Annotated in this window: 46 protein-coding genes and 1 pseudogene (1 of these 47 running past the window's edge); 19 read left to right on the plus strand and 28 right to left on the minus strand. The window is 71.2% G+C overall.

The genetic code is table 11. From position 1 onward, the window contains the following. The 5 genes from LXN57_RS26255 to LXN57_RS26275 all read right to left on the minus strand — a co-directional run. Window positions 1-93: FAD-binding protein (locus tag LXN57_RS26255; RefSeq protein WP_369077294.1), on the minus strand; the 93-nt coding region annotated here is incomplete at its 3' end. Then, window positions 90-503: an arsenate reductase ArsC gene (locus LXN57_RS26260; protein WP_251800884.1), complete on the minus strand. Its 414-nt coding sequence runs from the start codon at window positions 501-503 to the stop codon at window positions 90-92. The genes LXN57_RS26260 and LXN57_RS26255, both read right to left, overlap by 4 nt. Before the next feature lie 35 nt (window positions 504-538). Beyond that, window positions 539-1273 carry an aquaporin gene (locus LXN57_RS26265; RefSeq protein WP_251800885.1) on the minus strand — a complete coding sequence of 245 codons (735 nt, stop codon included), beginning with the start codon at window positions 1271-1273 and terminating at the stop codon, window positions 539-541. Between the two features lie 121 nt (window positions 1274-1394). Continuing rightward, on the minus strand, window positions 1395-2081 hold the full coding sequence (locus tag LXN57_RS26270) for an arsenate reductase/protein-tyrosine-phosphatase family protein (protein WP_251800886.1): 687 nt from the start codon (window positions 2079-2081) through the stop codon (window positions 1395-1397). 65 nt (window positions 2082-2146) lie between these two features. Further along, window positions 2147-2509 carry an ArsR/SmtB family transcription factor gene (locus LXN57_RS26275; RefSeq protein ID WP_251800887.1) on the minus strand — a complete coding sequence of 121 codons (363 nt, stop codon included), beginning with the start codon at window positions 2507-2509 and terminating at the stop codon, window positions 2147-2149. A 102-nt stretch (window positions 2510-2611) separates the two neighbouring features. Here LXN57_RS26275 and LXN57_RS26280 point away from each other — a divergent pair, with 102 nt between their 5' ends. From LXN57_RS26280 to LXN57_RS26300, 5 genes and pseudogenes are all read left to right on the plus strand, one after another. Continuing rightward, window positions 2612-2839: a hypothetical protein gene (locus tag LXN57_RS26280; RefSeq protein ID WP_251800888.1), complete on the plus strand. Its 228-nt coding sequence runs from the start codon at window positions 2612-2614 to the stop codon at window positions 2837-2839. A 50-nt stretch (window positions 2840-2889) separates the two neighbouring features. After that, window positions 2890-2985 (plus strand): annotated as a pseudogene (locus LXN57_RS26285) (GNAT family N-acetyltransferase); the annotation flags it as partial. A gap of 50 nt (window positions 2986-3035) precedes the next feature. Beyond that, window positions 3036-4451: an NAD(P)-binding domain-containing protein gene (locus LXN57_RS26290; protein WP_251800889.1), complete on the plus strand. Its 1416-nt coding sequence runs from the start codon at window positions 3036-3038 to the stop codon at window positions 4449-4451. Between the two features lie 4 nt (window positions 4452-4455). Next, the gene (locus tag LXN57_RS26295) at window positions 4456-5733 is read left to right on the plus strand and encodes an MFS transporter (protein ID WP_251800890.1); all 1278 of its coding nucleotides are present in this window, start codon (window positions 4456-4458) and stop codon (window positions 5731-5733) included. Continuing rightward, window positions 5730-7244, plus strand: a complete 1515-nt coding sequence (locus LXN57_RS26300; protein ID WP_251800891.1) for an NAD(P)-binding domain-containing protein — start codon at window positions 5730-5732, stop codon at window positions 7242-7244. The genes LXN57_RS26295 and LXN57_RS26300 overlap by 4 nt, the downstream gene beginning before the upstream one ends. Window positions 7245-7320: 76 nt before the next feature. Here LXN57_RS26300 and LXN57_RS26305 read toward each other — a convergent pair whose 3' ends face one another. The 5 genes from LXN57_RS26305 to LXN57_RS26325 form a co-directional block, all read right to left on the minus strand. Then, window positions 7321-7653, minus strand: coding sequence for a YnfA family protein (locus tag LXN57_RS26305; RefSeq protein WP_251800892.1), 333 nt, complete (start codon window positions 7651-7653; stop codon window positions 7321-7323). Window positions 7654-7717: 64 nt separating this feature from the next. Further along, the gene (gene merT / locus LXN57_RS26310; RefSeq protein ID WP_251800893.1) at window positions 7718-8038 is read right to left on the minus strand and encodes a mercuric ion transporter MerT; all 321 of its coding nucleotides are present in this window, start codon (window positions 8036-8038) and stop codon (window positions 7718-7720) included. Next, window positions 8035-8481 (minus strand): MerR family transcriptional regulator, encoded by a 447-nt coding sequence (locus tag LXN57_RS26315; RefSeq protein ID WP_251800894.1) that lies wholly within the window; start codon window positions 8479-8481, stop codon window positions 8035-8037. The genes merT and LXN57_RS26315 overlap by 4 nt, the downstream gene beginning before the upstream one ends. Next, entirely contained in the window at window positions 8478-8912 is a 435-nt protein-coding gene (locus tag LXN57_RS26320; protein WP_251800895.1) for a hypothetical protein, read from the minus strand. Before LXN57_RS26320 ends, LXN57_RS26315 begins: the two co-directional genes overlap by 4 nt. Then, the gene (locus tag LXN57_RS26325) at window positions 8909-9373 is read right to left on the minus strand and encodes a hypothetical protein (RefSeq protein ID WP_251800896.1); all 465 of its coding nucleotides are present in this window, start codon (window positions 9371-9373) and stop codon (window positions 8909-8911) included. Before LXN57_RS26325 ends, LXN57_RS26320 begins: the two co-directional genes overlap by 4 nt. Before the next feature lie 386 nt (window positions 9374-9759). On the opposite strand from LXN57_RS26325, the gene LXN57_RS26330 reads away from it, so the two are divergent. Continuing rightward, window positions 9760-10191 (plus strand): hypothetical protein, encoded by a 432-nt coding sequence (locus LXN57_RS26330; protein ID WP_251800897.1) that lies wholly within the window; start codon window positions 9760-9762, stop codon window positions 10189-10191. A gap of 1034 nt (window positions 10192-11225) precedes the next feature. On the opposite strand, the gene LXN57_RS26335 is transcribed toward LXN57_RS26330, so the two are convergent. Then, window positions 11226-12047, minus strand: coding sequence for a hypothetical protein (locus tag LXN57_RS26335; protein ID WP_251800898.1), 822 nt, complete (start codon window positions 12045-12047; stop codon window positions 11226-11228). A 149-nt stretch (window positions 12048-12196) separates the two neighbouring features. Between LXN57_RS26335 and LXN57_RS26340 the strand changes: the two genes are divergently transcribed. From LXN57_RS26340 to LXN57_RS26350, 3 genes are all read left to right on the plus strand, one after another. Continuing rightward, entirely contained in the window at window positions 12197-16234 is a 4038-nt protein-coding gene (locus LXN57_RS26340; protein WP_251800899.1) for a hypothetical protein, read from the plus strand. Between the two features lie 81 nt (window positions 16235-16315). Beyond that, a complete protein-coding gene (locus LXN57_RS26345; protein ID WP_251800900.1) occupies window positions 16316-16816 on the plus strand; it encodes a hypothetical protein in 501 nt (166 codons plus the stop codon). Between the two features lie 100 nt (window positions 16817-16916). Further along, entirely contained in the window at window positions 16917-17330 is a 414-nt protein-coding gene (locus LXN57_RS26350; RefSeq protein WP_251800901.1) for a hypothetical protein, read from the plus strand. 43 nt (window positions 17331-17373) lie between these two features. Here the strand turns inward: LXN57_RS26350 and LXN57_RS26355 are convergent, their stop codons facing one another. Next, window positions 17374-18321 (minus strand): anti-sigma factor, encoded by a 948-nt coding sequence (locus LXN57_RS26355; RefSeq protein WP_251800902.1) that lies wholly within the window; start codon window positions 18319-18321, stop codon window positions 17374-17376. Then, window positions 18318-18986 carry an RNA polymerase sigma factor gene (locus LXN57_RS26360; protein ID WP_251800903.1) on the minus strand — a complete coding sequence of 223 codons (669 nt, stop codon included), beginning with the start codon at window positions 18984-18986 and terminating at the stop codon, window positions 18318-18320. Before LXN57_RS26360 ends, LXN57_RS26355 begins: the two co-directional genes overlap by 4 nt. 111 nt (window positions 18987-19097) lie before the next feature. Between LXN57_RS26360 and LXN57_RS26365 the strand changes: the two genes are divergently transcribed. The 4 genes from LXN57_RS26365 to LXN57_RS26380 all read left to right on the plus strand — a co-directional run bounded on the left by LXN57_RS26365 (window position 19098) and on the right by LXN57_RS26380 (window position 26259). Then, window positions 19098-23399 carry an FtsK/SpoIIIE domain-containing protein gene (locus LXN57_RS26365; RefSeq protein ID WP_251800904.1) on the plus strand — a complete coding sequence of 1434 codons (4302 nt, stop codon included), beginning with the start codon at window positions 19098-19100 and terminating at the stop codon, window positions 23397-23399. Then, a complete protein-coding gene (locus LXN57_RS26370) occupies window positions 23396-24130 on the plus strand; it encodes a hypothetical protein (protein ID WP_251800905.1) in 735 nt (244 codons plus the stop codon). Before LXN57_RS26365 ends, LXN57_RS26370 begins: the two co-directional genes overlap by 4 nt. Before the next feature lie 41 nt (window positions 24131-24171). After that, window positions 24172-25485 (plus strand): hypothetical protein, encoded by a 1314-nt coding sequence (locus tag LXN57_RS26375; RefSeq protein WP_251800906.1) that lies wholly within the window; start codon window positions 24172-24174, stop codon window positions 25483-25485. 186 nt (window positions 25486-25671) lie between these two features. Then, the gene (locus LXN57_RS26380) at window positions 25672-26259 is read left to right on the plus strand and encodes a hypothetical protein (protein WP_251800907.1); all 588 of its coding nucleotides are present in this window, start codon (window positions 25672-25674) and stop codon (window positions 26257-26259) included. Window positions 26260-26543: 284 nt separating this feature from the next. Here LXN57_RS26380 and LXN57_RS26385 read toward each other — a convergent pair whose 3' ends face one another. From LXN57_RS26385 to LXN57_RS26400, 4 genes are all read right to left on the minus strand, one after another. Further along, a complete protein-coding gene (locus LXN57_RS26385) occupies window positions 26544-27527 on the minus strand; it encodes an alpha/beta fold hydrolase (RefSeq protein WP_251800908.1) in 984 nt (327 codons plus the stop codon). Window positions 27528-27740: 213 nt separating this feature from the next. Continuing rightward, entirely contained in the window at window positions 27741-28988 is a 1248-nt protein-coding gene (trpB, locus tag LXN57_RS26390; protein WP_251800909.1) for a tryptophan synthase subunit beta, read from the minus strand. Between the two features lie 72 nt (window positions 28989-29060). Further along, a complete protein-coding gene (locus LXN57_RS26395; protein WP_251800910.1) occupies window positions 29061-29846 on the minus strand; it encodes a helix-turn-helix transcriptional regulator in 786 nt (261 codons plus the stop codon). Window positions 29847-29873: 27 nt separating this feature from the next. After that, on the minus strand, window positions 29874-33323 hold the full coding sequence (locus tag LXN57_RS26400; protein WP_251800911.1) for an AMP-binding protein: 3450 nt from the start codon (window positions 33321-33323) through the stop codon (window positions 29874-29876). 183 nt (window positions 33324-33506) lie between these two features. On the opposite strand from LXN57_RS26400, the gene LXN57_RS26405 reads away from it, so the two are divergent. Beyond that, a complete protein-coding gene (locus LXN57_RS26405) occupies window positions 33507-36191 on the plus strand; it encodes a hypothetical protein (RefSeq protein ID WP_251800912.1) in 2685 nt (894 codons plus the stop codon). 513 nt (window positions 36192-36704) lie between these two features. Continuing rightward, a complete protein-coding gene (locus tag LXN57_RS26410; RefSeq protein ID WP_251800913.1) occupies window positions 36705-40202 on the plus strand; it encodes a S8 family serine peptidase in 3498 nt (1165 codons plus the stop codon). Window positions 40203-40593: 391 nt separating this feature from the next. On the opposite strand, the gene LXN57_RS26415 is transcribed toward LXN57_RS26410, so the two are convergent. The 3 genes from LXN57_RS26415 to LXN57_RS26425 form a co-directional block, all read right to left on the minus strand. Then, complete coding sequence (locus tag LXN57_RS26415; protein ID WP_251800914.1) at window positions 40594-41901, minus strand: outer membrane protein assembly factor BamB family protein; 1308 nt, start codon at window positions 41899-41901, stop codon at window positions 40594-40596. 423 nt (window positions 41902-42324) lie between these two features. Next, window positions 42325-43845 carry an alpha/beta hydrolase-fold protein gene (locus tag LXN57_RS26420; protein WP_251800915.1) on the minus strand — a complete coding sequence of 507 codons (1521 nt, stop codon included), beginning with the start codon at window positions 43843-43845 and terminating at the stop codon, window positions 42325-42327. Between the two features lie 184 nt (window positions 43846-44029). Continuing rightward, the gene (locus LXN57_RS26425) at window positions 44030-45331 is read right to left on the minus strand and encodes a hypothetical protein (protein WP_251800916.1); all 1302 of its coding nucleotides are present in this window, start codon (window positions 45329-45331) and stop codon (window positions 44030-44032) included. Window positions 45332-45567: 236 nt separating this feature from the next. On the opposite strand from LXN57_RS26425, the gene LXN57_RS26430 reads away from it, so the two are divergent. Further along, the gene (locus LXN57_RS26430; RefSeq protein WP_251800917.1) at window positions 45568-46767 is read left to right on the plus strand and encodes an ROK family transcriptional regulator; all 1200 of its coding nucleotides are present in this window, start codon (window positions 45568-45570) and stop codon (window positions 46765-46767) included. Between the two features lie 94 nt (window positions 46768-46861). On the opposite strand, the gene LXN57_RS26435 is transcribed toward LXN57_RS26430, so the two are convergent. The 6 genes from LXN57_RS26435 to LXN57_RS26460 are packed head-to-tail and all read right to left on the minus strand — an operon-like array spanning window position 46862 to window position 54907. Then, on the minus strand, window positions 46862-48979 hold the full coding sequence (locus LXN57_RS26435) for a transglutaminase TgpA family protein (RefSeq protein WP_251800918.1): 2118 nt from the start codon (window positions 48977-48979) through the stop codon (window positions 46862-46864). Next, a complete protein-coding gene (locus LXN57_RS26440; RefSeq protein ID WP_251800919.1) occupies window positions 48976-49977 on the minus strand; it encodes a DUF58 domain-containing protein in 1002 nt (333 codons plus the stop codon). Before LXN57_RS26440 ends, LXN57_RS26435 begins: the two co-directional genes overlap by 4 nt. Before the next feature lie 2 nt (window positions 49978-49979). After that, entirely contained in the window at window positions 49980-50927 is a 948-nt protein-coding gene (locus tag LXN57_RS26445) for an AAA family ATPase (RefSeq protein WP_251800920.1), read from the minus strand. After that, window positions 50927-52939: a fibronectin type III domain-containing protein gene (locus LXN57_RS47995; protein WP_285904678.1), complete on the minus strand. Its 2013-nt coding sequence runs from the start codon at window positions 52937-52939 to the stop codon at window positions 50927-50929. The genes LXN57_RS26445 and LXN57_RS47995 overlap by 1 nt, the downstream gene beginning before the upstream one ends. A 52-nt stretch (window positions 52940-52991) precedes the next feature. Next, a complete protein-coding gene (locus tag LXN57_RS26455) occupies window positions 52992-54236 on the minus strand; it encodes a sensor histidine kinase (RefSeq protein ID WP_251800921.1) in 1245 nt (414 codons plus the stop codon). Continuing rightward, on the minus strand, window positions 54233-54907 hold the full coding sequence (locus LXN57_RS26460; protein ID WP_251800922.1) for a response regulator transcription factor: 675 nt from the start codon (window positions 54905-54907) through the stop codon (window positions 54233-54235). The genes LXN57_RS26455 and LXN57_RS26460 overlap by 4 nt, the downstream gene beginning before the upstream one ends. Window positions 54908-54980: 73 nt before the next feature. Between LXN57_RS26460 and LXN57_RS26465 the strand changes: the two genes are divergently transcribed. The 3 genes from LXN57_RS26465 to LXN57_RS26475 are packed head-to-tail and all read left to right on the plus strand — an operon-like array spanning window position 54981 to window position 56567. Beyond that, window positions 54981-55694, plus strand: coding sequence for an AfsR/SARP family transcriptional regulator (locus LXN57_RS26465; RefSeq protein WP_251800923.1), 714 nt, complete (start codon window positions 54981-54983; stop codon window positions 55692-55694). Window positions 55695-55723: 29 nt separating this feature from the next. Then, window positions 55724-55990, plus strand: coding sequence for a helix-turn-helix domain-containing protein (locus tag LXN57_RS26470; protein ID WP_251801068.1), 267 nt, complete (start codon window positions 55724-55726; stop codon window positions 55988-55990). After that, window positions 55908-56567 (plus strand): response regulator transcription factor, encoded by a 660-nt coding sequence (locus LXN57_RS26475; RefSeq protein ID WP_251800924.1) that lies wholly within the window; start codon window positions 55908-55910, stop codon window positions 56565-56567. Before LXN57_RS26470 ends, LXN57_RS26475 begins: the two co-directional genes overlap by 83 nt. Here LXN57_RS26475 and LXN57_RS26480 read toward each other — a convergent pair. Together LXN57_RS26480 and LXN57_RS26485 are read right to left on the minus strand one after the other, a co-directional pair. After that, a complete protein-coding gene (locus LXN57_RS26480; protein ID WP_251800925.1) occupies window positions 56549-57049 on the minus strand; it encodes an Imm1 family immunity protein in 501 nt (166 codons plus the stop codon). The genes LXN57_RS26475 and LXN57_RS26480 overlap by 19 nt on opposite strands. Continuing rightward, window positions 57049-57671: the final stretch of a DddA-like double-stranded DNA deaminase toxin gene (locus LXN57_RS26485; RefSeq protein WP_251800926.1), read on the minus strand. Its footprint extends 3121 nt past the window's final position; 623 of the gene's 3744 nt are visible here — the last part of the coding sequence; its start codon lies beyond the right edge, outside the window — the gene reads right to left on this strand; it ends in the stop codon at window positions 57049-57051. The genes LXN57_RS26480 and LXN57_RS26485 overlap by 1 nt, the downstream gene beginning before the upstream one ends.

Raw genomic sequence — 57671 nt, forward strand, 5'->3', positions numbered from 1 at the left:
GAGCGGCTTGAGGTTCGCCCGGGCGGCATACAGCGCCGCGGTGTAGCCGGACGGCCCCGAACCGATGATGATCAGATCGCGGACCGGGTTCACGGCTTACCGGCCGGGACGAGGTCGGCGAGCAGCGCCTCGATCCGGGTCTTGATCTCGTCGCGGATCGGGCGCACGGCTTCGACGCCCTGGCCGGCCGGGTCGTCGAGTTTCCAATCCTCGTAGCGCTTGCCGGGGAAGACCGGGCAGGCGTCGCCGCAGCCCATGGTGATGATGACGTCGGAGTCCTGCGCGACCTCGTACTCGAGGACCTTGGGCGTCTGGTCGGTGATGTCGATGCCGACCTCGCGCATGGCCTCTACCGCTGCGGGGTTGATCGTGTCGGCGGGCGCGGAGCCGGCGGAGCGGACTTCGACGGTGTCGCCGGCGAGGTGGCGCAGCCAGCCGGCGGCCATCTGGGAGCGGCCGGCGTTGTGGACGCAGACGAACAGGACGCTGGGCTTGTCACTCATGGCGTTGATCCTTCGATGGAGGGGTGACGGTGTAGTCAGGCGGTGCGGGCGGAGTCGTGCTCGACGACGACGTCGTCGGCGGCGTTTCCCACGCCGGGGTACAGAACGATCAGCAAGCCAGCCCCGACGACCAGTCCGATGATCTGAGCGACGATGAAGCCGGGCACGGAGGCGGGTGCGATGCCGGCGAAGGTGTCGGTGAAGGCCCGGCCGACGGTGACGGCCGGGTTCGCGAAGCTGGTGCTGCTGGTGAACCAGTAGGCGGCGCCGATGTACGCGCCCACCGCGGCGGGCGCTACGGCGGCGCGGCCGGACCGCGCGAGGGCGAAAATGAGCAGGAGCAACCCGGCGGTGGCCACGACCTCGCCCAGCCACAGGTGCCCGGCGGAGCGCTCCTTGGCCGAGAAGGTGACCGGGGCCAGGTCGAACATCAGGTTGGCCAGGACCGAGCCGGCGATCGCCCCGGCGGTCTGCGCGGCGGCGTATCCCGCGAGGTCGGCGCCGGTCAGGCCGGTGCCGGTGCGCCGGCCGAGGAACCAGTCGGCGGCGGACACGACGGGGTTGAAGTGCGCTCCGGAGATCGGGCCGAATGTCAGGATCAACGCGCCGAGCGCGAAGGCGGTGGCGACGGAGTTCTGCAGCAGTTGCAGTCCGACGTCATCGGGCGAGAGCGTGGTGGCCATGATGCCGGAGCCGACGACGGCGGTGACCAGCAACGCCGTACCGAGAAACTCGGCGAGCAGGCGGCGCCAGGCGGCGATGGGGTGCATGGATGCAGGACTCCGGTCTTCAGCATGGTCGGGAATCGATCGTGAAGGCGATTGACGGCCGGCGCGAGCACCCCGCACCGCCCATCTCACCAAAAGACGGCAGCTGGTGCGGGCCGAAGGATCAGTTCTGCTCGGCGGCGTGCGGGACGGCGGGCGCCAAGCGGTCGATGCGCTGGGCGAGGTCGGTGTACGCGGCTTCGAACGCGGCTTCGGTGTTGACGCGTATCGGGTCGGGCACCGACCAATGCAGCTGGGGACGGACCTCGCCGGTGAGGTCCTCGTGGGCGTTGTCGCAGACGGCGATCACCAGATCGCCCTGGTGCGCCACATCGCTGACGTGCGCCGTACCGGCCGGGTCCAGAACAAGGCCGTGGCGGTGGGCGACCTTGACCGCGCGCGGGTGCACCCGCGCGGCCGGCTTGGTGCCGGCGGAGGCGACCGGCCCGCCGACCCGGTCGCGCCACAGCGCCGCGGCCAGCTGAGATCGGGCGGAGTTGTGGGTGCAGACGAACACCACCCGATCCGCGTCCTGCAGCGGCGGCGGGGTCAGCGAAGCCAGCGCGCCGGGCTGCAGCCGCAGGTACGTCCGGCGGCGGTCGCCCTCGGACCGGGTACGCACGATCAGGCCGGCGTCCTGCAGAACCTTGAGGTGGTGAGCGACCAGATTGGTCGGCATCGTGAGGTCGTGGCCGATTTCACCGGGGGAGGCGTCACCCAGGGTCAGTGCATCGACGATCGCCAGTCTTGCCGGATCGCCCAGCGCGGCGTGGATGCGCGCCCGCGCCTGCAGAGAAGCATCGCCGTTCATTGAGTCAATGCTTGCTGACCTTTGTCTGAACGTCAAGCCGATCCGCTTGGTGTGATGGCGGCCACTCAAGTGTTCGTGTCGAGCAGCGCGGAGAGTTGGCGCATGAGGCCCGGCCGGGCCCGGTAGTACACCCAGCTCGCGCGTCGTTCGGCGGTGACCAGGCCGGATTCCTTGAGCACCTTGAGGTGGTGCGAGATGGTCGGCCCGGAGATCTCGAAGGCCGGTGTGATGTCGCAGACGCAGATCTCCCCGCCTTCGGCGGAGGCGATCATCGACATCATCTGCAGGCGGATCGGATCGCCGAGAGCCTTGAACGCCTGCGCCAGCGTGCCGGCGGCCTCGGCCGGGATCCGGCTCTGCGCGATCGGCGGGCAGCACGGCACCGACTCGGTTTCCTGAACGAGGGCGGCGGGTGCTGGTTTCGACATCCTTCGAGGTTGACAGATATCGAATCCGCGTGCAAGTGTCGGTTTCGACAAGCGTCAAGTTCGACAAACCTCGAATCCGTCTCGCGTCGCAGGAGGATGACCATGAGCGACCCGCAAACCGTCGGTGGCTTCGCCGGCGACCCCACCGAGGTGCTGTCCGTCGCAGGGGCCGGCGGTTGCTGCGGCAACCCACCACGAACTGCTCTCGTCCTGCCGGATGCCACGGCCGGGCCCTGCTGCGGAACTCCGGCCGAGGCCACGGCGGGGAGCCCGTGTTGCGGTAGTGCCGCCAAGGCCGAGGCGGTCACCGCCGGTCAGGGCTGCTGCTGATGACCAGCCCGGCCATCGCTCCGGACGGCTTGGAGCCGCTTCTGGCCGCTGTCGGCGTCCGCGAACGGGTCGGCCGGCACCACGCCCAAGCAAACCGGTGGCGTGACGTCGTTTTCATCGAACGCCGCAGCCCCGCCATCACCTGAGCCCCGCCATCACCTGAGCCCCGCCGTTACCCGAGACAGGAGTTCCACTCGTGACCACCCAGCTCGACCGCCTGCCCGTCGCCGTCATCGGCGCCGGACCCGTCGGCCTTGCCGCCGCCGCGCACCTCGCCGACCGCGGCATCGCCTTCCTGGTCCTCGAAGCCGGCGACAGCCCCGCCGCCGCCGTCCGGCAATGGGGCCACGTACGGCTGTTCTCGCCCTGGCGTTACAACATCGACGCCGCCGCGGCCCGGCTGCTCACCGACGCCGGTTGGGTCCGCCCCGACGACGACAAGCTGCCCACCGGCGCCCAGCTCGCCGCCGACTACCTGCAGCCCCTGGCCGACCTGCCCACGCTCAAGCCGCACGTGCGCTACGACGCCCGCGTCACCGCGGTCACCCGGCTCGGCCTCGACCGGGTCCGCACCACCGGTCGCGCCGAAACCCCGTACCTGATCCGCCTGGCCAGCGGCGAGGATCTCCTGGCCCGGGCGGTGATCGACGCCTCCGGCACCTGGAGCACCCCCAACGTGCTCGGCGCTTCCGGGATCCCCGCCCACGGCGAGACCGAAGCCACCGCGTACGTCGAAAGCGCCCTGCCCGACGTGCTGGGACGCGACCGGGACCGCTTCGCCGGCCGCCGCACCCTCGTCGTCGGCGCCGGCCACTCCGCCGCCAACACCCTGCTGAACCTGGCCGAACTCGCCCGGCAGGAGCCCGGCACCACCGTGACCTGGGCGATCCGCGCGGCCACCCCGGCCCGCACCTACGGCGGCGAGACCGCCGACGCGCTCCCGGCCCGCGGCGCCCTGGGCACCCGGCTGCGCGAGCACGTCGAATCCGGCGCCATCACCCTGCTCACCGGCTTCAGCGTCCAGGCCGTGACCGCCGGGCCGAACGGTGTCGAGGTGTCCGACGGCACCCGCACGGTCACCGCCGACCGGATCGTGGGAGCCACCGGTTTCCGGCCCGACCACGGCATCGTCGGCGAGCTGCGCCTCGACCTCGACCCGATCATGGGCTCCACCCGCGCCCTCGCGCCGCTGATCGACCCGAACGAGCACTCCTGCGGCACCGTCCCGCCGCACGGCGCCGACGAGCTCACCCACCCGGAGCCCGGCTACTACGCCATCGGCGTCAAGTCGTACGGCCGCGCACCGACGTTCCTGCTGGCCACCGGCTACGAGCAGGCCCGCTCGGTGGTCGCGGCCCTCGACGGCGACTGGGCGGCCGCCCGCGACGTGCAGCTGGATCTGCCGGAGACCGGGGTCTGCAACAGCAGCCAGGACCTCGACAGCGACACCATCGACGCCGGCGGTGGCTGCTGCGGCACCCCCGCCGCGGTCGAACCGGTGTCGGCCGGCCGGGGTCTCGCGACCGGTGTGTCGGGTGGCTTGCTCCGTACTCCGCTCGCGGTGATCACGGTGCCGTCCGGCAACGACGAGCAGTCCGGCTGCTGCAGCTGACGCAGTGACATCTCCTCATACGGTGGCCGTCGGCTCCACAGCCGACGGCCACCGCGAACGCGACTCCAGCCGGGCGAAAGGCATCGTCGCCGCGCTCGCGATCACCCAGACGGTCGGCTACGGCACCCTCTACTACGCCTTCGCCGTCTTCCTGGTTCCGCTCGCCGCTGATCTGAAGACATCCACTACGGCGGTCACCGGCACTTTCACCGCTTCGGTGCTGGCCTCGGCCGCGCTGGCCGTTCCGGTCGGGCGGTGGCTCGACCGCCACGGGGGCCGGGCGCTGATGACTGCGGGTTCGCTGGCCGGCACGTTCCTGCTGGTGGCGTGGTCGCAGGTGCAGACCCTCGGCCAGCTCTACGCGGTGCAGATCGGCATCGGCATCGCGTCGGCCGCCTGTCTGTACGAGGCGGCGTTCGCGGTCATCATCGCCTGGCACACCCCGGGCCGCCGGTCCTCGGCGTTGCTGGCGCTGACCGTCGTGGCCGGCTTCGCGAGCACGATCTTTCTGCCGTTGACCGGGTGGCTGGTCGACCAGCACGGCTGGCGGACCGCCCTGCTCGTCCTGGCTGCCATCCAGGCCCTGCTGACCACGCCGTTGCACGTCATCGTTCTGCGAGCGGCCCCCGGCAACCCGCCGACTTCCTTCAAGCATCACCATCGCGCCGTACGACTGCGGGCTGTCTTCACCGATCGGGTGTTCTGGCTCCTGACGGTCGGCTTCACCACCAACATGGCGGCCATCAGCATCGTCACCGTGCATCTGGTCGCCGCGCTGACGAGCTGGGGACACACGGCCACCTTCGCCGCCGGCACCGCCGGGCTGTTCGGGATCCTGTCGGTGGCCGGACGTCTGGCCACCACCGGACTGCAACGCCGCTACCGGACCAGTTCCGTGGTCGCCGTCATCTTCGCCGTCCAGGCTCTGGCGATCGGCCTGCTGCCGTTCATCGGACGGAACGCCATCGCGGTCATCGCCGCCGTCGTCGGCTTCGGGCTCGGCTTCGGCGTTTCCGCCATCGCCAAACCGGTGCTGCTCGCCGACCGCTACGACACCCGCCGGTACGCCACCATCGCCGGCGCCATCGTGGTGCCCATGACCATCGCCAAAGCCGGTGCCCCGCTGGCCGCGGCCGCCCTGCACGCCCGATCCGGCAGCTACACCAGCGTCCTGGTGACGACCGCGGCATTGTGCGCGCTCGCCGCGGTGACGCTGTGGGCCACCAGCGCCTACCCGCGCTACCGACCGGAAACTACCGACGTCCAGGAGACACCTTCATGAGCAGCGACATTCTCGACGCGACCGCACCGCAGGACCTTCCGGTCGTGGTGATCGGCGCCGGCCCTGTCGGCCTGGCCGCCGCCGCGCACCTGCACGAGCGGGAAGTGCCGTTCCTCATCCTCGAGGCCGGCAGCGCCGTTGCCGCGTCGGTCCGCGCCTGGGCGCACGTGTCGCTGTTCAGCCCCTGGCGGTACAACATCGACCCCGCCGCCCGCCGCCTGCTCGACACTGCCGGCTGGGCCGCACCCGATGACGACACTGTGCCCACCGGCGGGCAACTGGTCGAGAACTATCTGCAGCCCCTGGCCAAGACAGCCGCGATCGCCGGCCGCCTGCGCTGCGACACCCGGGTGGTCGCGATCAGCCGCACCAGCCTCGACAAGGTCCGCACCGACGGACGCGCCGACCTGCCCTTCACGCTGCGCCTGGCCGACGGCGAAGATCTGCTCGCCAGCGCCGTCATCGACGCCGCCGGCACCTGGAACACCCCGAACCCGCTCGGCGTCAACGGCCTGCCCGCCCACGGCGAACACGACCTCACCGACCTCATCGACCACGCCCTGCCCGACGTGCTCGGCACCGACCACGACACGCACGCCGGCCGGCACACCATCGTGGTCGGCTCCGGCCACTCCGCCGCCAACACCCTCCTCACCCTCGCCCGCCTCGCCGAAACCGTCACCGAAACGCGGATCACCTGGGCCCTGCGCGGCACCGCCGCCCGCGCCCTCGGCGAGGACGACACCGACCAGCTACCCGACCGCGGTGCGTTGGGTAACGGCCTGCGAACCCTGCTCGAGACCGGCCACGTCACCCTGCTCGAAGGCTTCGGCGTGCACACCGTCACCCGCGCCGGCACGGGCATTCAGCTGACCGCCATCGACGGGCGCACTGTCACCGCCGACCGGGTCGTGGCCGCCACCGGCTTCCGGCCCGACCACAGCATCGCCGGCGAACTGCGCCTCGACCTCGACCCGATCCTGGGCTGCACCCGTACCCTCGCCGAACTCATCGACCCGAACGAGAACTCCCGCAGCGCCATCACGCCCCACGGCTACGCCGAGCTCACTCACCCCGAGCCGAACTACTACGCCGTCGGCATGAAGTCCTATGGACGGGCACCGACGTTCCTGATGACCGTCGGCTACGAACAGGTCCGCTCGATCGCCGCCGCTCTGGTCGGCGATTTCGACGACGCCGAAGAGATTCAGCTCGACCTCCCCGACACCGGCGTGTGCAGCACGGGGCTCGGCGCCGAACAGGCCTCCCGTGACATCGCCGCCCGTTTCGGCGTCGGCCCCGACGTGCCCACCGCTCTCGCGACCGCCACGATCGCCCTGTTGCCCACCGCAGCCGGCGCCAGCGAGGCCGTACGCGCCGCCGCAGTCCAGATCGGCCTGGACCCCCGGATCGCCCTGCAGATCGCCGCTTTCAACGACGAACCCGGCGCCCTGCCCAGCGTCGCCGGACTGATCAGCCTCACCCCCTCTGCCGCCGGACGCTGCTGCTGACACACATCCATGGCATGCGGTCGGGCGCGGCGGCCGGGCGCCGCGTCGTGATCCTCGAGGCGAGGCGCAGTGCACATCAACGTCGGGGCGCGTACATGATCACCACGACGCCGATCAGGCAGATGGTGGCACCGATCAGGTCGTAGCGGTCGGGACGGAACTTGTCGACGACGACGCCCCAGGCGAGGGAGCCGGCGACGAAGATGCCACCGTACGCGGCGAGGATCCGGCCGAAGTTGGCGTCCGGTTGGAGCGTGGCGACGAAGCCGTAGGCGCCGAGGGCGGCGATGCCGGCGCCGATCCACAGCAGGCCTTTGTGCTCGCGGACGCCTTGCCAGATGAGCCAGGCGCCGCCGATCTCGGCGATGGCGGCGACGACGAACAGCAGGACGGATCGGATGATCGTCATGGGCGTATCGCAGCACATCGGCGGGGTGCGCCACTGGCAGGGGCAGCACCGCAGCGGCTGCGGCTCAGCAGCCGCACCCTGCGCCGCCACAACCGCACCCGGCGCCCGCCGCCGCGGCGCGCCGGGCGTTGCGGCGGCGGTCGAGCCACCACATGCCCAAGGCTAGGGCCGCCAGGCCGACCGCGACGGCGAGCAGGGTCCGCTCCAGGATCGCCGCGCCGGCGCCGGTGAGCACGCCCGCGGCGATGAGGAGCGGCAGGGCGCAGCAGGCGGCGCAGGCCAGTGCGGCGATCCCGCCGGTGACCTTGCTGCGCCGCGGTGGCGCGTTGTCGATCCCCGGGTCGGGGTGACCGGTGGAGGTGGGTGACGGCAAGGGCTGGCTCACGCTCTGTCTCCGGGAGGTCTGGTGGTGCCAATGGTCAGGTACGGGATCGGGCAGTCGGCGCAGGTGCAGTTGGTGAGGCTGTCGCAGCGGGCATCGACGACCTCGGTGAGCGAGGCGCGGATGGTGGTGAGGTCGGCGATCTTCTGGTCGATCTCGGCGATCTTGCCGATGGCCCGCTCGCGCAGGTCCGGGTTCGGGTGGCGGCGCCGGCCCGCGTCGAGCAGGTCGGCGACCTCGTCGAGAGTGAATCCGAGCCGCTGCGCCACCTTGATCACGTTGAGCAGGGCGACCGTGTCCGGTGGATAGAGCCGGTGCCCACCATTCGACCGGTGCGGTTCGGCCAGCAGCCCCCGGCGTTCGTAATAGCGCAGCGTCTGGATGTTGACGCCGGCCCGTTCGGCGACCTCGCCGGTGCGCAGCCCGGCTTGCTCCGCCGCGCTCACCGGGCCGCTCCCGCACCGGCCCGGTCGCCTTCAAAAGGCAGCCCCGACGCGGGCCAGTCAGTCTTGCCGCCCTCGTAGACACCCACGTCGCGGAAGCCGAGCCGACCGAATGCGGCGGTGGCGACCTTGGACCGGCCGCACGACGGGCCCGCGCAGTCGGTGACCGCGGCCGCCAGCTGCTGCTGGGTGCTGCCGCAGTCGCTGTCCCGCCAGGCGGCGGCCAGCATGGCCAGCGTGCCGGTGTCGAGACCCAGAGCGTCGGCGCCGACCAGCATCCGCGCGGCGCTCACCTCCTTGGGCGGGTAGCCGAACAGGTCACCGTCGCGGCGGGCCGGCAGCAGCAGCCCGGCCTCGGCGTAGTGCCGTACCCGCTCGACGGGCACCTCGGCGCGGACGGCCAGCTCGGCAAGGTCAAGCAGCGCCCCGGTCATGACTTCTGTCCGGCCATGATTGCGCCGGCCCGCTCGGCGAGGGATCGAAGCACATCGGCGTACTGTGCTGGGACTTTCACGTCGAGGATCAGCATCTCGCCGTCATCAGCGGGCTCGGGCGTCACCGTGAAGGTGAAGAACGAGCAGCACTCGGTCTCGCGGGCGGTCAGGTCCCGTACCGTCGCTGACAGCCCGGCCGGGCCGGTCAGTCGCATCCGCGTGTGGGTCGGCGAGACGGTGTCGACCTGGCGGACCGCGGTGGCGAACAGGGCATCGAACTCGGCCAGCCGTACTGGCCGCTCGACCGTCGGTAGCGTGCAGGCATCAGGAACGACGACAGGCATCGCAGGCTCCTCGAAACAGGGGTTCGGCGTCACACCGACGCCGTCCCCACGACGGTAAGCCTGTACCCAGGTACCGGATGCAAGGGCCGGATCGGATTGCTGCGCGAGAGCGTCCACGTGTGCTCGGTCAGGCCGCCGTCCGCCCGAGCCGCACCGCCACCGGCACGGACATCACGTACATCAACAAGCCGCCGTCGGCGCGGCGAAGAACAAGGCCAACGACAGATTGCGTACTGCGGTCCGGGCGAGAAGACGAAAGTCAATTGTTGTAGTGTCGGATACCTGGCATTGCGGAGTGGAATTCCTGACACATGGCCGCCACATCAGCCATTCGTCAGAGCATCCTCAGAAGTTCGTCAGGATTTGAATTCGACGGGCTCTCATCATTGATTCCAGCGAGCCGAAAGCCTGGCTCGTGCGAATCTGTGAACGTCACGAGGCGTTCACTCGATGAAGAGGAAAAGATCAGAATGCGATCTGACATCACATCGGCCGGAGCCGTCATGGGGATCCGGCTCGGGGGTCTGCTGGGGGCCGTGGCTGTGGCGACCGTCGCCGGTTCTCTGGTCACGATGACGCCCGCACACGCCAACGACACGACGAAGACGGTCGCGGCGGACGGCGCCAGCATCGTCTTCTCCACAAGCGACAGCAGCCGCAAGGTCAGTGGCAACGTCACGCTCACGGTCCACGAGGACGGAAACTGGCGGATCGCCGGCGGCGCCCACAACGGCAACATCGTCGGCCGCTGGTACCACTGGACCTGTGACCTCACCTGGGACGCGTCGAAGGTGACCCGGGAGACCGGCTCGGAGTGGGTGCCCGGCAAGAAGGACCGCAGCACGTCCTCCGCGGCATACCACCCCACCATCCAGAGCGAGTACGCCAAGATCAAGCAATACGGGCGCGCCGACTGCGACATCGTCATCGGCTGACATCTCCCCGCCGGTCTCAGCGCGAACTCGCGGTGAGGCCGGCGGCGTACCCGTGACAGCAGCGAGGCGGGCTTGGCATCCATAGGAGCATGCTCCTGCCGGCATTTCACGGTTGCTCACGTTCAGCTCCATGAATTCGACGATGCGGGCGAAGGGAGCGTCGCGTGTCACGGCGTAACGGTCGAAGACCGTTGACCATCGCGAATGTGTCAACGTTTTCGGCGGTTCGCCCTCGCCGAATATTGCCGACCACCACCGGAATGAGATATGTCGACCTTCACCCGAGTTCTCGCGAGCCTCATGCGTCCCGATCAACCTACTCCTGGCGAACCGCGGCCGATGACACGAATCGTTTGCTCATGCGGCCACGGAATGACAGTGCACGAGCACTATCGGTCGGGCAGCGAATGTGTTTCCTGTCGCCCCGGAGAATGTCCGCGGTGGCGTCGCCGACTGTGGTGCCACCGACCTGTGACCGGCGTCTCGGCTCAGCCCGCCGGCGTCCCTGATCGCGATCGGCCGGCCGCCGCGTGACTGTTTCGGGAGGCGGCGGTACGTTTCTCCAGCCGTCGCGCGTCCAGCAGGATTCGCAAGTCCAGGTCCGGACGCAGCATCGTCGCGGATCCGGCGAACAGATGCCGGACATGCGTCAAACAAGTCGCTGAGCAGGCGCTGCCCGGCGCCGAGCAGGATGTGCCCGTGGCGCCCCTGAGGCTCACCGGCGCGGAGCGCGGCATCCTCCGGCCACGTGTCCCGCTCGAGGACCATCACCTGGTCGAGATGGTCACTCAGGACCCGGGCCGCGACCATGCCGCCAACACCCGATCCGACCACAATCGCGCTGGTGCCGCTGGGAAGCCGGAATCATCTGCTCACGGCAGCCGAGCCCGCTTGGCCGGACTTCCTCGCCGGTATCGATGCCTTCTTGTCCGAGCGGCCCTCAAGCGACCGCTTGACCCGGCGGGCCGAGGCGGTGAACTGGCTGGCGATCAGCCCCGGCCCCTGTCATGAAGCTGCCATGGGAGGGAACGGGATCAGGACAGGCGGCCGGTGCGGCCCAGCGCAGCACGGTGGCCGACCTGTTGCACCACGATGTCGACGTCGAGGGCGGAGGCGGCGCCGCGGTCGATCTCGGCGCTCAGCTCAGCGAGGGCATTGCGACCGAGGTCGCGGAGCCAGGAGCGGATCACCAGCAAGCGGACCTCTGCCGCGGCCAATTCGGCCACCTCCAGGCGGGAGGCGTCTTCCGTACGGGCAACGAGCCGTTCCGCCAGCCGCTCCACCGGCTCCGGCGCCCGGCCGGCGAGTCCCAGGACGAGCCGGTGCTGCTCCCAGCGGGCGTCCAGCGCGTCGGCGACGAGCACGATTCCGCCGGCCGCCCAGTGCCGGACCACCGGGTTGTGCCGGCTCACCACGGTCATCACCGGGCTGAGTTCGCCGCTGTCCGCCTCCCGGCGCAGCTCCACCACCCATGTCGTGGTCAGCGCCTGGAGCCGGCGCTGCGCCCGGCGGATCGGGTCGAGCGAGCCGACCCGGCGGACTGCGGCCGACAGCGGGCGCAGGAAACGCAGCGCTGCCTTGGGGGTGTCGTCGAAGGCGTCGATGATGTCGTCGGCCAGCTCGGCGCGATCGTCCTCGCCTAGTTTGCGGCCGGCCAGGAACTCGGCGAACGCGACCACCTCGTCGAGCTGGCGGCGGGACAGGGTCAGCCCGCGGGCGGTGGCCACGACCTCGGCGGATTCCGGCGAGCTGGTGGCCAGAACGCTCCCCGGCGGGAAGCCGGTGCGCCCTTCCAGCCAGTGCTCGGTGTCCAGCGGCGTGCCGGCCCAGCGGGTGTCGGCGGTATCCACGCTCATCGAAATCTCCTCGAGTCGGTGTGTCATTTGCGCACCCAGGGTTCGCCGTGAGGTCCGCGGAAGGTTCCCGCGAACCGAGGACGGGTGCTGCGGCGAACCCGGGCTGTCGACAGCTCCCGCACGGGGAGTACGCGGAAGGGGAGCGGACGATGTCATATGTCGGGATCGACACGCAGGGCGCACGGATCCTGGGGCAGGCGTTGCGCGACGTCGCCGCCCGAACCGAGGACACCCGGAAACAGACCGTGACAGCCCTGGGCCTGGCGGAACTCACCGGCCGATCCCCGGCCAACCTGGCGCTGCTCCAGGAGAGCCTGCACAGACTCGGCACCGGAGTGACCGAGAAGGCGGACCTGGCCGACAGGTTCACCGTCGCCCCGCAGCAGACCGCCGCCACCATGGGCGCCACCGCCGGTGACCTGGGCCCGGCGATCGCCGGCCTGATCGGCCTGTCCGGCCCGCGCAGCCTGCGCGACGTGCTGGTGGGCCTGCCCCCGCCGGGCGCCAACGCCGCCTTGGACGGTGCCCTGGCCCGGCTCTCCCCTTTGCTGCTCCAGCCCCGGCCGGTCGGCGAACAGCCGAAGCTCCCCGAGCCCCCGCCCGCCGAGCTGATGGCCGACCTGCGGCTGCTCGCCCTCCAGCTAGGCATCGAGCACGTCGGGCCACCGGCCCCGGAGAAGGCCGAGAGGGCCAAGGGCTTGTTCGCCAAGCTCGTCAGCAAGGCAGTGGTGGGCGGTGACTCCGAGGTCTTCTACGATGACTTCTGGGCCGACGGCCGGACGATCGCCGACGTGCTCGCCGACCCGGCGAAGCTGCTGGCCTGGGTGAGCGGCACCGTCGAGCTGGACCGGCGCCTCGCCCTCGCCGCCGGGCGGCCGACCCTCGGCGACGCGCTGGACTCGTACGACTTCGCCCGTGGCTCGGAGAACGCCGCCGACGAGACCGCGTTCGCGGCGATCAGCGACTACCTGCCCCAGCTGCTCGCCGGGCGCACCGATGCCGCCCCCGACCCGATCCAGCTGGCCCAGACCCTGGCATTCGCCGCCCGGGTGGGCTGGACCGACCCGGGCGGCGCCGACGCCGAACGGTTCACCGCCGCGGTGGCCTACCTGCGCGCCAACCGGATTCTGCAGAGCGCGCTGCTGCCGGTCGGCTTCGCCGGCGACACGGAGCCGCTGGCCTTCTTCAACGCCCCCGGCATCGCCGCCACCTTGGAACTCGGCCGCAGTTCCGGCGTTGTGGACAGTCAATACCTGAGCGGCCTGGCCGCCCTCCTCGATCAGGTCGCGCCGGCCATCGGCCTGAACCTGACCGGCGGCCCGGTCGAACTCACCGAGAGCATCCAGCAGCAGCTCTTCGCACTGGTCGCCTCGCAGATCCCGCGGGCGATGGCCGGCTCACCGGCGATCCAGGCCCAGTTCATCGCCTCGCTCGGCCACCTGCGGCAGGCCGCGACCGGCGCCGAGCTACGGCAACGGATCCTCGATGTGGTGGCCGCGTTCCGCACCATCGCGGTGGTCGGCGCCCCAGCGCTGACCGAACGCCGGCTCACCACGATTGTCGGCGATCAGGTGCTCGGCGTCCTCGGCCGCAGCCGGCTGAGGCTGCGCAGCGAGAGCGCGGTCCGCAAGAACCCCGAGTTCCTGCTGGTGGCCCGTCAGTTCGGCATCCCCGGCTCGCGCAAGGAGGAGATCGGGAAGTACAAGTTCAGCTTCGGCTTCGACGAGTTGGGCGTGCTCACCGGCATCCGGCGTAAGAAGAAGAGCTGGCTGTCGCGGGCCTGGGACAGCATCAAGGCGGTCGGCAAGGCCATCCTGGAGTCCTGGAAGGACAACCCGTTCAAGGCAATCTTCCAGGTTGGCAAGATCGCCTTGGGCGTGCTCAGCTTCGCGGTCCCCGGCCTGCAGGGGCTGGGCGCGGCCGCTCTCGCCCTGAGTATCGGCGAGACCGCCTATCACGCGATAGAGGGGGACTGGCTGGCTGCCATCGGCAGCGGGTTGTCGGCCCTCACGGCGGGTGCGGACATCTTCGGTACGGTCGGTAAGACTGCCCTCGACGCCATGCAAGGCGACGTGCTGAGCAGCCTGTTCGACAACAGCACCCTCGAGATGTTGCGCAACGCCAAGCGCGCCTTCGACATCGGGACGTCGGTGTTGCGGTTCACCGAGGCGGACGGCCTGCTCGCCCGGCTCACGGCAGGGCTCGGCGCCGGGGCGATCGCCCTGGGCAGCGGCGGCCAGCTGCTGGGCAGCATCGGCGCCATCGAGGGGCAGCTGGCCCAGGACCTGATCCGGCTCGGCACCTCGGTGGGCGATCTGAGCCGGGTGGCCGCGCCGGCACTCGGGCTGGTCGAGGCGATCCGCAAGGGTGATCTGCTCGCCGCGTTCAGCACCGGGCTGTCGGCCCTGTCGGCCGGCGCGGTGGCCGTGGTGAATCCGAAGGGGATCGTCAACGGGCCGCCCGGGACCGCGCTGTTCTCGTTCGACGCGCAGAGCCGGGACGCCCTGATCGCGCTGGCCAAGGGCAGCGGGATCGCGGCCGCCCTGGCCAAGGCGATCAACGCGGCGGACACCGGGAACGCGTTCGCGGCCGGCGCGGCGCTGGCCGAGGCGCTCAAGCTGACCGGAGTGACCAGACCGCAGCCGCCGGTCGATCCGCAGGAGCCGGCACCGGGCGACCCGGCCGAGATCGCCAAACGGATCGCCGAGGTGGGCGTGGTTCTGGAGGCGGTGTTCAAGGGGGCCAACCCTGCCCTTGCCGCGCCGGTGGTGCTGCGGCAGCTGGGCCTGGTGGTGGACGCGCTGAACCCGGCGCCGCCGCCCAAGGCTGAGCCGGTGGCCGGCGGCGGCCCGGTGTCTGCCCCGGCTCCGGTGCCTGGTGGCTCGCCCGTCCTGACGCCGGTGCCTGGTGGCTCGCCCGTCCTGACGCCGGTGCCGGGGATCGTGATCGGTGGCGCTGAGCCGATCAGCGTTCTCGTCGCGGCGGAGTCCGCCACCCTCCCCGGTGGCTCGGGCGGCGACGAGATCGCCGGTGGCTCGGGCGACGATGAGATCGCCGGTGGCGCCGGCGAGGACACCCTCACCGTGTTCGGCGGGGAGACCACTTCCGGCAGTGGCCTGCTCAACGACGTCGAGGTGCGGACCACACCGTTCCTCGGCCTCTGGTTGCCCGAGCCGGACATGCAGCTCGACAAGTATTTCCCTCAGGCCAGCGAGCTGCCACAGGCGTTCACCCCGAACGCGATCCTGGACGGCGGCTCGGCCACCTCGGAGAAGTTCCTCGGCCTGATCGGCTGGGGCACCTCGGTCACCGGCCCGCACGAGGCCTCGCACAGCTTCTACATCGGCGAACTCGGTTTCGGGACCGCCGACAACGACGGCGGGGCGGTCGACGGCCTGACCCTCAACGCGCAGTACGGCCTCGGCGCCCAGATCGGCTCGTACGGCGCCGCCTACCAGTACAACCGGGACGTGAACCTCGCGCCGCTGCTGGACCTGGAGATGCCGACCGTCATCGACGACACGATGCTCGGGGTGAATCTGCCGCACATCGGCGCGGTCGGCTTCCGGCAGACCAACGACGAGATCCGCCCCCTCGAACCGCAGGACTTCCAGGACACCCTCGGCGCCGGAACCAGTTTCGGCGTCGGGTTCAAGTGGCCGCTCTGGGGCGACTACGAGGTGAACCAGATCGCCGCGATGGCCGGCGTTCAGCCCGGGGACGTGTTGCTGGCCCGGGAGACGCCGGCCGGCACGCAACTGGCCTTCGACGTCGCCGACGACTTCAGCAAACCGTTCGTGCCGCCCTTCGGGACCACCCTGGACCTGGGCGATCCCGGGTCGCTGCCTGAGCCGGCCCTCGGCGGTGGTTTCGGCGGCAGTGTCCTGGCGGACCCCGTCATCCCGGCCGAAAACAGCGATTTCCACGGGGGTGGCGGCGATTTCGGCGGTGGCGGCGCCTCCGGCGAAATACCGCTGGTGCCGGACGGCATCGTCCTTGACTACGACAGCGGCTTCGAGTTCGGCTACGACACTTTCGACAGCTCCAACCTGACCGACTACGGCTTCGCCGATGACGACTTCGGCGACTACTCGTTCGACGACGTCACGATCGTCGACAGCTACGACTTCGGCGGCGCGGTCGGCTCGGACCTCGGCTTCACCGACCTCGGATTCTCAGTCTTCTAGTCGATGGCGGGAACCGCCCGGTGGTCTCGCGACGAATGCTTCACGACACCTCATAAACCGTATTCAGGGAGGATCAACATCATGGTCGCAGGAATGCTCGGTGGCGACACCGGCCAGATCCAGGCCCACGCCAACGCCTACCGGTCGCTCGGCGACAACCTTGTCGCCTGCGGTTCCAATGTGGTCTCCACCACCGACAACGCGGTGGCCGGTCTGCAGGAGCAGATCACCAGCGCTCAGACCGCCGTGGTCTCCGCCCTGCAGGCGGTCAGCCAGGAATCGCGGTCGGTGGCCTCCAGCTTCAGCGGCATCCAGTGGACCGGCGCCAACCGGGCCCAGGCCGAGGAGGTCGGCATCGAGCTGGACGCCCGGGTCACCGAGACGACCGTACGGGTCCAGGAGCTGTTCGAGACGTTCCGCGCCGACCTGGCGCGGCTCGGTGGCGAGCTCACCGAGGTGGCTGGCCAGTTCAACATGGTGTCCGCCGCGGCCGGCGAGTCCGCGGCCTCTCTGAGCCAGGCGATGGACGCTCAGGCTGTCCAGCTCGACGAGGTCATGAACACCGGGATCGTCCGGTCCTGACCCGGCGGGAGGAAAGGCGTACGAGGCCGTGACGGAGTGACCGTCACGGCCTCGCGTCGGTCTCCGGCCGGTGTCAAGGCCCTCAGGAAAGGACAGGACGATGCCCACCGCTGAGGAATTCGAGGCCGCGGCCGTGGAACTGGACGCCGCGGCGGCCACCGCCAAGACGCTGATCGAGCCGGCCCGCGCGGCCATGGCCGGGAACGTCATGGTCGGCGGGCAGCTCACCGTACTGGTGACCGACGAGCTGGACGTCGCGGCCAAACTGCTCGAGCAGGTCACCGCCGAGCTCGCCGAGCTCGCCGCCACCTGCCGGGAACGCGCCGAGGCCAGCCGGGTCGCGGCCCTGGCCCAGCAGGCCTACGCGGCGTCCTACGCCGACTATGAGAGCGACCTGAACCGCTGGCAGGAGGCTGAGGACGCCCACCGGGACGACCCGGGCGCGCGGAACCCGGGCCCGCCGCCGGCGCCGCCGGACGAGCCGCCGCCGCTGCCGTCGTTCGGGTCACGATGAGAACGGGCCCCGCACCGAGGTGCGGGGCCCGTTCCTCGTTCGGTCAGCCCGGTATTCGCGCGGTCATCACGACCAGCGTGGACGGGTCCGGCGGGTTGCCCTCGGCCTGCAGCGTCACCGAGAGGATCGGATAGGCGGCCGGGTCGACGCCGCTCCACAGCTTGATCGGGGCGCCGGTGCGGCGCCAGTGGAACGAACCGATCGGCACCTTACCGCCCGGGCCGCTCAGCCAGGCCGCGTAATAAGAGCCGGGGGCGGCGGCCGGCAGCTTCTCCGGTTCCAGGGTGATCGAGAAACCGCCCGGCTCGGCCACGATCGACCCCTTGGCGGTGGCGTCCGGGGCGAGCGAGGTGCCGGCGGCCGCGAACGGCTCGCCCTGGGACGGGCCGGGGACCAGGGCGCGGTCCACGGCGAGGACACCGAAGGTGAAGACCGCGGCGGCGACCACGGCGGCGGGGATCGCCCAGGTCAGACGAGGAACCTGCGGAAACCAGCGCTCCGGGCGCCACCAGGGGCGGCGCCGGTCAATCGGCTCGGGCGCGGCAACCGGCTCGGCCACGGGGTCGGGTACCGGGTCGGGCGTCGCCTCCGGCGTCGCTTCCGCGGCTGGGGCCGGCGCCGGGGCGGCGTCGGCGGTGACCGGCGCGGTGCGGGCGCGGGCGGCGGCCAGGATGCTGTCGCGCAGGCTCGGCGGTGGGCCGTTCCAGGTCGCTTCGGAGCGCAGCTCCTCGCCGACCGCCAGAAGCAGCGCCTCCGCCGCCGGTTCCACGGTCGCCGGCTCGGTTGCTGTGGTCTCTGCAGTCGGGTCGGCGTCCTGCTCCGGGGCAGGACGGGCGTCGTCGTCCGTACCCTCGGTGTCCTCGCCGAGATCTTCTGGCAGCGGCGCGACCGGAGCACGTGGCCGATCCGCTTCGGAATCCAAGCGGGCGGCGAGCAACGCGACGAGGCCCTCGTCGGGAGTGTCGCCGCCGCGAGGCGGCCCTGCGTTCATGCGTCGTCCCTTCGCTGCCGAGGCGCTTTCCCGGTAGGGGTTCGGCTGCCGACCCCCGCAGGGTTCCCGTCCGCCGGATTTTCCGGCCCGTCCCGCAGATGATCCAGCAGCTCAGCGAGCCGCCGGTGGGCGCGATGGGAGCGGGACTTCACCGTACCGACCGGAAGCTTCAGCTGCTCGGCGATCTGCGCGTGGGTGAGATCCTCGTAGAACGACAGCCGCACGATCTCTCGCTCGTTGTCGTTGAGCTGCCGCAACGCCTCCTGCACGGCCCAGGATACCCAGGCTCGGTCGATGTCCGGCGGATCGACCACCGCGTCCTGCTCGGCCTCGTGCCCGCCGCGGGTCGGGCGCAGCTCGCGTCGCAGCATGTCCAGCGCGGTGTACCGGGCGATGGTGAGCAGCCAGGGGCCGAGGTCGCGTTCCGGGTCGTAGGTGGGCGCAGCGTTCCACGCCCGGAGGAAGGCCTCCTGCACGACTTCCTGCGCGAGGTGGTCGGCGTGCGTGACGGTCATCGCCACCGACCACACCGGCCGGGCATAGCGGTCGTACACCTCGCCGAGCGCCTCGACATCCCCGTCACGGAACCGGACCCGGGTTGGCCTGGGCAGTTCCGAGCGGGCGGGTGCGGTGGAGGTAGCGCTCGGCGGATTGCTGGCGGCCACCGGGCAACAATACTGGATCATCGGCTGACGTGGATGTCCGTGGTGTGCCGAAACCTGCTGCCACCCTTCTTCCCCTGGAACCGGCCGGGGCTCCTGCGGCGAAAGCCGGGCATGAGGATCAGCGTCCGTGAGCAGTGGTCGAAGTCCAGCGTGGATGTGGTGATCGGGGCGGCCGCCCCTGAGGCGACCGTGGCCGAGCTGCTCGACGCGATCGCCGGTCGTGCGGTCGGCGCCGTCGTGGTGGACGTCGACGGGGTCGCGGTGCCGGGGGACACGCTGATCGCCGACCTGCCGGCCCGGTGCGGGTCGGTGGTGCGGCTCGGCGGTCGAGCCCAAGCGCCCCAGCGCCCGGCTCCGGGGGCGATGGAGCTGCGGCGGATCGCCGGGCCGGACGCGGGGCACGCGGTGACGCTGCCGCCGGGCGAGTTCCTCATCGGGCGGGGCGGGGAGGGTGGTCTTCGCCTGGGCCGGGTCCGGGAACCGGTGCTGCGACTCGAGGTGGAGCCGGGGACGGCCGGGCGGGTGAGCTCGGTGAACGAGCCGGTGCGTCTCGATGGCACAGAGTCGGATTCCGGTGCGGCCACCGTCGTCGTCGCTGGTGACACGGTGTTCCGGCTGGCGCCGGCTGAACCGCAGCCGCCGGTTCTGCTGAGCGCCCCGGTCGACCAGGCCGGGCGCGTGCCCCTCGTGCGTACGCCGAGGGTTGCGGTCCCGCCGCCGACCACCGTGGTGGCGGTTCCGCCGCCGCCCGCGGCCGCGTCGCCCCCGGCGCCGATGTCATGGCTGCTGATGCTCGCACCGCTGCCGATCGGGATCGTGATGGCGCTGGTCTTCAGCCCGTTCTTCCTGCTGATGACCGCGATGACGCCGCTGATGGGGCTGGCCCGCTGGGTCGAGTCGAAGTATCAGGCCCGCAAGGACAAGAAGCGGCTCGCCGCCGCGTCGGCGGCCGCAGTCGAGCAGTTCACCACCGACCTGGACGCCCGCCGGGAGCAACTTGCCGCGGCGGCCCGCCGGGAGTATGCGGACCTGGCCGTGCTGTTGCGCCGGGCCGAAACGGGTCGTGGGCTGTGGGAGGTCCGGCCGGGCGACGAGGACGAGATGCGGGCGGTCGTCGGGTTCGGCAGCCGGGTCTGGCAGCCGGAGCTGGGCCGCCGCGGCGCGGACGCGCTGAGTGCCCTGCCGGTACTCGCAGACGTGCTCGACGAGCGGACCCGGCTGGCTGATGTGCCGGTCCACCTGAACCTGCGGGACCGGACCGGATTCGGGGCGATCGGCCAGGCCGAAGCCCGCCGGGTGGTATCGGCGGTGGTGCTGGACCTGGTCACCCGGCACGGACCGGCCGACCTGGAGCTGGTACTGCTCGCTGAGCCGGACCGGCTGGGTGCCTGGGACTGGGCCAAGTGGCTGCCGCACCTGGCGGCGGACAGCGGCCTGCCCCGGGTGGCGGCTGACCCGGTCGCCGCGGTGGAACTGCTGGGCAGCCTGGACGCGGGGACCACCAGGACCAGCCGGGGGTTGATGGCGGCCAGTCCGTCGCCGGAGCGGCCGGCGTGCCTGATGGTGGTGATCGACGGGGCCCGACTGCTGACCGGACGGGTGGCGGCGCTGCTCGGGCGGCTCGCGGGCGGGCGGGGGCGGGTGCTGGTGGTCGCCGAGCGGGTGGAGCAGCTGCCGTCGGTGTGTCAGCAGCTCCTGGAGACCACCTCTCGGGTGTTGACCGATGCGGTGACGGGGGAGTTGCAGGAGGACGTCCTGGCGGTGCAAGCCGGGCCGGTGATCTGCGCGCGGACCGCGCGGGCGCTGGCCCGATGGACGGATCCGGAGCAGGCGGCGGCCGCGGCGGTGCTGCCGGACCGAGCCCGACTGATGGATCTGCTGCTGGCGGCGGCGTCCGGGCCGGACGGGCTGGCGCGGCCGATCACCCGTCTGGACGCGGGCACGGTGGGAGCGTGGTGGCGGCGGGGGAGCGCCGGGCTGCAGGCGACGATCGGGGTGACCGAGGAGGGTCCGCTGTCGCTGGATCTGCTGGCCGACGGGCCGCACGGTCTGGTCGTCGGAACCACCGGGGCGGGCAAGAGCGAGTTGCTGCGTACCGTGGTGGCCGCGCTGGCCTGCGCCTACCCGCCGGATGTGCTGACGTTCATGCTGGTGGACTTCAAGGGTGGCGGCGCGTTCGACGCCTGCGCGGCGCTGCCGCACACCGTCGGGCTGGTCACTGACCTGGACGAGCATCTGGCCGCCCGGGCGCTGCGCTGCCTGCGGGCTGAGCTGCGGCACCGCGAGCTACGGCTGCGCGCGGCGGGGGTCAGCGATCTGCGCGACTATCTGGACCCGAACCCGGTGCTGCCGCGTCTGGTCATCGTCATCGACGAGTTCGCGACGCTGGCAGTGGAGCTTCCGGGCTTCCTGTCGGCGCTGATCGACGTGGCGCAGCGCGGCCGAAGCCTCGGGATTCACCTGTTGCTGGCCACGCAGCGGCCGCAGGGCGTGGTGGACGGGAAGATCCGGGCGAACACCAACCTGCGGGTGGCGCTGCGGGTGCAGGACGACGCGGATTCGCGCGACGTGCTCGGCAGCCGGCAGGCGGCGGACATCGACCGGCGGCGTCCCGGCCGGGCCTATGTCCGGCTCGGCGCCGGCGAGGTGGTGGCGGTGCAGACCGCGCTGGTCTCGGCGGCCGGCCCGGGTGGGACCGGGGAACGAATCTCGGTCACGCCCTTCACCCTGATCAACGAGGCGACGCCGAGCTCTCCGGCGGCCGTGGCCGAGGGCCTGCCGACCGACCTGGAGCAACTGGTCGCGATCACCACGGCTGCCGCCGATGCCGGCGGGTACGAGCCGCCCCGGGTGCCGTGGCCGGCGCCGCTGCCTTCCGAGGTGGACGGCTGGGAGCTGCCCGGCTCGTATGCGGCCCCGGACATGCCCTCTCCGGTCTCGTCGACCGGGGTTTCACCGGCTCCAGTCCCGTCGGACCCGGTTCCGCTCGGCCTCGTCGATCTACCCGACGAGCAACGGTCGGATGTCTGGTGGTGGCGGCCCGAGGACGGCGGCACCGTCGTTCTGGGCGCGGACTCCGCGGCCACCGGCGCGGTGCTCGCCGCGGCCTGCGTCGGACTGGCCCGGTGCCGCCCGCCGGACCGTCAGCGGATCTTCGTCCTGGACGGGCAGGGTGGCAGGTTCGCCCCGCTCACCGGGCTGCCGCACGTCGGCGCGGTGGTCGGCGCGCACGACGGTGAACGGCTGCGCCGGGTCCTCGACCACCTGGACGCGGAAGTCGCCCGGCGCCGCTCGGAAGCCACCGGCGGCCCGGACCTCCTGCTGGTCGTGGCCGGCTGGGCGGCCCTGGTCGAGGCGGCCGATCGGGCCGGCCTGGCCGACGCCGAACAGCGTCTGGAACGTCTGCTCCGCGACGGCGCTCCGACCGGTCTGCGGCTGCTGGTCTCGGCCCCGCACGATCGGGGGCTGCCCGGCCGGGTGATGGCCCAGATGCCGGTCAAGCTCTGCCTGCGGCTCGCCGATGCCAGCTCCTACACCGGGCTGGGATTACGCGCCCGGGATGTGCCGGAGCTCCGCGGCCTGCGCGCCATCGAGATCGAGGGCCGCCTGGAGATCCAGATCGGTCGCTACGACGTCACCACCGCGGTCGAGCGGGTTGCCGCCGCCTACCCGGACGCAGTGCCCGCCCCGTCGGTCGGGGTGCTCCCGGCACTCGTTGCGGCCGCCGACGTCCTGGACATCTCGGGGCGGGCCGGGACCACCTGGCGGCTCGGGGTCGGGCGGTACTACCAGGACCTGTCGGTCGCCTCCCTCTCGCTCGCGCCGGGCATGCACGTGATCGTGGCCGGCCCACCCGGCAGCGGCCGGACGACTGCCCTGCGGATGCTCGCGGCGGCTGCCCTGGCCGGCGACCCGGACGCCACTGTCTGCGTGGTGGCGGCCGATCCGGCCGCGTGGGCCGACGCGCCGGTCGACGAGGTGGCCGCCGGGTTCGACGGGCTCACTGCCTGGCCCGGCGACACCGGCCGGGGCCTGCTCCTGGTGGACGGTATCGAGTCGCTCGGCCCCGGGGCGGGCACCGCCCTGGACCGGTTGATCCCCGCCGTCCCGGCCGGCGGTCACGTGATCGTCTCCGGTCGTCCGGAGGCCTTCCGCGGCATGCAGCCGTGGCAGCGCGCGGTGACCATGTCACGGACCGGGCTGCTGCTGCGGCCGACCCCCGACGACGGCGACATCCTGCGGATTCGATTGCCCCGCGAGGCCCCGCCCCGGCCGGTGCCTGGGCGCGGATATCTGGTCGAGGCAGGCGGGACGGCCCAGATCCAGACCGCCTGTCCCGAGCCGCCGGCGCCGGCCGGCAACACCGTGGGCGCTCGGCTGTCCGAGTCACTGCTGAGGGTGGTGCCGCGATGAACGCGGGGGTCTGCCTGACTGCGGCGGGCGCGGTGTTCGCGGTGATCCGGACCGGACCTGACCGGTTGGTCGCGGTCGCCGAGATCCTCGCCCCGGGTGGTTCCTGGCGCACCGACGATTGGGGTACGGCGGTGCGCCTGCTGAACCGCACCCGGCGCCGGTTGCGACTGCCCCGCGGCTGCGTGGTGAACGTCGTCTCGTCGACCGGCGCGGGTTCGCCGGCTGAGGCCGCCATCCTGGCACTGGGCGCGGGACTGCTCGCCCGGGCCGGCTTCGTCCCAGCCTGCGCGGGCGTCGGCCCGTTGACCGGCATCGAGGTGGAGCCGCTGCTGGCCGAGGCCGTCACGGGCGAGGAACATCGGCTGGCCGTCGGCGCAGCGACAGCCGTCCTGCCCGGCCGTGCAGTCGGCGCTGTCGTGCCCAGCCGGCCGGCAAGCGGGTCGAGCCGCCGCGTCGCGCCTGTTCCGGTTGGCCGGGCGCCTGCCCCGGCCGGGCGGGTCGTCGGTGGTGACGGGGCGGCAGCGTCCTGGGTGGAGCAGGCCGTGCCGCCTCGGGGGCGGGCCGCGGTTCCAATGTTCACCGTCGACATCGGAAACGTGACCCGGGAAGGTTTTCACACCGGCCCCGAACCGGAAGAATGGGCGGACGTCGAAGAATCTGGAGCCGGCTGGGTCGTCGAACCGGTCACTCCCACGGAACCGGACGCGGTGTCGACCGCGAAGGCCAGATAGCAGGCCCGCATGGGCGGTGATGGAAACCCGGGGAGCACACGATGGACCAGGACAGCAAGCCCGGCAGCCGGCCGCGGAAAGCGATCAAGGTGACCACGACCGTGCGCGAGCGGCGCCGGCAATCCGTGATCAGGTGGTCGGCGGTCGGACTGACCGCGATGGTCACCGCCGGCGCGGTGATCCTCGGGGTGCGGGTTCTGGCCGGCTCCGGTGTTGCCACCGTGGCCTCGCAGACGCCGCAGACCGAGCTCGACGCCCGCGCCGCGAACCCTGCTGCGGCTGCCGGTCCGGTGCCGGGCAGCACCCGGTTCGTCCCGGTCGGCCCGGAGCTGGTGCTCGACACCCGCGGCCGAGGCAAGATCGCCGCCGGCGCGGACACCGAGATCCAACTGACCGAGCTGCCTGCCGACAGCACCGCGGTGCTCGCCGAGATCTCGGTGCTGGGCTCCGGCGGGCCGGGTGATGTCACCATCGACGGCGGGGCCGGCCCGGTGACCGTGCTGCGGGTGCCCAAGGCCGGGGTGCAGACCACCGCGAACGCCATCGTCCAGATCGGTCCCGACCGGACCCTGGTGGTCAACCCGGCCGGCGGCGGTGACGTGTTGGTCAACCTGGTCGGCGCCTTCCAACCGGCGAAGACCTCGGCGGAGGGCAGGATCGTCCCGATGCCGCCGTCCGAGGTGGTTCACCTGGTGCCCAAGCGCGACGGCAAGGAAGCGGTCATCCGGCTGGACGACATCGACCAGCTTCGCGACGCCGGCTCGGTTTCGGCGGTACTCCTCCAGGTCGCCGGGGATGTCGGTCCGCACGGTGGACTGATCTCGGCCGGCGCTGCGAAGGGCGCCATGAGGCAGACCCTGTTCTGGGGCGCGACCAAGGGCTCGGACCGCACCCGGGTCGGTTTCCTCGCTGTGCCGGTCACCAGCAAGACTGTCCGACTGCGCTACGTCGCCGGCACCGAGATGCGCGCTGACCTGGTGGGCTACGTCACCGGTGCCGACGCTCCGGTCACCGACGAGGGCCTGGTCGTGCCGGTCACGCCCGCCGGTCCCAGCAAGGTGCGGGTGTCCGCCGGCGCCAAGCAGAGAGTGGCCGTCGTCCCGCCCGACGTCCCGGCGACCCGCGTCGCCGCCGCCTTGCTCTCGGTCACCGCCACCGGCGACGACCTGGGCAAGGTCAACGCCTACACCCCCGGCACCAAGGCGACCGGCAATCCAACAGTGGTCGCGCCCCGAGCCGCCACCCGGGCCGCCTTCGCCTTGGTCGGCACCGCCGACGGCGCCGTGCAGGTGAGCAGCGAGGCCGGTGCCGCGGTCAGCGTCGCCACCCGAGCTCTGATCGTCGGCGCCCGCTGATCCGTACTCGCCGTCCACGAGGTGTCGACGCAGGTAGCGGCGCGAGTGCCGGACTTCGTGGTCAGCCGTCCGGGGTGCCGGGAGATCGGCATGTAGGCGCGCGTATGCGGTGAATCGCGGATCCGGAGCCAACGAATGGCGTCGATTGCCGCTACCGTCTCAAGGATGTGGCGAAACCGTTGGTGGATGGTGGGCGCCGCCGCGTTGTTGCTCGCCGGGTGCGCGGGCACCGACCCCGCCGGTCCGCCGGACGGCGCGCCCAAGACCGCAACCGCCGTGGTCAGTGCCGTCGGCGCGTCACCCCGCGTTCCCGTGCCGGTTGCTTCGGCCGGCCGTGCGCCGGTGGTCCCCGCACCGGCGACTTCCGGCAAGGCAACGTGCGCACAGGGCGCAAGGCTGGTGCCGGCTCCGGAGCAGTCCGCGTCGTTTGACGTGAATGACCCGGAGCAGCGGGCCCGCCGGGTGCTGGCGGAGCAGCACCGTCCGATCCCGACTCGCGGAGCGGTTCCGGCGGCGGCCATTGCCGGCGCCGAGGCCTGCGTTCATATCTTGAAGTTGCGATTCTCCCTGCTCACTGCCGGCTCCCGGACAGCGCCCGACAAGCAGGCGATTGAGGCGGCGCTGCGCTCAGCCGGCCTGACGAAAGTCGTCATTCGATCCGGGCCGATCTTCGCAGCGTCCACCGGCGATGCCTGCCTCCATGGCAGCTTCTCGGCGGCCGAACCCGCCTTCGTCATCGGCCCGCCGGCCACCGACGGCGCCTGCCGTCCATGACCTGGGTTTCGCCACGCTGAGACAAACTCGAAATGGCGGAGAACCGCCGGAGAACTGCCGGCGATGCACGGCGGTGAGCGACGCGGCTGGACCAGTTGGTGCGGTCAGCAGGTCGACGTTGGAGACTTCGGCAGCACTCGTGCTGCTTGCAGGATCTCTGCTTCGGGTTGGCCGCGATCACGGTTCACCGTCGAAGCCGCCTTTTGTGATCATGGCTGGCGGGGCCCGCGAGGGCTGTGCCTACTCGCCTGGTCGGCCGGGGAGGTCTCCGTGCTCCCGTCCTGTCAGACAGCTCTACCGGTCGGGAAGCCGTGGGCATACCAGTCGATGACCGTGCGAGCGTAATCGGCGGGGACTTCGAACGGCGGCGCGTGACCCGTGCGGTGGAGGACGGCCAGGTGCCAGTCGGGCCGCTGCGCAGTCCAGTCATCGATCGATGCGCGGGCGGCGAGGCGATCCTCGTCGCCCCAGACCAGAAGCGTTGGCGACGCGACCCGGCGCATCGCGTCGAGCACCGGGCGCCGCCGGACGAGCATCAGCGATATCAGCGATGCATAGACCGTCACCGCGCGTCCCAGCCTCGTCGGGTCGACCGCTGACATCTCGTCTCGCATGAGAGCGGCGATCTCCGGCGACATTCTCGTCAAGCCACCGCCAGCATTCCATTTGCTGCCCGCGATCGAGGCGGGATCGTCCAGTGCCCGTAGCTGCGCAGCGAGGATGCGCCGACGCGAAACGTGGAACAGCGCACGGGCGACCGGTGCGACGATGACCAGGCCCGCCCTGCCGAAGGTCCGGCACAGGCGCGCCTCGCCGACGCTGAGCGGGGGAGGAAGCGCCGGGGCCACCAACACGAGCCCGGCGACCCGTTCGGGTGCCTGGTCGGCGAACAGCAACGCGATCATCCCGCCCGCGGACCAGCCGTGCACCACGACCTGATCGAGCCCGAGCGCGTCAGCGAAATCGCGCAGGAACAGCACGTTGGCCTCGATGCCCGCCGCGCGCCGGTTCGGTAGCGCGGTGTGGCCGGCGATGGTGCCGGGCAGGTCCACCGCTATCGCATGCGCGTGTGGTCGCAGTTCCGCGAGCACGTCCAACCAGTTCGAGGCGCTGTTCGCCGGGTTGGGAACGAGCAGGTGAACCGGTCCTTCCGGCACCTGCTGCCGTTGAGTTACCAGGTAGTGCGCCGCAGTGCCGCGCACACTTACCGTCTCGCTGCAAATTCCGGACCAGCGAGCGGCGCGTTCACCCCAGTCGGTGTACTGCACTATCCGAGGCTACGCCCGCCGGCAAGGCCTTGACGGTCGGGCGAGGTCAACTTGGGTGCCAGTGGGGGCAGCGGCACGGACCTTACGGCGTCCACCGCGGGCGAACGGCATACTGCTGCTCGTCGGGACGGTCAAGTCGTTCGGTGCCGAGTACGCCTGCGTGCAGTCTGCTTGCGGTTGCACTGCTCATCGCCCTGCCGCTCCGGCGATTCATCACAACCCGCGTCGGACTCCGCCGTTCGGCGAGCCGCCACCGTGCCCGGCCAACACGAAATCGACGTCTTTGTCACCGCGCCCCGACAAGTTGACCAGAATGCGCTCGGTCGGCGGCCTGGTCTCCGCCAGGCGAATCGCGAATGCCAGGGCGTGTGCGCTCTCGAGTGCAGGGATGATTCCTTCGTGCCGGGCGATGCGGAGGAACGTGGCGACCGCTTCCTCGTCGGAAACGGTGTCCACGGACACCCGCCCGGACCTGCACAGCATGGCGATCTCTGGTCCGACGCCGGGGTAGGCCAATCCCGAGGCTATCGATCTCACTGGGGCGGGTCTTCCGTCGTCTTCCTGCAGGACGACGGAAGCGGTCCCGTGCAGGGTTCCTGGACGCCCGAACGTCAGCGTGGCCGCGTGCTGGCCGCGTCGGGCATCCTTGCCGAGGGGTTCCACCGCGTGCAGGGCGACCTCAGGATCATCCAGAAATCCGGAGTACATCCCGAGCGCGTTCGACCCGCCGGCGACACATGCCACGACGTGGTCGGGCAGCCTCCCGCCGGTGATCGAAAGGAATTGTGCGCGAGCCTCCTGCCCGATCACCGACTGGAAGTCCCGGACGATCATCGGAAACGGATGTGGCCCGATGGCTGAACCTATCGCGTAGAGGGCGTCGGCGTGCTGTTCCGTGTAAGCGCGCAACGCCGAGTCGCTGGCCTCCTTCAACGTCGCCTGACCGGATGCCGCCGGGACGACCCGCGCACCCAGGAGGCGCATGAGGCTGACGTTGGCGTTCACCTTGTCGACGTCGACCGCGCCTATGTGCACCTCGCAGTCGAGCTCGAAACGAGCGGCCGCGCTGGCGAGCGCGACGCCGTGCTGGCCGGCGCCGGTCTCGGCGATCAGCTTCCGCTTGCCCATCTTCCTGGCCAGAAGCGCGAATCCAACACAATGGTTGATCTTGTGTGCGCCGGTGTGGTTCAGGTCCTCGCGTTTGACGTAGATCCGCGCACCGCCCAGCTGTTTCGAGATGTTCTCCAGGTAGTGCACCGGCGTGGGCCGACCCTGCAGGCCCGTACGGACGCTGTCCAGCTCGTCGAGGAAGGCCGGCGATGACCGCAGTTCCTCGTACGCGGCGGCAAGCTCCTGGAGCGCGGGTTTCAGGTGCGGGGGCCAGTGGTTACCGCCGAAGTCTCCGTAATAGCCTCCCGCGTCGGGAAAGCGTCTGACGTGGTTGCTTGTGCTGCCTGGCATCGTGACCACCTTTCGACAAGTCGACGGTAGGTCCGACCGAAACCCCGAATCTTGAACAGGATGTGCGCCGGCTCAGGTGCGGGACACGACACGGGAGAGCGCTCCCGGCGGAACACCGAACACCTTCTTGAACTCGCGGGTGAGGTGTGGCTGATCGGAGAAGTTCACCATCTGCGCGACGTCGTTCAAATTGATTCCGGCGCAGATCAGGTCCCGGGCCCGGGCGACGCGGACCTGGCGAAGGTAGGTCTGCGGGGGAATCCCGATCGTCTTCCGGAAGGAACGGGCGAGATGGCTGGGATTGACGCCGATCGCGCGTGCGAGCTCCGCCGTACGCATCGAGCTCAGGCTGTCCCACTCGATGAGCTCGCACGCCGCTCGCGTGATCGACCACGCGGCCGCCGCAGAGGACTCCACCGCGAAGCGGCATTCCCGCAGCACAAGCCGGAGGGCTCGCTCGATCGACGCGTTGTCCAGGACCGGCTCTGCCAGCGCGTCGGCCAGGTCATGGGTGGACCGGCTTCGTGCCAGCACATCGGTGTGGATGGTGCGGACCTGGTCCGGCGGGACCGCGCCGGTACAACTGTCGAGGAACGCCTCGGACGGATAGAGGACGTGGTACTGCGCGGCGGGGCCCGCGCTCCGACCCGCATGCACCTCGAACGGGTTGAAGAAGAACACGTCGCCGGCTTGGACGGTCTTGGTCCAGCGGCTGGACCGGATATGCGCGGTACCCGTCAAGACGACCACGACCGAATACGTCGCGTGCAGGTGTGGGTCGAAGTCCACCGCCGCCGCCCGCGCACGGAGAAGGTCCGCTCGCTGAAGCGCGAATGTCATCGAGTCGACGCGGGTCACGACGAGCAGTCTTCCCCACCCCGCCGTCTACCGCGACGTCTGCCCAACGTAAGAGCCCGTGCCCCTTCGGACCAGGTGGTGGAGCTCGTTTCGGAACCGGGTCATCCACTGATCGATCTCGGCTCCGGTCCACCACAGCCGCCGGGGCGAGTATTCCCAGACGACGCGGGTCGTGCCGCCGACGACCGCGCATTCGACGTAGAGCGGCGGTTGCCGCACGCCGGCCCCGGGATCCGACACGTCACCGATCGCGGCCGCACTCAGAGAAAGGAGGCCGCTGCGGCTCCGCGTCGGCATCTCGCCCAGGAAGTTGAACGAGAGTGTCGGAGCCGGGGCCTGGCGGATGCTCTGTCGCAGGTCCGGATCGTCGTTCAGATACTTGAGACCTTCGAACGACAGCCCCGCGGACGGGACACCGGCAAGCCGTTCGCCCACCGCCCTCAGCGTTTCGGCTGGGCTCTGGGAGCGGCTGTCCTCGAAGGCGAGCGGGAAGGTGCAGTGCAGATCGCCGACCGTCCGCGAGAGGTCGAGGCCGTGCACCGCTGTCTGTCTCCCCGAGCCGGCGAGCTCGACCACGAGACGCCCGCAGCTCCACTGGCGCTGAGCGGTCCGCACGAGCGCCGTGAGCAGGGTGGTGGCGAGCGGTGCGCGGCCTGCGTCCGGCCCGGTCATCCGTACGCTGCGGAGCGCGCGCGTCTCCTCGGGCGGCAGGCTGTGGCGGGCGGTGGCCAGGTCCTCCGTCCGCGCGCCGGGATGCGCCAGTGGGTCGTAGGTGGCCGGTGCCGGCACTGCGAGCTGAGTCCGCCAGAACTCCAGATCCGCCTTCGCGCCCCGGCGGGCGAAGTCGTTCATCCAGCCGGAGAACACCTCGAAGCGCGCCGATGTCCGGACCAGTCGCAGGGACTCGCCCTGCTCGTCCAACCGGCAGAGCTGGTCCAGGTCATCCAGCAGGATGCGCAGCGTGACCCTGTCCATGACGAGGTGGTTGGCCGCGATGAACAGGCGTTGCCGGGAGCCGGTCTCGATCAGCAGGAGACGCAGCAGCGGGCCGTGCTCGACGCTGACGCGACGATGCTGCTCGCTGAGGAGCAGCGGGAGCGCGTCGGGTCGGTCCGGCGTGACCGACTCGACGGTGAAACTGCCCTCGATGTCGCCGTAGCGCTGGGCGAATCGGCCGTCGTCGCGACGGAACCGCAGGCGCAGGGCCTCGTGCCGGGCGACCAGCGCGGACGCGGCTCGACGGAGGCGGTCCGGGGTGAGCCGCCGATGGACGTCGAGCATGACCGTACGGGTCGACCCGTCCCATTGCCCCAGTTCCAGGGCGTGTCGTTGCGCGGGGCTGAACGGGACGTCACCGATGTCCGCAGCCTCGCCCGGCTCGGGGGGCGCCGACTCGAAGTGGCGTACCAGCGAGATCGCCATCGCCCGCAGGGTCGAGTCGTTCGCGAAGCTCGCCGGCGGGATGCGCGCTCCGGTCCGATCCTCGACGCGCTGGGTCAGATCGATCAACCCGAGCGAGTCGAGGCCGACGTCGAGGAGTGGCCGATCCACCGATACGTCGTTCGGGTCGGCCAGGTGCAGCACCTCCGCGACTTCGGTCTGCAGCAGCCGGAGCACGTACTCCGGCTCGCCGCCCGGGCCCGCCCGGGGCAACGTCTTTGACGTCGGCCCGCGTTGTCCGGAGATCGCCGACGAACGTAGCGAGCCGACTGTCCACTGGTGCTTGCACTGTGCGCGCCGCAGCTTTCCGCTGGTCGTCTTCGGAAGGCTGTCCGGCGTCATCAGCAGGACCTCATGACACTGCACCCCGCAGTGTGAGGTCACCGCGGCCCGGATGGCCGAGGCCGCGCGGTCCAGCGGGATCGGTTCCCTGTCCCGCAGGACCTTCTTGCGCAGCTCGGCCGCCACTACGACCCGCTCGACGCCGTCGACCCGCACCCCGAAGGCGACCGCGTTGCCCGGCCGCAGAATCGGATCGGCCGCCACTACCGCCGCTTCCAGATCCTGCGGATGAATGTTGCGGCCCCCGACGATGATGAGGTCCTTGAGGCGGCCGCAGAGGAACACCTCGCCGTCGTCGCCGATCACCCCGAGATCACCCGTACGCAGGAAACGTCGCCCGTCGTCCGGGCCGTTCCCGGTCGCCGGGCGTGCGGCGAAGACGGCCGTGTTCTCCTCCTCGGTCCGTCCCCAGTAACCGCTCGACACGCTGGGACTGGAGATCCACAGCTCACCGACGGCGTAGGGTGGCCGCGGCCGCCGGGTCTCGGGGTCGACGGCGATCACCGAAACACCCCACTCCGCGTCAGGCACGCCGCTGCCCACGAGCGTCACCGCGGGTGCGCCCGGGGCCGGCGCGACGATCACGCCGTCGCGATCCAGCAGGGCCCGATCCCCGTGGAGCAGCGTCGGCTTCCGGCCGACCCGCCCGCAGACGAACAGCACGGCCTCGGCCATGCCGTAGACGTTGACGAACGACGCCGGATCAAAGCCCATCCGGCTGAGCGCGGCTTCGAAGCGGTCCATCGTGGCGACCAGCATCGGCTCACCGCCCTGCAGGGTGGAGCGGACCGATGAGAGGTCGAACGAGTCGCCATCGCGCAGACCGCGCAACACGTAGTCGTAGCCGAAGTTGGGCCCGGCGATGTGTGTGCCGCGGTAGCGATCGATCGCCTCGAGCCAGAGACGCGGGGCGGCCAGGAAGGTCGCCGAGGAGAAGGCGATGCAGCGCGCCCCGGTGTACATGGCGTTGAGAATCCCGCCGGCCAGCCCCATGTCGTGGAACAGCGGCACCCAGCCGACGAGCACCGACTCGCTATCGACCCGCGTGTTGCGCGCGATCAGCTGGAGATTGTGCGTCAGATTCCGGTGCCGCACGACGACGCCCCTGGGCGCCGACGTCGAGCCGGAGGTGTATTGCAGGTACACGACGTCGTCCGGGCCGAACCGGGCGGCCGCGCGGGCCAGCTGGGCTGCGGCCGCCTCTGGACCGGCGCGTTTGACGCGATTGGACAGCAGCCAGGTGAGTTCGGGCCAGCTCGACGTCTCGCGACCGCGCCAGCGGCCCGCCACGCCGTCGCGTACCGACGCCAGCGTGGTGAGCGCGCGGTACTTCGCATGGGTGAGGGCGACGCGAGCGCCGCTGTCCTCGGCGATGTGCCGGAGCTTGGGCAGCTCCCGATCGAGATGCCGCGGGTCGGGGCTTGCCACCGGGACCGCGATCGCGCCGAGGAGCATGCACCCGAAGAAGCTCGCGACGAACTCCAGACCATCAGGCGGGAAGATGAGCAGCACGCGGTCGCCGGGCACGACCCCGGCCGCCTGCAGGAAGTCGGCGGTGCCGGCCGCCCGCCGCACGATCTCCTGGCGGTCAGCCGCGTCGATCTCGTTCCCGTGGCGATCGAGAAACGTGTAGAGGGGCGCCCCGGGAGCGGCGTCGACGCGGTCGGCCATGGTGGTAAGCAGGCTCGCGGACATCCGGGACTCCGATGAAGGGGGGAGCGACTCGTTCGGACGTTACACCCGTCGTCATGAAGGGAACCGGTCCCGCTGTACGCGCCACCCCGCTGCCGGTCATCGTCGCGGGCGGGGGCGGAGACGCTCTGATCGTTTGCTCCCGTCGACTAGACACGACGATGTCGATCGATGGGAGAGGCGCTGATGCGCAGAGTGATCGCAGCCGTGGTGATGACTACGGCGTTGGTGTTGGGAACAGCCGTCCAAGCGTCGGCGGAACCGTCCGACCCGTTACCCGGCTCCGGCTGGCGGGTGAGCGACGGGCACACACTGACCTGGACCGCGCCGCAGCTGATGGCCGGCGACGCGGTCGTCGAGTTCTACGCCGGGGACCGGGTGCTGGGCCGGCCCAGGACGACCGACCACCGTACGTTCCGGCTCGAGGTGGACCGACTGCCGAAGCCGACTGAACTGCAGGTCCGCGCGGGTGGCCGGCGTATCGACGGGCCGCCGCCGCAGGCGCAGCGCCGGTCCGCGGACGCCGCGAAGCTGCCGGCGCTCGGCCGGGCCGGCGCGGTCGATCCCGGGCGGCCGGGGCCGTACGCGACAGTGACCGGGGAGTACGCGCTGCCCAGCGTCACGCTGCCGGACTATCCGGAGGCGATCGAGATGGAGGCGGTGGTCGTCGCGCCGCAGGGCGCTGAAGGCCCGCGGCCGCTGGCCCTTTTCCTGCACGGGCGGCACTTCACCTGCTTCGCCGGTGACGATCTGGAACAGATCAGCCTGGAGTGGCCCTGTCCGGAGGGCAAGAAGGCGGTCCCGAGCCACCGTGGCTACCTCGAGGCGCAGCGGCTACTCGCATCGCAGGGCTATGTCACGGTGTCGATCTCGGCGAACGGCGTCAACGCGCAGGACAACGACGTCGAGGATCTCGGCGCCCGGGCGCGATCGTCGCTGGTCCGGCTGCACCTGGCCCGCTGGGCGGACTGGTCCGGCAGCGGCCGGGCGTCGGCACCGGCAGCGGTCCGGGCGGCGCCGCGAGCTGATCTGGCCCGCGTGTTCCTGATCGGACACTCGCGGGGCGGCGAGGGTGTGAGCAGGGCCGCGATGGACAGCCTGACCCCGCCGCCGGCAAACCAGGACGGGTATCACGGCCAGGTCCGCTGGACCATCCGCGGCCTGCTGACGATCGGTCCGACGATCTTCGGCCAGAACATCGTTCCGGACGTCCCGTCGGCCACCATCCTGCCCGGCTGCGACGGCGACGTCGCCGACCTGCAGGGCCAGGTGTTCGTGGACGGCACGATCGGCGTCAGCCGTGGGCGGGCGCTGCACAGCGCACTGTTCATGGTCGGCGCGAACCACAACTACTTCAACACCGAGTGGACACCCGGGCAGGCGGTCGCGCCGGCGTTCGACGACTTCCCGGACGACATCCAGGACGCGGTGTGCTCACCCGGCACGCCGACCCGGATCACCGCGACCCAGCAGCAACGGGCCGGAGCCACATACATCGCGGCGGCCGCGCGGCTGTTCGTCGGGGGCGACGACCGGGTGCGCCCGCTGCTCGACGGCACCGGTGTGCGGGCGCCGTCCGCCGATCCGGTCCGGGTGCTGAGCCACGCCGTCGGCGGCGCGCGGACACCGCTGATCGACCCCGACCGGAAGGTACGGGTGAGCGGCGCCGGCGAGCTGTGCGCAGAGGTCAGCCGCGACGACGACCGGGTTTGCCTGCCCTTCTCGGAGGTCGGGCTGCCCCAGTCGCCGCACTTCGCCGACATGCGAAGTGTGCCGGAGGAGGCCGGCCGGTACTCGGTGGAGATGAATTGGTCGCGTACGGGCCAGACAGTGTCGCTCGACCCGCCGCGTGCGATGCCGGTGGTAGGCGCGATGGCGCTGCGGATCGCCGTGCCGCCGAACACGTCGGACAATCGGTTCGGTGTGCTGGTGACCGACGACCGGGGCCGGCGTACCGACCTGGGCGAGGTGCGGCTGGATGGGCTGCCGAGCACCGACCTGCTGCCGCGGTACTGGGCGCAGGAGGTCCGCGTGCCCTTGAAGCGGCCCCAGCGGATCGCCCGGCTCGACCTCGTCCCGCGCGGTGACGCCGGGCAGGCCTGGCTGATCGACGCGTGGGGCTGGCAGCCCGGGACCCCGGCGTCCCGGCCGGTCGGGCTCCCGCGCGTCGACGTGGGCACCCTCGCGGCCCAACCGGCGACGGAGGGCGACTCGGGCGTGCAGACCTTCCAGATGCCGGTCCGGGTCAGCGGCCGCGGCAGCGGGCAGGTTCGCCTTTTCGTCACGGACAGCGTCACCGGCGACACCCGGTCCTGGGTGGCGTCGGTGCGGCCGGGCGACCGCTCAATCCGGGTGCCCGTCCTGGTGCCGGGGGACACCGTCTACACCGGCGACCGGCAGTTCAACGTCAGCGCGAAGGCGGTGCGCGGCCTGGTGGTCGGCGACTACCGGGGCGAGCTGCTGGTGAGTGAGGACGATCCGGCGCCGGCCGTGACCATCACCCCGGTCGCCGACCGGGTGACCGAGGGCGGGACGCTGACCTGGCGGGCCACGATCGACAAGCCGGCGGGCGTGGAGCTCTTCGTGTACGGCCAGCCCACACCGCCCGCGGGCCCGGAGCTGTCCAGCACGGACGTCGACCCGCAGTGGTTCACCGATGTGAGCGGGGAGGACCCGGATCCGTCCCGGCCGCTGTCCGAAACGTTCGCCGGCGTGTTCGGCGTGATTCCGGCCGGGGAGTCGAGCGTCGAGCTGACCATCCCCACCGTCACCGACTCGCTCGACGAACCGGACGAGCAGGTGCGGCTCGAGATGTACGGAATCACTGACGAGACACCGTTCACGACGGTGACCGGCACGGTCACCGACTAGACGGCGCACAAGGCCGCACAGCGGCCTAGAGGATTCGGAGCAGCCTCCGCAGAGTTGGTGTCGGCACGTGGCCACATCGACTCTGCGGAGCAGCGCTAGAAATTGATCACGTACGACAGCACGGGCAACCGCCTCACCTCGACCAACCCGACCGTGGCGGTCAGCAGGTACGAGCCCGCCCCCTCTGCCGCCGTTCGTGCCCAACGCCGCCAGTCGTACGTTCACCTCGCCGCTGGTCATGGTCGCGGGCCGTAGTGGGGCTCCGGCCGTAATGAAGCTGTTGCGGGCACGAAATAGATGATCTTCATATTGTTTGGGATCGCTCCCATCAATCCACTTGCGAGGCTCCTGGTGCCACTGTCGCGTTTACGCGGGGCAGGACTCATCGCCGTGTGCGTGGTCCCGCTCGCTCTAGCCCCGGCGGCTCCGGTCGCCGCCTCGACGGTCGCCTCACCCGGCGCCGGACCGACGGCAACGGTCACTCTCCTTACCGGTGAGAAAGTGACCGTCACCATGACCGCCGACGGAGCTACCAGCCCCCAGGTGCGTGATGAGCAGGGCCGGCCCGTCGGCTTTCTCGCCCAGCGCAAGGGCAGGGACACCTTCGTCTATCCCGACCCGGCCCTGCCGTACGTCTCGGCTGGTCTGCTCGACAAGCAGCTGTTCAACCTGACCGAGCTCGTCGAGGACGGCTACGACGACGCGCACAGCGACCGGCTCCCGCTGATCGTCCGCTACGCCGACAAGTCCGCTCGGGCCAAGGCCTCCGCGTCGCTGGACAGCGCCGAGAAGGTGCTCGACCTCGAGAGCATCCAGGGCGCCGCGCTCAAGGCCGAGCGATCGGACGACTTCTGGATCTCGATCACCTCTACCGGCCAGAAGCGCGTCGCCGACGCCGCGCCCGCCCTCGGCGGGGGCATCACCAAGATCTGGCTGGACGGCAAGTCGAAGGGTGCCCTCGCCGAGAGCACCGCTCAGATCGGCGCGCCGCAGGTGTGGGCCGGCGGCAACACCGGCGCCGGGATCGACGTCGCGGTGCTCGACAGCGGCATCGACCCGGATCACCCGGACCTGGCCGGTCGGATCGTCGCCACGAAGAACTTCGTTCCCGAGTTCCCGATCCTCGACCGGCTGGGCCACGGTACGCATGTCGCCTCGACCATCGCGGGTTCGGGCGCCGCGTCCGGCGGTGTCGAGAAGGGCGTCGCGCCCGGCGTCCGGCTGCACATCGGCAAGGTGCTCGGCGACGACAACTTCGGCGAGAACTCCGGGATCATCGAGGGGATGGAGTGGGCGGCGCGTGACCAGCACGCCAAAATCATCAACCTGAGCCTGGGTGACAGCCCGACCGACGGCACCGACCCGATGAGCATCGCGGTCAACGAGCTCAGCGCCGAGACCGGAGCGCTCTTCGTCATCGCGGCCGGCAACCAAGGGCGCGAGTACGGGATCGGCACGCCCGCAGCCGCGGACGCCGCCCTGAGCGTCGGCGCGGTCGGCAACACTGACGCGCTCGCCGGCTTCTCGAGCATGGGCCCGCGCCTCGGCGACCGCGCGGTCAAGCCCGACCTCACCGCCCCCGGCACCGAGATCCTGGCCGCCCGCTCGCAGTATGCCCAGGAGGGTGAGGGCTCCTACCTCGTCATGAGCGGCACCTCGATGGCGACACCACACGTCGCCGGCGCCGCCGCGCTGCTGGCCGCCAAGCACCCCGAACTGAACGGTCGGCAGCTCAAGGAGCTGCTGATGAGCACCACCAAGCAACTGCCGGGCATGACCGCGTACGCGGGTGGCACCGGCCGCCTCGACGTCGCCGCGGCGGACAAGGCAACCCTCTTCGGCTCCGGCAGTGTCAACTTCGGCTATGCCGAGTGGACCTCACCGGCCGTGAACGCCCCGGTCACACGGCCGGTTCGCTACACCAACCTCGGCGACGCCCCGGTGACGCTCGATCTGTCGGCCTCCTTCAACGGTCTCCCGGCCGGGCAGCTGACGCTGTCGCAACCGCGGCTCACCGTTCCGGCGCACGGCAACGCTGAGGTGAAGGTGACCGTCTCGTTCGACGGGATGCCGTTCGACCAGGCGTTCTCCGGCTTCCTGACCGCGACCGCGGGCTCGGTGATCATGCGTACGACGCTGTCGGTCGGGCAGGAGACCGAACGGCACAAGCTCGTCGTGACGACCAAGGACCGCAGCGGAAAGCCCTTGGCCGGAACGCTCACGGTGATGGGGGCCAACGGCACTTACGAGTACGTCAGTGTCGACGCCACCGGCACCGCGACCCTGCGCCTGCCGGTTGACACGTACGCCGCGTGGTTCAGCGGCGACGTCGAAGGGGCGCACGGCCCCTACTCCAAGGGCGCGGTCCTCATGCCGGCGAACGGGCTCAAGCTCGACCGGGACCGGGCCGTGGTGCTCGACGCCGCCAAGGCCAAGCGTGTCCGGACCAGCACCCCCGAACGCGCCGACGTGACCGAAGCGAGCTTCAGTTTCAGCCAGCAGAGCCGGATCAGCGGCGGTAGCAACTGGTTCGCCGGGGTGGCGCCGGACGCCTCGTACGACAGTGTCTGGGCACTGCCCACCGGAAACACCGAGACGGACGGCTTCGCGTTCGGCACCCGCTGGCGTCTCACCCAGCCGGCCCTGGAGATCGCCGGCTACGACGACCTGCGGGTGCAGCACGCCGCTCAACCCCTGCCGACCGGTTCGTCGCACATCGACGCCGTCCTCGCCGGTGACCGTGACGTCCGCGGCAAAGCCCTCGTGGTGCGACACGACACCGCGAAGAAGATCGAGGACGAGGCGGCGGCCGCGGCCGCCGCGGGCGCCCGCATGCTGGTGGTCGTCAACGACGGAGTCGGCCGGCTCGCGCCGTGGACGACCTCGGAATGGGGGCCCGTGGACCCGCCGCCCGTCACCGTGGTCACGCTCTCGCACGACCAGGGGAACCAGCTGATCAGCCGGATCCAGCGGGACCGGCGGGTCAAGCTCGACGTGACGTCGAACCCGGCCGCGAAGTACGTCTATGACCTGCAGCGCGACTATCAGGGTGGTCTGCCGGCCGACCTGACCTACCGGACGGACAAGTCCAACCTGGCTCGCATCACGGCGTCCTACCGCAACTGGCGTTCGGACCGCGTCCTGCAAGCGCGCGGCAGTCGCGGCGCCGGCAACACCACGACGTCGCTCACGCCGGCGCCGGCCCCGGCGCAGGGCGAGCGGACCGAATGGGTCACCGCGGGAATCCCCTGGTCCACCCAGGTCCTGATCCCCAACGTGATCAGCCAGCAGTCGGAGTGGAAGACTTACCGCGCCGGGGACAAAGCCGCGGAGACGTGGTTCAGCCCGGTGCACCGGCCGCGCCTGACCAGCATCTCGGACACGGTGGTCCGGCACAGCGGTGACGCGTTCCAGGCGTCCGTTCCCGGCTGGGGCGACTCCGGCGCCGCACACATGGGCGCCATGGCGTGGGGTACGGCTCAGCAGTCGCTGCGGCTTTATCAGGGCAAGGACCTGATCGCCCGCAGCGACGACGACAACGCCGGGCTCTACCTCACCCTCGCCCCGGAACGCCTGCCTTACCGGTTGGTATCGGAGAACAGTCGCGGCGAGGTCGCCGGACCGTACTCGACGAGCACGCGCACCGAGTGGGGCTTCACGTCGGGTCCGGTCAAGTCCGGCCAGGACGAGAAGCCGGCGCTGATCCAGCTCGACTACGCGGTCAGGACCGACCCGGCCGGGAAGGCCGACCGGCACGCCGATCTGGACGTGACCCCGTCGACCCTGCCGGGGGTCGTGGGCGCCGGAACCCTCCGGCAGGTCACGGTCGACGTCTCTTACGACGACGGCAGAACCTGGCAGCACACCGACCTGCGGCGGGAGGGACACGTCTGGCGGGCCAAGCTCGACGCTCCGCACAAAGCGGCGTTCGTCACGCTGCGCACGACCGCCTCGGACAGTCGGGGCAACACCGTCGACCAGCGCATCACCCGCGCCTTCGGCTTGAAGTGATCCCTCCGGGGTGGGACCGCGACGCGGCCCCACCCCGGCCTCGACCATCTGGCCATCGGCCCAAGTGCGGTTCCGGCCGGCGAAATGCGCCGCGGCGGCGTGGGCCACCACACCGCTGACCTCATCGGTCAGAGCACGCGGCGAGTGGTGGCCGCCATGAGGTCGGGCTGGTTCGGCGGTCGGGCAGGCCCAGAGCACCAGTACGAAGAACACCGGCAGAACGCAGTGGCGATCTCCGCCGACGTCACTCGTCCCTCCGGTCTGTCGAGTGCCGCGCTGATCGCGGGCACGGCTCCACTGGCATCGGCCGAGGCCAACCGCGATGCCGTCGCGGCGCGGCTGCCGGTGCACCCGGCCGGCGCCATAGGAGAAGCCGGGGGCCTTCCAGATCTCAGCGACGTTCCAGGGGTCGATCAACGGCGGTGACGGTCAAGGTATCCGCGCGCGGGCAGATCAGATAGCCGGACGAGCCCTGGCAGCTCTGCTCGGCGAGCCGGTCGACCGTGCCGAGGGCGGTCTGCCGGCCACTCGTCAGGTCGAGGCGGTTCACGGCGGTGCGATCTTGGGACTTTCCCGTGGCGCGCAGCAGGATCAGTGAACCGGCCGGGCCGGCCACGAACGCCTCCTGGCCGCCGAGCGGACGGCCGATCGTGCGGCCGGTGGTGGCGTCGACCAGGACCGTCGTGGCCGAGGCCAGGTTGGCGGCGGCGGAGAGCAGCAGGCGGTCGGCGCCGAGGTTCCACACGAAGCGCATGTCGTCGCGCCGCCAGGTCTGCCGGCCGGTTGCGGGATCGCGGCCGGCCACACCGCGCACACCGGCCGTACAGATCAGCGGGCCGCAGCCGGTGACGTAGCCGATCAGCTCGTCGGACAACCACAGCCGGCGCAGGTCGCCGGCGCGGTAGATGGTGGCAGCGGTCTGGGCGGACGCCGTGCGGATCACCACCAGTTGGGCGCCGACCGGGAAGAACGTCGCGGAATACACCCCGTTCCAGGGGATGCGGCTGCGGTGGCGTACGGCGCCGTCGTCGTAGTTGTAGACGGTGGCGTCGCCAGTGGTGGTCATCGTGACGACCGACGTGGGCCGGCCACCTTCGGTGATCGTTGTCCATTCCTCGGCCGGGGTTATCGACCGTCGCCACACCTGGCGGCCGTCGCGCAGCCCGACCAGGCGCAGACCGGTGGTCGCACCGGACTGGCTGGTCTCGGCGAGCAGCACGCCACTACCCGACGGCGACGAGGAGGCGCCGGCGGCCTGCCAGCGTTGTGTGCCGGTTGCCGAGTCGAGCGCGATCGTGCGGGATCCCGGCGCAGAGGGGGCCGAGCCGATCGGTAACGGGCCCGTGGTCACCAGCACGACATCTCCGGCGGGCCGGATTCCGTACGCGTCGCCGGTCGGCGCGCTCCATCGCAGGCGGCCGGTGTGCAGGTCAAATGCGACAACCTCCGCCGGCCCGGAAGGACTGCTGCGATTCAGGTAAACAGTCCGGCCGTCCACAGCCACGGTGTCGCTCGGCTGCAACGCCGTCGTCCAGAGCGGCCGCACCAGAGACGGCGCCGGCGGCGTCGAGGCGGTCATCGCCGCCAGACCCAGCGCGGTCAGAACGACCAGCGCGAGCCGGCGCAGCCGCGGCAGGTTGACCGGCGCGGTAGCTGCCCCGGTGGCAGCCCCTGCGTTACCGAGGTCAATCAGAGTCATCGTCAGCCGACCAACGTCACCGCGCACGCGTCCCGCATCTTGTAGGCAAGATAGCGCGACGGCGCGGTCACCGGCTCGTATCAGCACCACTTGCACTGGTCCTGACCAAGAAGCGTGGGCGACATGCACTGTCAGTCGGACTCGCCGCATCCCGAACTCAAGGACACAGCTCCCGGGATGCGATCACCGTGTGACTATCACTCGTGTCGAGCTCCGGACACGGCTAGTACCGGGTGAACCGGTACTGGATGAACCGGTACCGGCTGACCAAGGTGGTCGATGAGTTCGGTGGCCAGACCGACATTGCGTACGAGGGTTCGACCTGCGTAGCTGTCCGCCTCGTGCCGGCGAGGTAACGGCGATCTCACCAGTCGGCTTCGGAGCCTTCTTGACCCGGACGGCTCGACGTTCAGTTCGAACGTGCTATCCCGGACGACTGACGCTGGTGCCGCTCTCACTTTCGCCATGACCGCCCGGTCTGCCCGGGTGGGTCAAGGTGACCCGAGCTGAGCCCGACTTGGCCGGGTCGAGCACCGATGTCGCCGCGACGGTGAGCGATGACGCGGTCTCGGCGGCGGCGACCGAGAGGACACCGTCTGCGGAGACGGTCGTGCGGGCCGAGGTCGCTCCCTGGACCGACCAGGTCACCGCGGGGCTCACCCCTTCGTTGGTCGTCACTCGGGCGCTGAATTGCTTGACCCAGTTCCAGCCCTTGGTCAGGCGCACGGTCGAAGGATTCACCGACACGGAGTCGACCCCCGACCACAGGTGGTCGCGGGCGAAGATGGTGAAGAGTTGACCTGCCGTCATGCCGTCGTGCGCGCCGGGAACCTGGGTCGTCGCGGCGGCGAACCCGCGGGCCCGGAAGTTGTCCGCGATGGCGTTTTGAGCGTCGAGGTTGCCCTCGAAAATGCCGTTACCTAGGAGGACGAACAGATCATCTTCCTCTACCGCGCCGGCGATGTTGTCGTAGTCCTGCGGGGTCAGGGCCGGGTTGCCGGAGAAATGCCCATAGAACCCGAACGTGGTCGGATAGTTCCTGATGACAACGCCGCCGGTCATTCCGCCGTACGAAAACCCGGCGTAGGCGCGCCCTTCACGTTCGGTCGAGACGTTGTAGCCGGCCTCGATCAGAGGAAGGATCGTCCGGACCAGGTTGTTGGCGGCGTTGGTCTGGTTGTACGAGGCGAAGTCAAGGCCAGTGCCCGTGAAGTGATTGCCCATGGTGACGACCACCGTGGGCTCGATCTCGCCCCTGGCCGTCATGTTGTCCAGGATGTTCGGGACGTTGGCCGGGATCATGAAATCGGTTTCGTCACCGAAGATGCCGTGGGCGAGATACGCGACCTTGTACGGCTCCGGGCGGCGAGCGTCGTAGTTGGCCGGCAGGTAGACGCCGAGGTAGTGGCCGCTGTCGCCCAGGATCGTGGTGTAGGGAATGTACCGGACGGTGCCCCGCCTCGATCGGTACGTGATCGGCAGCTCGTATGCCGCGCGTTCCTTGAGAATCCGGTCCTTCTGCTTGGCGGCGTACGGCACGTGGACGGCATCAAGGACATCGTTGTTCCGGACTCGGAAGGACGACTCGCCCGGAGGCCGCGGTTTCGTCGAGGCGGGATCCCAGATGCGCTTGTTCACCCAGCCCTGAGTCGGATCCCAGACCCGGTACCAATAGCTCAGCCCGCCGGCGTGCAGCGGGACGGAGACCGACCAGTAGCCCCGCGCGCCCTTGGTCATGTCCCTGAGGAACTCGACGCCTCCAGCGTGGTACCGCCCCGGCTGCCACGCTTGCGGCTGATACCGGGTGGTGCCGGTACGGACATCGAGCAGAGTGAGATCGCCGGCCAGGCGAACCTGCGTGGCGTGGGGATTGCGGTAGACGAACTTGACGGTGTAACCGGTCGGTGAATGGCGATCCGCCTTGACGGTTGCGCCTTCCACCATCGCGGGTCTTCCGGTGGCAGCGGCCGGCGCGGAGACGATGAGGCCTGCGCCGAGTGACCCGCCCGCGACCAACAGCATCGCACGCCGAAGCCGAGAGCCTCCGATTGCTTTTCTCATCTGATCTGCTCCTCCGGAATCCGCACCCTGTTCAGACAGCGGGCTTCTGCCGTCCGATGGGACAACCTCATTGGTCGAGAAGCCACTGCAGAATGGTTCTGTCGGCGTAAGTCGGAGCGGCCGCGAGGTGGTGGTCCGGCTCGTAGAACGCCGAGTCGGCGTACTCGGTGTACTTGACCACTGCGTTGGCCTGAGCGGGGGTTTTCCCGAGCGCCATGTAGGCGTTCCAGATGCGGTTGTATGACGTCTGCCCGGTCGTGAGCACGTTGAGGAGGTGGTCATGGGTGCCGTGGGTGATCCAGACCGGCGTACCGGACGCGGCGATGGCGGTCGCCTGGGATGCCTCAACGGCAAAGCCCCCGGTGATCAGAACACCATCGAAGAGATCCGCCTGGGCAGTCAACGCGGCCCAGGCGAGCGTGGAACCGTATGAGACGGTGGACGCGTAGATCCGGTTCTGGTCCACCGAGAATTTCCGGGTGAAGGCGTTCAGGAGCTCAACCATGACGTTCGCCTGCATGGCCGGGGTCCCGACTCGCTGATTCTGCGGGGCCAGCACGATGACGTCCTCGTCGGTGCCCGTCCACTTCTCCTGCAACCATGCGGTCGCGGGGATGTCCGCCGCCACCTGAACCCCTTCGTTGGCGCCGTTGAATCCCATGCCGTGCCCCGGCAGGATGACGACAACCGGGTACTTCTTGGTGGCGTCATAGCCTCCGGGCAAGTGGTAGGCGTACGGAATCATCGTGCCTGAGGTCGTGGTGAACCTCTGGTAGACGAAATCGTCGACCAGCAGGTTGATCGCGGGCTTGGTGGGCGCGTATGCCTTACCGGACGCCGTTGCCAGCCGATGACCGCGGCCTTTTCCGTTGCCCGGTTGCCCGTAGACGTCCTCGTTCTGCACGACCCGCGTCTGCAGGTCAGGGTTGACCTTGACGTGGTTGCCCGCCGCCATGACCGTGTTGCCGCCGGGATCTGTCGCGTCCAGTTCGATGATGACGAAGTTGCCCCGGTCGGACCGCTTGTCCGCGTTCAGCGCCGGCGCGTCATTGGTATAGACCGCGGCGATCGTACGGTCGGCTCGCTTCGCCGGGTCGGCGATGTCCTCGACCGGATTGAAGCGGAAGTTGTAGAGGCTGTCCGAAACCGTATAGGTATCGCGGTCCAGTGTCCGCGCGTTCACCTCGGACGAGTACTCGACCGCAACGGCCGTGACCTTTTGGCCGAAGGCGAGAACCTGCGTGATCGGGATCACGCTGCGCACTCCGGAGCCGCCGCGGTCGGCCGGTGTCGCGGTAGCGGTACCAGGGGAGATCAAGACCGCGGCGAAAAGGACGGTGATCGCAGCCAGGGGTGTTCGCTTCGACACTGGTTGTTCCTCCAATCGCTGCCCGCCGCTTCGTCGGGAAGCGCCGTGGAACGGACGCTACGCAACACCCTCGAAACAATCAATAGACGTAAACAATTCACCTAGAGCGATTTCTTTATGACCAATCTGCCATATATATGCTTTCCTGCAGCCGAGAATCAGCATGTGCTACCGAAGGCACGTGGAGAGACCTCACCGGTAGCAAAGTTATGACCAGACAGCTATAAATTACGGCTATGTCCATCACCTCGGACGCTGCCCACGACATCGGTCTCACCGGCACGGAACAAGCCGTCCTGCGGGCTTTGTCCGACGGCCGGCAACGCACCGTGGCCGAACTCTGTACCGAGCTCTCGGCGGCGCGCAGCAGCGTTGTGCACGCGCTGAACAGCCTTCGAACGGCAGGCGTGGTGGTGGAACGTCCCTCTGGCCGTCCGGCGAGAGGACGGCCGGCCCGCGGTTGGTCCGTCGCGGCGTCGCCCGGGCTGATCGCCGTGGTACTGACCGCGGCCCACGGCGTCCTCGCCGGCGTGGTACGACCGGACGGCGAAGTCCTGGCGAAGGTGCACGGTGCAGCGGACTTCACCGCACCGGCGGGGGCCCTCGAATTACTCGATCGTGCCCTCGCCGAAGCCGGGGTGACGCGCCGCCAGATCGAGCTCGCCGTTCTCGGGCTACCCGGCCCATCGATGTTCGCCCGGACTGTCGGCACGGACTCGCTCGGAGGATCACATCTGCGGCGATTCCGCTTCTGGGACGGGCGGCCCGCCGCGGATGTGGTGGGCGAGTTTCTCGATCGTCCGGTCTTCTGCGAGAACGACGCCAATCTGGCAGCGCTCGGTGAGGCCGTCTACGGCGACGTGGCAGGCCTGCATACCGTGCTGCATATCTCCCTCACGCACGGGACCGGGGCCGGTCTGGTCATCGGCGGCACCCTGCACCGCGGCGGCTCGCGGCTGGCCGGTGAAGTCGGGCACCTCCACGTCGATGACGGCGGGCAGCTTTGCGAATGCGGTGCACGTGGTTGCTTCTGGCAGACCACCAGCATTCCGGCCCTGCTCGCTGACCTTGCCACAGCGCACGGAAGAACCTTCACGGTGAGCGATCTTGATGCGGCGGCCGCCTTGGGAGACCTCGAGATCATGCGGGCGCTTCGTGGATTCGGCCGTTCCTTCGGCCGCCGCGTCGCCGATTTCGTGGTATTCCTCGACCCTCAGGCCATCATCGTGGACCACACCCTGGGCGCCGCTTCCGTCGTCATCGCAGACGGCATTCGGGAAGCGGTGGATCAATACGCCCCGCCGATGATGGCAGCGTCGGTAAAGATCTCCTCCGGGTCGCTGGGCGCATCGGCACATCTCAAGGGAGCGGCGGCCCTTGTCCGTACGGAGCAGCTCCTCGACATATCACGGCTCGGCTCCCGGGCGTCCGTGTGAGTGGCCGCCGCTGAGCACGGCTGCACTCAACGACTTGACCGCAGAACTGGGTCGCCGCGTTGCCCGAGTTCGGTTGTGAAAGTCCCGCGTCCGGCTAACGCGGTCTGGGCCGCCGCGATGGTGGCGTCATGAACGACCAGGACGGTCGCGGCGATGTCGGACTGGTCGATGTCGGCGTCAAGATCGTGAGGCTGCGCGGCCCGGCCGCCGCGCGCAGCCGATCCCGGACCCCCTGGTCGGCCAGGTCCCGCCGGACCACCCGGACGGCCGCCCACGCCTCGTCGACGTCGGCCGGGCCCACCTCGTCGCCCGACCACACCGCACGGTCGACGACCGCGCCGAGCCGCCGCAACCCGGCCGCCCGGGGCGCGGGGGCTGCCTCGGCCAGGTCGCGCAAGGTCAGAGCGGGGGAGACGGTCACCCCGTACGCCCGCAAGCGGTCGCGGACCTCCTGGGCCGCCGCCAGCACGCCCGGCGCTCCGGTGCGCCGTCGCCGCAGCCGGGCCCGAGCCACCCACAGCAGCGGCACCACGGCCGGCCCGGCCAGCAGCCCGACCGGCGTCAGCAGCAGCCACAACGACCACCGCCGCGACGTCTCCGCCGCCGGCCGGGGCGCCGCCACGGCGGTCGGGGGAGTCGCCGCGACGGCACCCGGCGGTGGCGCGGACCGGGCCTGCTGAGCCGCGGCGGCCGGACCGCTGATCCGTACGCCGGTGGCCGAAGCCTGCCCGGTCGGGTCGAGCGGGACCCAGCCCACCCCGGCGACCGCCACCTCGGGCCAGGCCAGCGCGTCGCCGTTACGCACCGTGTAGGCGCCGTCGGTGTCCGGCCGGGCAGGCGTGCGGTAGCCGACGGCCAGCCGGGCCGGGATGCCGATCATTCGGGCCAGCACGACGTAGGCCGCCGCGAACTGCTCGCTGGTCCCGCGCCGGCTCGTCCGCAGGAACTCGGTGAGCTGGGGCCAGCCATGGCCGGCAGGGAGGTCGTCCCCGACAGCCAGCCGGTAGCGGGTGCGGAACCACTGTTCCATCCGCAGGGCGGTGCGGAACGACGGGCGTTGCCCGCCGGCTGCCTGCGCTGCCAGCTCGGCCGTGCCCGCGGGCGCGCTGCCGATCGGGTCGAGCCCGCCCGCCGCGTCGTTGTCCACCCCGGATCGCAGCAGCGTCGCCCCGTCGATCTGGGGCTCCCACCAGCGCAGGGTGTAGTCGACCGGCCCGGCTAGCAGCAGCGTGCCGTGCGAGGGCGCGATGTAGGGCGCCGCCCCCTCGACCGCGGCCGGCCAGGTCTGGCTGGGCAGCCACGGGCCGGGCGCCCCGGCGATGCTCGCGCTCCGTTCGCGCACCGGGCCCGTCGTGCCCGGCGCGAGCCGTGCCCCGAGGCGGCGCAGCCGGTCGCCGGGGGTCCAGGTCACGCCGTCGAACCGGTCGAGCACCACCAGCGGCCACCGGTCGGGCACGGCGTCGGTGCGGAACCGGAAGACTGGTGTCCCGGGGCGGGCCAGCCGGCCCGGGAGCTCGTCGAGCGGGCTGGTCAGTGCGGCCGGCACCGATGGCGTGGGCGGGTCGGCCCGGAACGAGAAGCGGGGCGCCCCGGCCGGTGCGGCCAGACCGGTCAGCACCACCGCTGCGGCCACGCCGGCGGCGGTCGTGGCCAGGAGGCGCGCCCGCCGGTTGGTGACCAGCAGCAGCCCGGCCAGCACGGCCCAGACCAGGGCGACGCCCGCCGCCGGCCCGGGGGCGAGGGGGACGTGGGCCTGGGCGAAGACCAGCAGGGCCAGACCGGGCAGCAGGGACGGCAGCGGGCCGCGGAGCCGGTGCAGCAGTTCCAGCCCGGCCACCGCGGCCACGACGACCAGCAGCGGCACGAAGATCAGCAGGCCCGGCTCGGGCCGGACCGGCCACGTCGACTCCAAGGTCCGCCCCCACGACCGGGTCACGCCGTCGGTCAGACCGTGCAGCGTGGCCGCGGTTGGCAGCCCGGCCACCGTCGTGTGCCACAGCACCGTCTCGCCGACCGCCAGTACCCCGGCCGCGGCAGCCAGCAGCGGCCGCCAGTCGGGCCGGCGTTGGGCGGCCAGGGCGGCCGCGAGCACCGCCAGCCCGGCCGCCGCAACCGGCCCGAACAGCGCGGTCAACCCGAACACAGGCGCGAACAGCAAGCCGCCCACCACCGCCGTGGCCACGACGACCGAAGTCCGGACGCCGTCGTTCATCGGTGGGCCTCGTTCCAAACCCGCAACGCCTGCTCGGCGCCGACGCCCGGGCCGAGGGCGAGCACCACGAGGCTGTCGAAGGCCCGGCCGAGCGCGGCCGGTGCCCCGGGCTCGCCGGTGATCAGCGCGAGCCGTCCGCCGCCGTGTGCGGTCAGCGGGCCCGTGCCGTCCGGCCGCACGGCGGCCAGAACCTCGAGGAAGGGCCCGGCCAGCTCGCGGCCGTCCGCGGTGACAAGGCGCGTCGGCACCCCGGCCCGGGCGGCCGCGCCGAGCAGCGACGCGGCCAGGTCCACGGCCTCCTCGAAGTCGTCCGCGCCCAGCACCCCGGCCCGGGTGTCCAGCAGCACGGTCAGCCGGGCCTGCCGGGGATCGCCGAGGTCGCGCACCATCAGCCGGCCGGTGTGGGCCGTGGCCCGCCAATGGATCCGGCGCACCTCGTCGCCCGGCTCGTACTCGCGGATGCCGCGCGGCTCGGCCGACCCTCGCCGCAGATCGTCGGTGGCCGGGCCGGGTGGCGTCCGGCGCGACGGGCCTCCGCCGGCCCGGGCCGGGAGCTGCCGCGGATAGACGACCAGCGTCGTGGCCGATCCGGTGCGGTGGCGGCTGCGGGCCAGCCCGAGCGGATCCTCGCGGCCGATCTCGAGCGGTCCGACCGGGTACCGGCCGCGCACGCCGGTCGGCAGCGGGTATTCGGCGGTCGCGGCGGTCCGCACCAGATGGACCTGCCCGGCGACCACATCCCGGATCTCGACCTCGGTGCCGGTTGGCCGCACGGTGAGCACGGCTGTCGCCGGGCGGCCGCGTTCCACCCGGGCCGGGCTGATCGTCCGGGTGACCGCGACGGGCGGGCCACGCCGTACGGTCAGCAGGGCCACGGAGACGGCGGCGAGCCCGGCCGCCCCGATCAGGGCCGGCAGGGGATAACGCAGCCACCAGCCACTGGCCAGCAGCACCGTGGCGGCGATCAGGACCGCGTAGCCACGCCGAGTCGGCCGCACCGTCAGTGGCCGGCGCCCGCCGCGGGCACGGCGATTGCGGCAAGCACCTCGGCGATGATGTCCTCGTCGCCCCGGCCGGCCAGCTCCGCCTCGGGCGTGCGGACCAACCGGTGCGCGAGGACCGGCCGGGCCACGTCCTTCACGTCGTCCGGGGTCACGAAGTCGCGCCCGGCCACCGCGGCCAGCCCCTGGGCGGCCCGCACGAGCGCGATGCTGCCGCGCACGCTCACTCCGAACCGGACCGCCGGGTGGGTCCGGGTGGCGGCGGACAACGCGACCGCGTATCCGGCGACCGCCTCGTCCACCCGCAGCGTCCGCACCTGGGTCAGGGCATCCCGCAGCACCCCGATGTCGACCACCGGCCGCAGGTCGTCGGGCGACTCGCCGAAGCGGTCGGCCAGCACCACCCGCACCTCGTCGGCCGCGTCGGGATACCCCACCGAGAGCCGCATCAGGAACCGGTCGAGCTGCGCCTCGGGGAGCCGGTAGGTGCCCTCCAGCTCGATCGGGTTCTGGGTGGCCACGACCAGGAAGGGCCGGGGTGCCTCGTACGTCTCGGCGTCCACCGTGACCCGCCGCTCGGCCATCACCTCGAGCAGCGCCGACTGGGTCTTGGGCGTACCCCGGTTGATCTCGTCGGCCACCACGACGTTGGCGAACACCGCGCCCGGGTGGAACGTGAACCGGTCGTGTCCGGGCAGGAACACGCTGACCCCGGTGATGTCGCCCGGCAGCAGGTCCGGGGTGAACTGGATGCGGTGCAGCGTCCCGCCGATGCTGCGGGCCAGGCACCGGGCCAGCGACGTCTTGCCCAGGCCGGGCACGTCCTCGATGAGCAGGTGGCCCTCGGCGAGCAGGGCGGCCACCGCGTACCGGACCAGGCGGGGCTTGCCGCGGATGATCCGCTCGACGTTCTCGATGATCCGGGTGGCGATCAGGTGGGCCGTCACTACGGTCCCTTCTCGGGCCAGAGGAAGCGGTTGGACTGGGTGTCGCCCACGTCGACCCAGAGCGTCTGGCCCACGCCGCTGAACGGGAACCGGGTGCGCGAGCGCAGGTAGCCCTGGTCGTTGGTGGTGAGCTCGGCCCCCACGTTGAACCGGCCCCAGGCCGAGGCCACCGGCGTTATCTGGATCTCGGTGCGGGGCGGGAAGCCGAACAGCTCGATGTACGGGTAGGCGCAATCAGGCGGGCCGCACTTGTCCTCGTACGTAGTGTCCGCGCCGCGGTGAACAGTGATCCACCGGCTCGGCAGGGCCGCCTCCACCACCGCGGGTACACCGACGCCGCCGGCGGTGCGGGCGAGAACCCCGATCCGGTACGGCCTCTCGCGCACCAGTCCACCGATCGCGACAGTCCGCGCCTGCCCACCGGTGGTGGTGGCGCCCGTGGCACCGTCAGCGGCGGTCCACGTCACCTCGTAGGCGGTGATGTCGGAGCCGTTGGGCGGGGCAGCGTCCCAGGTCAGGATCATCTCGAGGCCGCGGGCGACGGCGGTCAGGCCGGGCGGCATCCCGGGCCGGCTCGGCGGCAACACAGGCGTCTCCGGTGGGCCGGTGGGTCCGGGCGGCCCGGTAGCTTCAGGCGGCTCGTTCTCTCCGGGCGGCCCGGTAGCCTCAGGCGGCCCGTCCCCGGACGGCCCCTCTCCGGGTGGCGCGGTGGTTCCGGGTGGCGCGGTGGTGCTCGGCGGGCCGGTGGTCCAGGGCGGCGCGATCGTTGCGGGCAGGCCGGTCGTTCCCGACGGGTCCGCTGCGCCGGTCGGCGTGATCGAGTCGCCGATCGCCGGGTTCGTCGCTGTCGGAGCGAGCACCGGGGAGCCGGGCGACGCGCTGGTGGGCGGCCCGGTGGCCGGGGCGTCGGGGGCCGCGCCGGACGACCGTGATCCGGCCGGCCTCGCGGCACCCACACCGGGGGTGGCCGTCTCGGCGCCGCCTTGGTCGTCCACCACGAACACGTGCCGCCCCTGACCGGCCTGCACGTACACCCGGCCGTCCTGGCCCTGGCTCAGCTGCGCGTCCCCGCTGCCCGGCGGCAACTGCGTGATCCGCAACGGCCGTCCGGCCGGGGAGTACGTGTGGATCTGCCGCCGCTTCAGATCGAGCAGCACCACCGACGACCGCCCGGCCATCGGCGCCGCCCACCGTCCGGCCGGCAGGGCCACCCCTCCGGCGATCCCGCGCGTGTCGAGCAGCAACAGGTCCCCGCCGGCCAGCACGGCGAGGCGGCCCTGGACCGAGGCCGGGGCGACCCGCAGACCGGCCGGCAGATCGGCGCCGACCGAGGTCATCCGGCCCGGCCCGTCGGTGGTCAGCGTGGTCAGGGTGTCGTCGGCCGAGTCGAGGAAGACCGGCACCCCGTCGAGCACGCTCAGCGCCCCGGTGGTGCCCGGCGGCACCGGGATCGCGCAGGTCACCCGGTCGGCGCCGGGTGGCAGGTGACAGAGCAGCCCGGCCGCGGGCCGGTGCAGCCACAGCGTGCCGTCCGGGGTGGCCACCGGCGCGCCGAGCGGACCGCCGGCCTCGATCACCGTCCGGTCCGGCCCGAGCCGCACCACCTGGCCGGTCTGGCGGTAGACCGCGTACGGCAGCCCGCCCGCCTCCACAGTGGCCGGCCGCTCGCGGGCCGGTGGGGTTGACGTGCCCGTCACTTTCAGGCTCGACCGGTCCAGTTCTCGGATGTCTTCCGAGCCGATCACGTATGTGCTGTGCTCGCCCTCCACGACCTCGGTGCCCGGCTCGACCCGGCCCACGGCGGCCCGGGCGTCGACCGTACGGCTGACTCCGTTGACGTGGAAGACGACCCCGTGACCGGGGTCGGCGAACCACCGGCCGACCGCGGCGAACCGCACGCCCGGGCCGCCGGTGCTCGCTCCGGACACCGCAGCCACCCCGGCCACCAGCGACACCACGATCAGCACCACCAGCGGCCAGCGGTTCCGCCCCCCGCCGCTCGACCTGCTCACCGGCCGAGCATAGACAACCGCCTACATCTTCGGTCCACATGCGATACAGAATTCATCCAGCGTCCGCGGGCAGGGCAAGCTCGAAGATCGCCCCGCCCTCCTCGGCGTTGTAGACCCGCAGCACCCCGCCGTGGGCCTCGGCGACCCAGCGGACGATCGACAGCCCGAGCCCGCTGGAGCCGCCGGTGCTGTGGAACCGGTCGAAGGCGGCGTCGGCCAGCTCCGGGTCGATCCCCGGCCCGTGGTCGGCCACCATCACCCGCCCGCCGGCTACCGTGATGTGCACGATCGCCGCCTGTCCGGGCACTCTGCCGTGCCGTAGCGCGTTGTCGAGCAGGTTGCCGATGGCCCGGCGTACCAGGGCGGCGTCGGCCACGACCCGGCTCGGGGCGGTGGTCACCGTCACCTGGGCGCCCTCGGCCGGTGTCTCGTCGACGACGGTGCTGACCAGCTGGTCGAGCCAGACCGGCTCGCGTTCCAGGGTCTGTACGCCGGCCGCCAGCCGGGCCCGGATCAGCACCCCGTCGATGATCGTGCCCATCCGCTGGGCCAGTTCGACCGTACGAGGCAGCAGCTCGGCCCGGTGCCCGGGATTGAGCAGGGCCGCCTCGGCCAGCGCGCGCAGCGCCGCCACCGGGGTCCGCAGGTCGTGCGCAGTGTCAGCCAGCAGCACTTCCTGCTGCTCCAAGGCCGCCGCGACCGGGCGCAACGCGCGTGCGGCGAGCAACCGTCCGGCCACCCCGATCACGACCAGCAGCAGAGCGCCGCCGGCCACCAGCACGAGGATCGTCTGCCGGTGAGCAGCGGCGGCCGGGGCCGCATCGGCCACCGCGACCACCGCGCCGATGGCCTGCTGGTCCGGCTGCCGGAACGGCTCGGCCACCAACCGGATCGGCCGCCCGTCCTCGGCGACGGCCGAGACCCAGGTCAGCCGGCCGGACGCGGTGGCCCGCTCGGCGGCCGAGGTCAGCACGACCGGGTCGACCGGCACGCACTCGTGGCGGCTGAAGTGGCCGCCGAACCGCACGGCCGCGCCCGGCAGCACGGCGAACTGCGGGCACGACTCCTCCAGGGGATCGCGCAGGACGGCGGCTGTGGTGACTGTGCCGTCGTACCGGACCAGCCGCGAGACCGTCGAGGTGACCCGGCGCAGCTCGGCGTCGATCTCGGCGTCGCGCCGCGCGGCGTCGGAGCGGACCAGCAGCGTGCCCAGCACGACGATCCCGGCCGCGCCGGCCAGCAGCGACCACAGGGTGATCCAGCGGGGCAGCGTGCGCAGCCGGGCCGACGCGTTCACGATTCGGCCTCCGAGGCGAAACGGTAACCCCGGCCCCGTACGGTGTGCACCACCGTCGGCTCACCGAGCTTGGCCCGCAACCGCCGCACCACGGCGTCGACCACGTTGGACATCGGATCGGTGCTGGTGTCCCAGCAGTGGTCGATCAGCTCGGTCCGGCTCACCGCCTGCCCCGGCCGGCTCATCAGGTGCTCGAGGACGGCGAACTCCTTGGCGGTCAGCCCGAGCAGCACCCCGGCCCGGCGGGCCTGCCGCCGCGGGCCGTTCACTTCGAGGTCGGCGTGACGCAGCACGGCGGGCCGGGCCGCGCCGCCGCGGCGGACGAGATTGCCGACCCGGGCCACCAGCTCGGCCATCGCGAACGGCTTGACCAGGTAGTCGTCGGCGCCGTGCTCGAACCCGGCCACCACGTCGGCCACCGTGTCCCGCGCGGTCAGGAACAGCACCGGCGTCGTCCAGCCGGCCCGGCGCCGTCGGCCCACGTAACCGGCCGCGTCGCCGTCGGGCAGCATCCGATCGAACACCACGCAGTCCGGCGCGCCGGACGTCAGCTCGGCGTCCGCCCCGGCCAGGCTGCCCGCGCCACGCACGTCGACCCCGCCGCGGGCCAGTTCGGCCGTCACCGCGAGCCGCAAATTCTCGTCGTCCTCGACGACCAGCACCCGTGTCATCGGATCCTCATGTGTCTCGATGGATTGTCATGCCGACGGCCACCATAGAGGCCGGCGCGACGGGGGTGGGTCCATGTTGTTCCACGTGCTCGGGCCGATCGAGGTGCACGCCGCGGGGGTGCACCGGGCGGTCGGCGGCAAGCCGGGGACCGTGCTGGCCACGCTGCTGCTGCACCGCGCGTGGGTCAGCCTCGACCAGCTGGCCGATGTGGTGTGGCCGCACGGGGGAACGCCGCCGTCGGCGGTGGCCAACCTCCGCACGTACGTCTGGCAGGTACGCCGGGCGTTGCCGGAGCCGGGGCGGGTGGAGCGCCGGGGGGACGCGTACCGCCTGCTCCCGGCGCCGCACGAGGTGGACGCCGACTGTGCCGCCCGGGCCGGGGTGGAGGCGGCCCGGGCGGCCGACGCGGCCTGGGCGCTGTCCCGGCTGGACGAGGCGCTGCAGTGGTGGCGGGGCCGCGCGTACCCGGGCCTGGCCGCCGCCTCGGCCGCCGCCGACCAGCTCGACGAGCTCCGGCTCGACCTGCGTGAGCTGCGCGCGGCCCGCCTGCTCGAACTCGGCCGGGGCGCCGAGGCGGTGGCCGAGCTGCGCCGGGTCACCGGGGACGCTCCGCTGCGCGAGGAAGCGTGGGCGGGGCTGGTGCGGGCGCTGGCCCTGACCGGCCGCCGCACCGATTCGCTGCTCGCGTACCGCCGGGCGGCCGACCTGCTCACCCTGGAACTCAACGTCCCGCCGGGACCGGAGCTGCGGGCGGCCCGGGCCGCCGTGCTCACGGCGGTGTCCTGACCATGGACGAGGACGAGCGCGTCGGGCAGATGCTCGGCCTGCTGGCCACCGGCCTGACCGACGAGTCGGTGGCGGCCCGCCTCGGCGTGTCCGAGCGGACGGTTCGCCGCACGATGGCCGCGGTCATGGCCCGGCTGGGCGCGCGGAGCCGGTTCCAAGCCGGCCTGATCGCCGCCCGCCAGGGGCTGACCCCACCGGCTACGGTGTGTGGCTGTGCGGGTGCTGATCATCGAGGACGACGTCAATCTGCTGCTGGCGCTGGACGTGGCGTTGCGGGGAGCGGGCTTCGCGGTTGACACCGCGGCCGATCTGCCCGATGTGGACGAGCTGCTGAGCGTCCACGCGTACGACTGCGCGGTCGTCGACCGGATGCTGCCGGCCGGCGACGCCCTCGACTACGTGGCGGCCCGCCGCCGCACCGGCTGGCGCGTGCCGGTGCTGTTCCTGACCGGCCGCAGCGTTCCGGCCGAACGGGTGGCCGGCCTGGTTTGGGGCGACGACTACCTGGGCAAACCGTTCGCCCTGCCCGAGCTGCTGGCCCGCGTGGGCAGCCTGTGCCGCCGCGGCCCGGCCCCACCCGAGGCCACCACTGTCCGTCATTCCGGCGTCGAGGTGGACAGCGGCCGCTACGAGGCCCGCCGCGACGGCCGCCTGCTCGAACTGACCGGCAAGGAGTTCGCCGTGCTGGAGGCGCTGGTGGCCGCGGGCGGTGATCCGGTGGAGCGGTCGGCCCTGGTCGTGGCCGGCTGGGACGAACTGGTCCCGCCGGCCTCCAACGTCCTCGACGTGGTGGTCGCCCAGCTGCGCCGCAAACTGGGCGACCCGCCGATCCTGCACACCGTGCGCGGGATCGGCTACCACCTGGGCGCCTGACGCTCGTCCAGGCGCTCCCCGTTGAGGTCGCCGCGCACCCACCGCACGCTCTGCGGCCGGTCACCGGTGCCGCTGCGGCAGAACTCCTCCAGGGCCGCCCGGATGTCCGCGATCGGCAAGGTGCTGCGCCGGTCGTAGCAGACGGGAGCGCCCGGATCCGACAGGACGACCGGGTCCGTCTCCGGCGGATCCGGATTGTCAGTCACCCAGCAGTACGCGTCCTTGGCGTCTCCGGACCGGTCGGCCCGCGCGGGCGTGACGTGCCAGGTCAGCCCGCCGTAGCCGGTCGCCGGGTTGACCCCGACCTGGAGGACGTTGTCCAGCCACCAGTCGCGGGTCTCGGCGGTGTGCCGCCGGTCGGCGAAGGAGAACGCGGTCGAGGCGTTCACCGGCCCGCCCCGCAGCACCATCGCGATGAGCTCGGCCATCTCGGCCCGCTCGGTCGCGTAGTGGTAGTCCGACCCGATCCGGATGTGCAACATCATTTCCCCTCGAACGGCTCGGCTTTGGTGGGGCCCGGGTACCACACCTGTAGGATGTACCCCTGCCGCAGAAGCAGCGGAACGGCCACGTCACAGCTGTACATGCCCGTGCACGGGCCGCCAGCATTGTTGATGACCACCACTGCTCCGACGCGTCCAGTGTTGCGCATCCACGTGGCGACCTTGGACTCCACATGGGAGCCCTGGGGGTAGACGCTCCCTGCAGGGATCGGATCGATCGCCTTCCGGTTGGCCGCCGCCCGGAGAAGGTTCTCGACGTCGCCGGAGAGCGGCTGCTCGAAACCGCTGATCACCCGATGGAAGGTCGTTCCACCGATGGGAGCTCCCGCCGGGTCGAAGATCAACCCGACAGTCCTGCCGTTGTCGGCGCGCTTGGGGAGTTCGTCGAGGGCCGCTTTGACCCAGGGCGGTGGGCACTTCGGCTGGCAGGCCTTGTTGCTTTCGGCCTCGGCTCGTAGCCGGGTCAGGTCTCCCTGGGCGGTGAGGAACCGGTTGACGAAGTCGACGAGTTTGGGCAGGAAGTCGGCGAGCTCCAGGATGAACCGAGCGGCCTTGGGCAGCGGCAGGTTCTTGGCGATGGCCCACAGGCAGGCTTCGACGT

Origin of the sequence: Paractinoplanes hotanensis, assembly GCF_023717965.1 — a bacterium.
GTDB classification, from domain to species: domain Bacteria; phylum Actinomycetota; class Actinomycetes; order Mycobacteriales; family Micromonosporaceae; genus Actinoplanes; species Actinoplanes polyasparticus.

What these genes read in the sequence shown, in the direction of transcription:
- LXN57_RS26260 (WP_251800884.1), bottom strand. Translation starts at nt 503, where the DNA reads ATGAGTGACAAGCCCAGCGTCCTGTTCGTCTGCGTCCACAACGCCGGC.
- LXN57_RS26265 (WP_251800885.1), bottom strand. Translation starts at nt 1,273, where the DNA reads ATGCACCCCATCGCCGCCTGGCGCCGCCTGCTCGCCGAGTTTCTCGGT.
- LXN57_RS26270 (WP_251800886.1), bottom strand. Translation starts at nt 2,081, where the DNA reads ATGAACGGCGATGCTTCTCTGCAGGCGCGGGCGCGCATCCACGCCGCG.
- LXN57_RS26275 (WP_251800887.1), bottom strand. Translation starts at nt 2,509, where the DNA reads ATGTCGAAACCAGCACCCGCCGCCCTCGTTCAGGAAACCGAGTCGGTG.
- LXN57_RS26280 (WP_251800888.1), top strand. Translation starts at nt 2,612, where the DNA reads ATGAGCGACCCGCAAACCGTCGGTGGCTTCGCCGGCGACCCCACCGAG.
- LXN57_RS26300 (WP_251800891.1), top strand. Translation starts at nt 5,730, where the DNA reads ATGAGCAGCGACATTCTCGACGCGACCGCACCGCAGGACCTTCCGGTC.
- LXN57_RS26305 (WP_251800892.1), bottom strand. Translation starts at nt 7,653, where the DNA reads ATGACGATCATCCGATCCGTCCTGCTGTTCGTCGTCGCCGCCATCGCC.
- LXN57_RS26320 (WP_251800895.1), bottom strand. Translation starts at nt 8,912, where the DNA reads ATGACCGGGGCGCTGCTTGACCTTGCCGAGCTGGCCGTCCGCGCCGAG.
- LXN57_RS26330 (WP_251800897.1), top strand. Translation starts at nt 9,760, where the DNA reads ATGGGGATCCGGCTCGGGGGTCTGCTGGGGGCCGTGGCTGTGGCGACC.
- LXN57_RS26335 (WP_251800898.1), bottom strand. Translation starts at nt 12,047, where the DNA reads ATGAGCGTGGATACCGCCGACACCCGCTGGGCCGGCACGCCGCTGGAC.
- LXN57_RS26340 (WP_251800899.1), top strand. Translation starts at nt 12,197, where the DNA reads ATGTCATATGTCGGGATCGACACGCAGGGCGCACGGATCCTGGGGCAG.
- LXN57_RS26345 (WP_251800900.1), top strand. Translation starts at nt 16,316, where the DNA reads ATGGTCGCAGGAATGCTCGGTGGCGACACCGGCCAGATCCAGGCCCAC.
- LXN57_RS26350 (WP_251800901.1), top strand. Translation starts at nt 16,917, where the DNA reads ATGCCCACCGCTGAGGAATTCGAGGCCGCGGCCGTGGAACTGGACGCC.
- LXN57_RS26355 (WP_251800902.1), bottom strand. Translation starts at nt 18,321, where the DNA reads ATGAACGCAGGGCCGCCTCGCGGCGGCGACACTCCCGACGAGGGCCTC.
- LXN57_RS26365 (WP_251800904.1), top strand. Translation starts at nt 19,098, where the DNA reads ATGAGGATCAGCGTCCGTGAGCAGTGGTCGAAGTCCAGCGTGGATGTG.
- LXN57_RS26370 (WP_251800905.1), top strand. Translation starts at nt 23,396, where the DNA reads ATGAACGCGGGGGTCTGCCTGACTGCGGCGGGCGCGGTGTTCGCGGTG.
- LXN57_RS26375 (WP_251800906.1), top strand. Translation starts at nt 24,172, where the DNA reads ATGGACCAGGACAGCAAGCCCGGCAGCCGGCCGCGGAAAGCGATCAAG.
- LXN57_RS26380 (WP_251800907.1), top strand. Translation starts at nt 25,672, where the DNA reads ATGGTGGGCGCCGCCGCGTTGTTGCTCGCCGGGTGCGCGGGCACCGAC.
- trpB (WP_251800909.1), bottom strand. Translation starts at nt 28,988, where the DNA reads ATGCCAGGCAGCACAAGCAACCACGTCAGACGCTTTCCCGACGCGGGA.
- LXN57_RS26400 (WP_251800911.1), bottom strand. Translation starts at nt 33,323, where the DNA reads ATGTCCGCGAGCCTGCTTACCACCATGGCCGACCGCGTCGACGCCGCT.
- LXN57_RS26405 (WP_251800912.1), top strand. Translation starts at nt 33,507, where the DNA reads ATGCGCAGAGTGATCGCAGCCGTGGTGATGACTACGGCGTTGGTGTTG.
- LXN57_RS26410 (WP_251800913.1), top strand. Translation starts at nt 36,705, where the DNA reads ATGACCGCCGACGGAGCTACCAGCCCCCAGGTGCGTGATGAGCAGGGC.
- LXN57_RS26415 (WP_251800914.1), bottom strand. Translation starts at nt 41,901, where the DNA reads ATGACTCTGATTGACCTCGGTAACGCAGGGGCTGCCACCGGGGCAGCT.
- LXN57_RS26420 (WP_251800915.1), bottom strand. Translation starts at nt 43,845, where the DNA reads ATGGTGGAAGGCGCAACCGTCAAGGCGGATCGCCATTCACCGACCGGT.
- LXN57_RS26430 (WP_251800917.1), top strand. Translation starts at nt 45,568, where the DNA reads ATGTCCATCACCTCGGACGCTGCCCACGACATCGGTCTCACCGGCACG.
- LXN57_RS26435 (WP_251800918.1), bottom strand. Translation starts at nt 48,979, where the DNA reads ATGAACGACGGCGTCCGGACTTCGGTCGTCGTGGCCACGGCGGTGGTG.
- LXN57_RS26460 (WP_251800922.1), bottom strand. Translation starts at nt 54,907, where the DNA reads ATGACACGGGTGCTGGTCGTCGAGGACGACGAGAATTTGCGGCTCGCG.
- LXN57_RS26465 (WP_251800923.1), top strand. Translation starts at nt 54,981, where the DNA reads ATGTTGTTCCACGTGCTCGGGCCGATCGAGGTGCACGCCGCGGGGGTG.
- LXN57_RS26470 (WP_251801068.1), top strand. Translation starts at nt 55,724, where the DNA reads ATGCTCGGCCTGCTGGCCACCGGCCTGACCGACGAGTCGGTGGCGGCC.
- LXN57_RS26480 (WP_251800925.1), bottom strand. Translation starts at nt 57,049, where the DNA reads ATGTTGCACATCCGGATCGGGTCGGACTACCACTACGCGACCGAGCGG.